A 40,656-nucleotide genomic window follows, 5' to 3' on the forward strand; every position below is an offset into this window, starting at 1 on the left:
GCCGACGAGACCGTCGCCGCGTTGGCCGCCGACGGCCACCGGGTGGAGCAGCTCGACGCCGCCCGGCTGCGGGAGGTGATCCCCACCCTCACCGCGCCGGGGTCCGGTACCGGGCGGACGTACCTGGTGGTGTTCGGGGTCGACGCGGCCGGTGGGGCGCTCGGCAGCAGCGACCCGACGACGTTCCGGTCCGGCTACGACGATCTGCGGTCCCTGCTGCGTCAGGCCTCCGGGCACGGGGTGCACCTGCTCGGGTGGTGGCGTGGGATCCGTCGACTCGCCGAGGACGTGGGGGGCGCGCAGAACCGCGACGACGTGGCCTGCCTGGTGGCGCTCAACGTGCCCGGTGGTGAACTGGGCATGTACCTCGGGGTGCACAACCTGTCCTACACCCCGCGACCCGACCGGGCGTTGCTGGTGGACCGGCACGACCAGCGGACGAAGCTGATAGTGCCGTTCGTCCGGGTGGGACACGAACTGGACGAGGAGCAGTGACGGTGGCCGGCTTCGACGACTACGTGGCCCTGGCCCGGCAGCTCTCCGACCGCCGTCGGGACTCGGCTCGGGAGGCCGCTGTCGACTCAGGGCGCCGCCGGGACCTGCACGCCGCCGTGGACCACCTGGACCAGCGGCTCGCCGCCCAGGCCCGGCACCTCGACCACCTCGGTCGGACGCTCGGTGTGCCTCCGCCGCCGATGCCCGACGTCCCGCCGGGTGCCCCGGGTTCCCCGACCCCGGGACAGCCGGGACTCCCGGCGCCGTCCGGACCCCCGGCACCGCCGGGACCCCCGCCAACGTCGGAGGTGGGACGCCCGGGGCCGGTGCCGCACCCCGCGTCGGCGGGGGAGTCGTCCGGGCGGGCGTTGTCTGCGGTACGCGGGCCGCAGGTGCCGGCGCAGCGGTCGGCGGCTGTCGACCCGGCCGCCGAACTGGACCTGGCCCGACGCCTGGCCGACGACGCCGACCGGCACGCCCACCAGGCCGAACAGTACGCCCACCGACCCGCCCTGCTGCCCGGTTGGTCACCGCTGGCCCGGGCGCTGGCCGTCTACACCGGATGTGCTGCCGTCGGCGTGCTGGCGATGCTCGGCCTGGTCCTCGGCAACGGCATCGGGCTGGTCGACGGGTTCACCCTGGGAGCGTGGATGTGTGCGGGGCTTCCCGCACTGTCGTTCTTCGCCGGGTACGCCATCCTCGGCCGGTGGGGCAAGCCGGCCCTGGTCCCCGCCACCGGCCCCCGGTACGTGCACTTCGGCTTCCTGATCTGCTTCGTCCTGGTCCCGGTCGCCTACTGCGCGTACCTGGTGGTGATCCGGACCCTGCGGTGACCCGTCCCGGCGGGTGGTCACGGGTGCGGCTCGGCGAGGCAGGCGGCCCACAGTCGGTAGGCGTCGGCGGTCAGGTGGGCGGCCCTGCGGGCGAGACGGTACTCGGTCATCGACCGTTGGGCGTTGCCGCGTTCGGCGGCGATCCGGGCCATGTCGAAGTGGTCGCCGACGTCGGCGACAAGCCGACGGAGGTCCTGCGCGGCGGCGGCCTCCCGGTCTCGGAGGCTGCCCTGGTGGGTGCCGTCGTCGCCGGTGGGGGCGGGCCGTTCGGCGGTGACCGTGTCGAGGTCGGCCGACGTGCCGTGGCGGATGGCACCGAGTCCGACGAGCGCGGTCAGGTCGTCGGTGACCTGGGTGCTGAGGATGACCCGTACCCGGTCGACGGCACCGCCGACCTGCTCGCTGTCACCTTGGATGAGTCTGCTGTCCAGGTAGCAGGCCAGGTCGGTGAGGCTGTCGGAGATGTCGCGGAGGTTGTCGACGAGGAAGGTGATCTCGTCGTCGAGCCGCTCCAGGACCGCGTCGGCCGGGTTGGGATCGCTGTCGGGCATGTGGCTCCCCAGGTGTGCGCGCCGACCGTGGTCGCGACGGGTGGTGGTGGGTCGTGGGATGGATCAGCGTCGAAGTTAGCGGATCGGGTGGTCTGTCGGATAGCTGATAGGTGAGTCGACCCGAGCGGGAAGGGCATCGGCGTGCGACGATCAGCCGCGGTCGGTGGTCGACCGGACAAGTGCACAGAGAAGACGAGGACGAGATGGAGTTCTTAGCCAGCCCTGAGTTGTGGATCGCATTCGCGACCCTGCTCCTGCTGGAGATCGTCTTGGGCATCGACAACGTCGTGTTCATCTCGATCCTGGCCGGGCGCCTGCCCGAGCACCAGCAGGCCCGCGCCCGCACCATCGGGCTGTCTCTCGCGCTGATCACCCGACTGTTGTTGCTGGCCTCGCTGTCCTGGGTGATCGGTCTGACCGCTCCACTGTTCACGGTCGTCGGTCAGGAGATCTCCGGCCGGGACCTGATCCTGTTGCTCGGCGGGGCCTTCCTGCTCGGTAAGGCCACCTACGAGATCCACGAACACCTTGAGGGCTCCGACCACGGCCGGTCGGGCAAGGTCTCCTCCTTCGGGGCGGTGATCGTCCAGATCCTCATCCTGGACGTGGTCTTCTCCCTCGACTCGGTGATCACCGCGGTGGGCATGGTCGACCAGCTGTACCTGATGGTGGCCGCAGTGATCATCGCGATGGTCATCATGTTGGCCTCGGCCGGTGCGATCAGCGCCTTCGTCAACAAGCACCCGACGGTGAAGATGCTGGCCCTGTCGTTCCTGCTGCTCATCGGCGGCAGCCTGATCGCCGAGGGCCTGGACCACCACATCCCCAAGGGGTACGTCTACGGCCCGATCGCCTTCTCGGTGTTCGTGGAGGTCCTCAACCTGCGGGCCTCCGCCCGCCGCAAGCGCAAGCAGCAGGCGGCCACTCCCGTCCACCTGCGACCAACCTACGTCAAGCAGCGGACGGAGCGGACCGAGTCGGAGACGACGGCGACCCCCACCCCCTGACCGCCCCCTGACCGGCCCTCAGGCCCGTGGTCCGGCGCTCGGCCCCGTCGACGGTTTTCGCACGTCGGCGGGGCCGCTGTCGGTGCTGCTGCAACCCGTCGACGGGACCGCTGTCGGTCCGGCCCGACGTCAATTCCTGTCGGATTCGCGATACCGCCCCGATGCTCCGCCATCGGTTCGGAGGCCGACTCCTCACCTCCCGACTCCTCACCTCCCGCCATCGAACAGCAACGCGACGAGACGCCGTAGCGGGACCCTTCATCGGCTGGCTTCGTCGGCCGGCTGGCTGGTGGGCCGGCCGGCTGGCCTGCCTGCCTCCGGAGGGACGCCGTCGACTCGCTGTGGAGCTGCCCTCATGAACGGGGCGGAACCTGTACGTGGACCGGCCCCGGGTGCATCTGACGCACCGGGCCGGTCCGCTACTAGGACGAAGAATCCCGGAGGTGCTTCGCCATTGCGGGGGCCGTCGCACTCCGCGCCGCCCGGATGCCCCATAAACGGGGCAGCTCCACAGCGCCGGGAAACAGTGTCCGGACGTGCCCACCACCGACGGACCGAGGGGCGACGCCGCTACGCCTGCCGGGATGGTCTGACGAAGTCGACCTCAGATGAGGATCGGCGGCACTTCCGTGACGAAAGACGCCCTACCCTGTGGACCGTACGTCGGGCCTCGATAGTGCAGGAGGCCGAAGGCCGGTTCACGGTAGCTACTAGGTGCGCTCGGCGACGAAGACGCCGACGCCTTGCACGCCCTCGATCAGCCCGTCGTTGCGAAGCTTGAAGATCGCCTGATGGACGGTGATGGCCGAGACGTCGTGCTGTTCGCACAGCTCCTTGGTCGACGGCAGCTTGTCTCCTGGAGCCAGCTCACCGGACTCGATCTGCGCACGCAGATGATCGGCGAGCCGCTCCCACTTGGGTTTGGCGGGCATCTGGACTCCCTGGTCAGCACCGCCATTCGATCACGCCGAAGCTCTGTCTGGTGTCCGGCCGAGGTGGCGGTTCTGTGTCTGGCCTTCAGTCTGCCGGGACGGCCTTGACGTAGACGCCTTCGCCTTGGCGGCCCTCGACCAGCCCCTCGGCCTTGAGCACCAACATTGCGCCCCGAATCGAACCGTACGAGACGTTGTGTTGTGTCTGCAGTTGGGAGATCGAGGGCAACTTGTCCCCAAGGGACAGCTCGCCAGTGCGGATCTGGTCACGGATGGCTTCTGCCACCCGTTCGTATTTCGCGGTCATCTGTGGCTCCTCGGGTCGCACCCCGAGTAGATCACCTCCAGCAACCTACATCAACTATGTAGAGCAACGTAGACGACGTCTACTAAGTCGATTATGCTCGCTGTCGTGTTCGTCCTCGGGTCGCACCAGGAGGAGCATGCGCTCCGGTGCCTGCGCATCTGTCCACATCTGTGAACGGCGCAGGCACCGGACGGCTGCCGTCGGTGGACCGAATGGGGTCCGTCGCGGAAGCCCGCAGTCGGCAGAACCCAGCAGAGGCAGGAGGCACATGGATGTGAGCGCAGAGCCGCCCAGCGACGCGGTGGGCGAGGGGCGTACTGGCGATGGTCGCCCTGACACGGGAGCAGGGAAGGTCTATCGGTCGGGGCGGAATCTGGTGACGCCGGTGGAGGTGCGGCGGCAGCGGTTCCCGTTGACCGGGCTGGGGCGGCGGGGGCTGTCGCCGACGGCGGTGGCGCGGTTCCTCGGTCGGGTCCAGGCCGACCTGACGGTCCTCTACGCGGAGCTGGTCGAGGCCCGGGACCAGGCCGAACGTTACAGGCAGGCGCTCAGGGACTGGCAGTCGCAGCGGTGGCGGGCCGACGAGACCACCGAACCCCGTGGCGGCGAGTACCGGCGACCGGCGATGTGGCCGCCGTACTCCCGTCGTCAGCCGGGGAGCCAACCGGGAGGCCGACCGAAACCCCAGCCGGGCAGCCAGCCGGGGAACCAGCGTCGGTACCGGGACGGGTAGTCGATGACGGACTATCCGCCGCTGCACGGGCCGTCACGTCCCGAGTGGACGTGCGTGGTGTGTGCCGAGCCGTGGCCCTGCCTGGTCCGTAAGCGTCAACTCCGGGAGTTGTGCCAGGGTGACGTCCGGGCGCTCGTGCGGTACCTGGGTCCGTACCTGAGTGTCGCCCGCACGGAGATCGAGGCAGCGACGGCCGACGAGGTCACGGAGCGGTTCGTGGGCTGGTGCGGCAGACCCCTCGCCGTGTGGGTGGTCACCGAGCGTCGTCGGCAGCCGCCGGGCCGCCCCGCACCTGAAGCCGACCCCGGTCGTACGCCGTGACCCGCCTGCCCTCCCCGGGGGAGGTGGTCCGGGTGACCGCTGCGGCGTCCGTCCAGTTTCGCAGGCCGATGACGTTCCGGGTGATCAAGGTGCTGACCGAGCGGCTCACCTACCACGGGTGGGCGTGGGTGCGGGGATACCAACTCGACGACCGGGGCGACGCCGTCGCCACCCGGGAGATCTTCGTGCGACCGGCCGGTCTGCTACCCGCCCCGCGCCGACTGCCGCCACCCACGACCAGGGCTCAACGACGGAGGAACATGCCCCCGCCAAGACCACCAGCCAAACCCTGACCCGGATGCACGAATGGCCCGCTCACGCGGGCACCAAGGCGGGTGCGGGATCCCCGAAGGGCCTCCTGCACCGTCAAGCCAGCAGCGTTCCGGGTGTCACGTACAGAAGTCGGCTGGTGAGCCAAGCGTGGTCGGCGCGCCGGGTGGGTCAGGGGCGGGAGCGGGGGAGGCAGCACTTCTTGTACTTGGCGGCGGATCCACACCAGCACGGGTCGTTGCGGCCGGGCGGCCAGGCGTGTCCCTCGACCGCGTCCAGGTGGTCGTCGACGTACCCGTCAAGGGTGTCCTCGTCCAGCGGGTCGAGGTCCTCGTCGGCGACGTGGGCGGCGAACGCCTCGGCCGAGCCGGGGACCAGGACGAGGCCGGTCACCCCGTCCTCGGTCAGCTCCACCAGGTCGCGTTCGACGAGCCGTCGGTGGTCGTCCCAGGTCCCGCCGAACTCCTCGGTCAGGCCGGGGAAGCGTGCCACCAGGGCGGTGAACTCCGCCTCCGGCCAGAACATCACCCCGTTGGTCGTGGCGGAGGCCCGGTCGGCGGCGCGGTCGGCGGCCACGTCGAGCCGGTCGGCGAGGTCGTCCAGGTCGTCGTGCGGGCGGTCGAGGTCGTGGCGGAGCCGGTGCCGGGTGCGGACCAGGCCGTACACCATGGCGGTGGAGTGGCCCTCGTCGTCGGCGTCGGGGCCGCGCGCCAGCAGGGCGCGGACCGCGTCGGTCAGCCACTGCTCGGCCAGTTCGGCCTGACCGACCTCCTCCAGGATCTCGATCAGGTACGTGGCCGTCGGGTCGGTCTCCAACAGCGGACGCAGCTCGGTCAGCTCCGTCGACGCCTCGTCGGCCCGGCCGACCAGGTGCAGCAGGCGGGCCCGGTCGGCGCGGGGTGTCACCTCGGACAGGCCGTGTCGCCGGTCCTCGTCGACGGCCCGGTCGGCCAGGGTCAACGCCAGGTCGAGGTCCTCGATCTGTTCCTCGGCGATCTCGGCGGCCAGGGAGAGGGCGTACCCCCGGTCGGCCTCCTCGGCGATCCGCCCCTCGTCCACGGCTCGGACGAGCCGGTCGACCAGGCTCTTCGGGTCCTTACGGTCGGGGTGGTCCTCGTGTCCGATGGCGTCGAGGTCGTCGACGGTCAACAGGTCGGTGGGGGTCATCGACACCTCGGCAGGAGACAGGGGAGACCGAAACCTGAACCCTAACCCCTCGGCGTCCCCACCATCTCGCACCTCCTGTCCGTTCCGGTCACCACCACGGCGACCCGGACCGCGCGGGGGAACTGCGCCGAGGTGCCGGTACGCCGACCCGACCCGTGCGAGGCTGGGCCGGGGGAATTCGGTCCGCGCCGACGGGAGGGTGGTACCCATGGCGCAGCAGCCACGGCTCGACTTCGCGCTCGACACGTACGAGTGCATCGTGCTGTATCCCGGGGCGGCCGGTCGGACGCTGCCGGCGGAGACCGTGAGCCGGTTGCAGGCCGACCACGCCGGGTACATGCGGGCGCTGCAACGACGTGCCATCGTCCTGGTCGCCGGTGCGGTCGACGGCCCGGCCCGGGAACCGGACGCCCCCCTCGGCTTCGGCCTGGCCCGGACCGGTTCGGTGGACGAGTTGCGCACCGTGATGGAGGCGGACCCCGCAGTGCAGGCCGGTCTCTACCGGGTGGAGGTCATGACCTTTCTCTGCCCGGCCGGTTCACTGGAGTTTCCGCTGGCCAAGGCGGAGAGCTGAGCCGAGGTCGCCGGTGGTGGCGGTGGTCGGGTCGGTGCCCGGGCGGTCGCGGCGGCCTCGGGCGAGTACGCTCGTCGTCGCGGTCGCTGACGCCCGCATCGAAGGCCCCCCGCGCGAGCCGTACGACCACGTGTACGTAGGACAGGTCCAGGTACCCCGGGGTTGGACCGATGTTTCCGTTTCCGAAAGGGGTCGGCCGGCGGGTCGACCCGGGGGAGAGACTAGCCTGATGGCCGTGACACGCCGCGCGAAGATCGTCTGCACTCTTGGTCCCGCCACCTCGTCGCCGGAGCGCATCCGGGGTCTGGTCGAGGCGGGAATGAACGTGGCGAGGCTGAACTTCAGCCACGGCAGCCACGCCGACCACGAGTCGGTGTACCGCCTGGTCCGGGAGACGTCCGAGGCCGCCGGTGTGCCGGTGGCGGTCCTGGCCGACCTCCAGGGACCCAAGATCCGGCTGGGGCGCTTCGCCGACGGCCCGCACGAGTGGCGTACCGGTGACTCGGTGGTGATCACCAGCGACGAGGTCGTCGGCACCCGCGACCGGGTGTCCTGCACCTACCGCAAGCTCCCGCAGGAGGTCAAGGCCGGTGACCGGCTCCTGATCGACGACGGTCGGGTGGCGATCGAGGTCAGCGAGGTGACAGGCAACGACATCCGGTGCCTGGTCACCGAGGGCGGCCCGGTCTCCAACAACAAGGGCGTCTCGCTGCCCAACGTCGCGGTCAGCGTCCCCGCCCTGTCGGACAAGGACGCCGAGGACCTGCGCTTCGCCCTGCGCCTGGGCGCCGACATGATCGCCCTGTCCTTCGTCCGGTCGGCCGAGGACATCAAGCTGGTCCACGCGATCATGGCCGAGGAGGGCATCCACCGCCCCGTCATGGCCAAGGTCGAGAAGCCCGAGGCGGTGGACCACCTGGAGGCCATCGTCCTGGCCTTCGACGGGGTGATGGTGGCCCGGGGTGACCTGGGCGTGGAGCTTCCCCTGGACCAGGTGCCGCTGGTGCAGAAGCGCGCCGTGCAGCTGTGCCGGGAGAACGCCAAGCCGGTCATCGTGGCCACCCAGATGCTCGACTCCATGATCGAGAACTCCCGCCCGACCCGGGCCGAGGCCTCCGACGTGGCGAACGCGGTGCTCGACGGCGCGGACGCGGTGATGCTCTCCGGTGAGACCAGCGTCGGCAAGTATCCGGTGCTCACCGTCAGCACCATGGCCAAGATCGTCACCACCACCGAAGCCGGGTCGATCGGGGTGCCCCGCCTCCAGCACGACCCCCGTACCCACGGCGGCGCCCTCACCGTCGCCGCCTCCTCCATCGCCCGGGCCATCGGCGCCAAGGCGCTCGTCGCCTTCTCGCAGACCGGTGACACGGTGCGCCGGCTCAGCCGACTCCACTGCGACCTGCCGCTGCTGGCCTTCACCCCGGTCCCGGAGGTACGCGACCAGCTCGCCATGTCCTGGGGCGTGCAGACCTTCCTCACCCCGTTCGTCGAGCACACCGACGCCATGTTCCGCCAGGTCGACCAGGCGCTGCTCGGCATCGACGGGGCCCAGCCCGGCGACTACGTGGTGATCGTCGCCGGCAGCCCGCCCGGCACCCCCGGCTCCACCAACACCCTGCGCGTACACCAGCTCGGCTCGCTGGTCGACACCGCCGCCACGCAGGCGCCGGCGTGACCAGCGGCGGCGTCGTGGTCGGTCAGGCCGCCGTCGACCAACTGTTGGAGGTCCTCGACCTCGACGCCGCCGGGGAGATGGCCTTCCGGGGGGTCAGCCCCCCGGTCGGCCCACAACGGGTGTACGGCGGCCAGGTCGCCGGTCAGGCCCTGGTCGCCGCCGGGCGCACCGTCGACCCGGAGCGGTTCGTGCACTCCCTGCACGGCTACTTCGTCCGCCCCGGCGACCCGGCCGAGCCGATCGACTACCGGGTCGAGAACATCCGCGACGGGCGGTCGTTCTCGGTCCGCCGGTCGGTGGCCTACCAGCACGGCAAGCCGATCTTCTTCATGTCGGCCTCCTTCCAGCGGACCGAGGAGGGGCTAGACCACCAGGCCCCCACCCCGCCCGACGTCCCCCCGCCGGACGAGGTCCCGACGATGACCGAGCGGCTCGCCCGCTACCCGGAACGGCTGGGCATCTGGGGACGGATCCCCCGCCCCATCGACGTCAGGTACGTCGGCGAACCGGGCTGGGTGGCCCCCGGCGACCGACCCGCCGACCCGTACCAGCGGGTCTGGATGCGGATCGACGGCAAACTCCCCGACGACCCGCTGCTGCACGCCTGCGCCCTGACCTACGCCTCCGACCTCACCCTGCTCGACTCGGTGCTGTCGATGCACGGCGAGGTGTGGGGACCCGGCGGGGTGGTCGGTGCCAGCCTGGACCACGCCCTGTGGTTCCACCGCCCGTTCCGCGCCGACGACTGGTTCCTATACGACTGCTGGAGCCCGTCGGCCTCCGGCGCCCGGGGCCTGGCCACCGGGCGGATGTTCACCGCCGACGGCCGACACATCGCCAGCTCCGTCCAGGAGGGGCTGCTGCGCCGCGTCGGCGGCTGACCCCGGCCCGTCCTCCCCGACCCTCCCGGGACACAACCGGTGGGACGTGCACAGGAGCGGCGGTGGGACGTGCGCAGGGGCGGCGGAAGTTCCTCGTGTCCTGCCGGTTAACCTTGCCCGCATGCGCCTCTCCGCCCGGGTCGACTACGCCCTCCGTGCGGCCGTCGAACTGGCCGCCGTCACCGACGGGGGAGGAACCAGCCGATCCCGGCCGGTGACCGCCGAGCAGATCGCCCGAGCCCAGGAGATCCCGCCGAAGTTCCTGGAGAGCATCCTGCTCCAGCTGCGCCGAGGCGGGATCGTCCACGCCCAGCGGGGTCCCGAGGGCGGCTACTGGCTGGCCCGACCCGCCGCGGAGATCTCCCTCGCCGAGGTGATCCGGGTGATCGACGGCCCGCTGGCCCACGTCCGGGGCCAACGCCCCGAGCAACTCGGCTACCAGGGGGCGGCGCGGGCGCTCCAGGAGGTGTGGATCGCCCTGCGGGCCAGCGAACGGCAGATCCTGGAGCTGGTCTCGATCGCCGACGTCGCCGCCGGGCAGCTCCCCGGCCGGGTCAACGAACTGGTCTCCGACCCGAACGCCTGGATCTGACCCCACCACCGGGAGACCAGCCGGCAAGACAAGGCGGTCGCCGTCATCCGGGGCCGGACAGGTCGGCGAGGACCTCCGTCGCCGTCGCCGCCACCAACTCCCACGCCTGCTCCACGTGCTCGCTGCGGGTCTGCGGCGAGCCGACCGCCAGCCGCAACGTGTGTCCGCCGTCGACCCGGGTGTGGGTCAGGAACACCCGCCCGGTGGCGTTGACCCGGGCCAACAGCGCCGTGTTCGCCTCGTCTCCGGCCCGCAGCCGGAAACACACGAGCGAGAACGGGTGCGCCCCGACCACCTCGAACCGGTCGTCGGCGCGGACCCGGTCGGCGAACCCGGCGGCCAGGGCCACCCCGGAACGGATGTGCGACCGCAGCCCCTCGACGCCGTACCAGCGCAGCACGAACCACAGCTTCAACGCCCGGAAACGGCGGCCCAGCGGCACCTGCCAGTCCCGGTAGTCGACCACCGCCCCGGACTCCGAGGCCGCGTTGCGCAGGTACTCCGGCAGCACCGTCAACGCCTCGATCAGCTCACCCGAGTCGGCCACCCAGAACGCGTCGCAGTCGAAGCCGGTCAACAACCACTTGTGCGGGTCGAAACAGTACGAGTCGGCATACTCCACCCCCGCATGGGTCCAGCGCAGCTCCGGGCAGACCGCCGCCGAACCCGCGTACGCCGCGTCGACGTGCAGCCAGATGCCGTACTCGGCGCAGATCTCCCCGATCTCCGGCAGCGGGTCCACAGCAGTGGTGGAGGTCGTCCCGACCGTCGCCACCACCATCGCCGGTACGCACCCGGCAGCCCGGTCCGCCTCGACCGCCGCCCGCAACGCCACCGGGTCCATCGCCCGGGTCGGCCCCACCCCGACAGTCCGGACCCCGTCGCTGCCCAACCCGGCGATCCGAGCCGCCTTCTCGATCGACGAGTGCCCCTCGGTCGAGGTGTAGACGCGGTACCGTCCGTCCACCCCGACCGTCCGCCAGCGCCCCCCGCTCGCCCGGTGCAGTGCGGCGAGGGTGGCGACCAGGGTCGCCGACGAGGCCGAGTCCTGGATCACCCCACCGCCGGTGCCGGTGGACCGGAACCGCTGCGGCAGCCCCAACAGGTCGACCAGCCAGTCCATCACCACCGTCTCCAGCTCGGTGGCGGCCGGACCGGTGGACCAGAGCATCCCCTGCACCCCGAGACCGGAACTGACCAGGTCACCGAGGACACTCGGGCCGCTGGTGTTGGCCGGGAAGTAGCCGAAGAACCCCGGATGCTGCCAGTGGGTCAGCCCGGGGGCGATCAACCGGTCCAGGTCGGCCAGGACCGCCGCCACCGGCTCACCCTGCTCCGGCGGCCCGGCCGGCAGCCCGGCGGCCACCAGGCCCGGCGGGTCCTGCCCGGTCACCCGACGCTCCGGCAGGGTCGCCCAGTAGTCGGCGACCCAGTCCACCACCGCGTATCCCGCCTGCCGGAACTCCTCGGCATCCATGTGCTCAGCCACCTGAGCAGTCGATCAGCTCTGTGGCCCCCGGTTCAAGCCTTTCCGGTGGTCGGAGCGGGATGTTGTGCTGGTGGTCACCCGGCCGGGACCACACACCGGCCGGGAGGACACCTGGGGGGTGACCCGGGTCCGCTGAAACCAGCGGACCCGGGTCAGGCATCGGACCGTCAGACGTGAACCCGCACGCCTGGCGGTCCGGTGCACCACACCGCAGCACCCCCGACCCGTCCCGACCGGGAATGCCGTACCACCACCGAGGACAAAGCTAGGCGGGGTCGGAGACGGCAGGGTGACGCCGCCGTGAAGAGCGTGTTTCGGCGCCCCTGACGACACCTGCCAAACTGGCCCTGACCTGCCCGAACGCTGTCCCGTGGGCTCCGTCACACGGCGCGCCGCAGGCCCCCGGCGACCTGCTCGGCGATCAACTCGTACGAACGCACCCGGTCCGCCACGTCGTACACCAACGCCGTCAACATCAACTCGTCGGCACCGGTCCGCTCCACCAACCGCGTCAACTGCCGACGAACGGTCTCCGGTGACCCCAACGCCTGACCCTCCTGCCGGGCCAGCACGAACTCCCGCTCCACCGCCGTGTACGGATACTCCGCCGCCTCCTGCGGACTGACCAACGGCTCCGGCCGACCCGACCGCAACCGCAGGAAGGACAACCCACTCGGTCCGGCCAACCACTGCGCCCGCTCGTCGGTCTCCGCGCACACCGCGTTCACCGCCACCATCACGTACGGCTCCGACAACCACCGCGACGGCCGGAAGTGGCTCCGGTACGCCGCCACCGCAGCATCGGTGTTCTGGGCGCTGAAATGGTGCGCGAACGAGAACGGCAACCCCAGCAGACCGGCCAGCTGAGCGCTGAACCCACTCGACCCCAGCAGCCACACCGCCGGCATGTCACCACGCCCCGGCGTCGCCACGATCGGCCCCGGACGCTCCCCGGTGAAGTAGTTCACCAGGTCGGCCAACTCCCGCGGAAACCCCTCCGCCGACAGGCCCTCCATCGTCCGGCGCAACGCCAGCGCCGTCACCTGGTCGGTCCCCGGCGCCCGGCCGATGCCCAGGTCGATCCGACCCGGATGCAGCGCCTCCAGGGTGCCGAACTGCTCGGCCACCACGAGCGGGGCGTGGTTGGGCAGCATCACCCCACCCGAGCCCAGCCGGATCGTGGAGGTCGCCGCCGCCAGATGCGCGATCAGCACCGCCGGCGCGCTGCTCGCGATGGCCGGCATGTTGTGGTGCTCGGCCACCCAGAACCGGTGGTATCCCAGCTCCTCGGCGCGCCGGGCCACCTCGGTGGTGTGCCGCAACGCCTCACCCACCGGGGCACCCGCCGCGACCGGAGCAAGATCAAGAACAGAGAACGGTACGTCGATCACACGCCCACCCAACCCGTCCCACGCCCGAATTGTTCCCCGGCCGCGATCCGGGACCGGAGTTCAGTGCTTCGGCCCGACGTGCCGGTCCAGGACGGCCACCCCCTCCCGCCGGGCCACCGACAGCGAGTACGGCATGTTCATCCGCCACCCGACGCCGAGCAGGTCGAGCGCCCACTGGCAGAGTCCCATGATGTCGGCCGACCGGTTGGAGAACATGTAACGGGGATAGACGTAGACCTTGCCCCGGGTGGTCACCCGGTTGGTGAACCGGGCACCGTCGGAGTGGAAGAGGCCCCGGAGGAAGTCGCCGGGCCGGTCGGTGACGATGCTCCGCTGCCAGTCGGCCAGGACGATCGGGCGCTCGTGCTTCTTACCCGGCCCGTGCTGCGGCAACAGGCAGGGCCAGTGCACGCCGCCGGCCTCCACCTCGGGTGCGGAGATCTGGCGGGTGCACCCGCTCATTGTCGAACAGGCGTACGACTTTTGGTGCCCCCGGTGGGACTCGAACCCACACTGTCGGAGGTTTGAGCTCCGTCTCTCTTCCGGTTGGAGTACAGGGGCTTGCGTGATTCGGCACGCACAGAATACCCACTAGGCTGGAGGCGGTGACACCCGGGCACGGCGGGTGTCGAGCACAGACTGGTGGGAGTGGCTCGTGGCCGACATGCAGACGGATGCCGAGCGCAGGCGGGTCTTGATCGCCGAGGACGAGGCGCTCATCCGGCTGGACCTGGCCGAGATGTTGGTCGAGGAGGGTTACCAGGTCGTCGGGGAGGCCGGAGACGGGGAGACGGCGGTCCGGCTGGCCGAGGAACTCAAACCCGACCTCGTCATCCTCGACATCAAGATGCCGATCATGGACGGGTTGGCCGCCGCCGAGCGGATCGCCGGTGGGCGGATCGCGCCGGTGATCATCCTGACCGCGTTCAGCCAGCGGGACCTGGTCGAGCGGGCCCGTGCTGCTGGTGCCATGGCGTACCTGGTCAAGCCCTTCCAGAAAAGTGACCTGGTGCCGGCGGTGGAGATCGCGCTCTCCCGTTACTCGGAGATCGCGGCCCTGGAGTCGGAGGTGGCCGGGCTCTCCGACCGGCTGGAGATCCGCAAGACCGTCGAACGCGCCAAGGGCGCCCTGATGACCACGTACGGGATGACCGAGCCGCAGGCGTTCAAGTGGATCCAGCGCACGGCGATGGACCACCGGATGACGATGAAGGAGGTCGCCGAGCGGATCCTCGCCGAGACCACCGGCGGTGAGGTGACCGAGCCGGCGCCCTGACCGGTCCCGGTGCCGCGTGCCGTCGACGACCGGCCCCGGTCCGACCGTCGGTGACCGTGGTGTGGCGCTCCGCGTCGACCAGCCCCGACCTGCGAATGCGGGTCGGGGCTGGTCGTGTCTCGGGCGCTGGTCGTTCGTCTGACGAAACAGCAGCTCACGGGCTTGGGGGAACCGCGGTATCGGCCGTTCGGTGGATGGTCATTCGGGTGGGCCTTTTGGGGGCGACGTGTTCATGACCACTCTGCAGTCGGAGAGCTACTCCAAGGGTATGTCGCGACTTCTGTCCGTCAATTGACTCGGGAGGTTCCTGGGGCGGCAGTGACGGATGTTTTACCTGCTGAAACTGGGTCCGGTGTCCAGGTTGGTAGGTGGCTGGACGGGCTTCGGTCGTTACCTCGAATGGGGGTTCAAAGGGTCGTCCGCGCGGTTGGTTCTTACACCGTTTCTGATGGAACGGGCTCAACGTGTAACGGTTCGGTCAACCCGGCTTCCGGGGGCTTACGCCACCGCTGACGCGTGGGATAACGTCCCGGCCCAGACCGCGACGACGGTCTGGTTCGTCCGCCCTCCGCAAGTGCCAAAGTGCAGCGGGTGGTTCGAGCCGTTGGGATGGAGGAGGGTTCGGGCCTTGAGGCAGAAGCTCGCACGGGTGATCGGTGGAGTGGCCATGGTGGCCCTCGTCGCCGGTGGTACCGCGTGTTCCAGTGGCGGTGACGGCACGGCGGCCGAAGGCGACGCCTGCGGCAACAAGATTGCGTTCTTCGGTGCGCTGACCGGGCCGTCCGCGGCGCTGGGCATCAACGAGAACAACGGCGTCAAGCTGGCGGTGGACCAGTACAACAAGGAGAACGCCGACTGCAAGGTCGAGCTGGTCGCGCTGGACTCCCAGGGCAGCCCGGACCAGGCGCCGGGTCTGGCGCAGAAGGCCATCGACGACGAGAAGCTCCTCGGCATCGTCGGCCCGGCCTACTCGGGCGAGTCGGAGGCCGCCGGTCCGCTGTTCAACGAGGCGGGTCTGGTCACCATCACTCCGTCGGCCACGAACCCGACTCTGGCGACCAACGGCTGGAAGACCTTCTTCCGCGCCGTCGGTAACGACCTGAGCCAGGGCCCGGCCGCTGGTAACTACATCAAGAACGTCATCAAGGCCGAGCGGGCGTACGTCATCGACGACCAGTCGGCGTACGGTGCCGGTCTGGCCGACGAGGTCAAGAAGGTCCTCGGCGCGACGGTTGCCGGCTCGGACAAGGTCCAGGGCGAGGGCAAGCAGACCGACTTCTCCGCTGTGGTCACCAAGGTCAAGGCCGCCAACGTGCAGGCGGTCTTCTACGGTGGCTACTACCAGGAGGCGGGCCTGATCCGTAAGCAGCTCACCGCTGCCGGGGTCACCGCTCCGCTGGTCGCCGGTGACGGCGTCAACGACGGCGCGTACATCACCTCCGCCGGTCAGGCGGCGGCTGAGGGCACCATCCTGACCTGCCCCTGCCAGCCGGCCACCGAGGCGCGCGGCAACTTCGCCGCCGACTACAAGGCGCTCAACGGGACCGACCCGGGTACCTACAGCGACACCGCCTACGACGCGGCGAACATCCTGCTCGCCGGGATCAAGGACGGCAAGACCACTCGTCCGGCTCTGCTGGAGTTCGTGAAGGGCTACAGCGGCGAGGGTGTCGCGGCGAGCTACAAGTTCACCGAGAACGGCGACCTGGACCCGACTCAGGTGAAGGTCTGGGCGTACAAGGTCGAGGGCGGCAAGGTCGTTGCGGACCAGGAGATCCCGCAGTCCTGACGTCGGTCGCTGCTACAGCGGTTGAGTTGTGATCGTGGGTGCGGCCGGGAGCTCGCTCCCGGCCGCACCCCTCGTTCGTTCTCCGGACCTGATGGAGCGTCCCTCCCTTGAACTTCAGCGAACTGTTCTCCAACTTCGGAGAACTCACCACGACCGGCTTGACACAGGGGTCGATCTACGCCCTGGTCGCGCTGGGTTACACGCTGGTATACGGCGTGCTGAGACTTATCAACTTCGCCCACTCCGAGGTCTTCATCGCCGGTGCGTTCGCGGCGCTGTGGACCTGGAACGGCTTCGGCCTCAACCAGGACTCGCAGGTCAGCGGCATCGGTTCGATCATGTTCTACCTTCTGGTGGCGATGATCGTGGCGGCCATCGCGTCGGCGGGTACCGCGACGGTGATCGAGCGGGTGGCGTACCGGCCGTTGCGTAAGCGCAACGCGCCGCCGCTGGCGTTCCTGATCACCGCGATCGGTGCCTCGATCGCGATCGCCGAGGCCTTCGGCATTTTCACCCGTCGTCGTCCGCAGGGCGCGCCGTCGCTGGTCAGCACCGACACCCTGTTCCACGTGTTCGGGGTGCCGATCGACGCGGTGCAGCTGCTCACCATCGGCTCGGCCCTGGTGATGATGGTCGCGCTGGACTTCTTCATCAACCGGAGTCGGGTCGGCCGGGGTATCCGCGCGGTGGCGCAGGACCCGAACACGGCTGCGCTGATGGGGGTGAACAAGGACCGGATCATCATGATCGTGTTCATCGCCGGTGGCGCGATGGCGGGTGTGGCCGGTCTCCTCTACGACGTGCGGATCGGCACCCTGACCTACAGCGTCGGCTTCCTGCTCGGTCTGAAGGCGTTCACCGCCGCCGTGCTCGGCGGTATCGGCAACCTGCGCGGCGCGCTCGTCGGCGGTCTGCTGCTGGGCGTGGTGGAGAACTACTCCTCCGCGCTGTTCGGCAGTGAGTGGAAGGACTTCGCCGCCTTCGCACTGCTGGTGGTGCTGCTGATGTTCCGCCCGACCGGTCTGCTGGGCGAATCGCTGGGAAGGGCGCGGGTATGACATCCCTCATCGACAGGGTGCACGAAGGTCGGCAGGCAATGCGACGGCGGTGGCACGAGGCGCCTCGCTGGGTGCGCTGGGCGGCGCTGGGTGCGTTGATCGCGTTCTTCTACGCGTTGCCGAACAAGGAGTTCTACCAGTACCTCGGGCCGATCCCGACCCCCGGTGCGAACTTCACCCAGGTGATGTTCACCGTCTCGATCTACGTCCTGCTGGCGGTGGGGCTGAACATCGTCGTCGGTTTCGCCGGCCTGCTCGACCTCGGCTACTTCGGGTTCTTCGCGGTCGGTGCGTACACGGTGGCGGTGTTGACGTCACCGGGCAGTGACCTGGGGACGATGTGGCCGTGGCTGCTGGCGGTGCCGTTCGCGATCGCGTTGACGATGGTCTCCGGTCTGATGCTCGGTACGCCGACACTGCGGTTGCGCGGTGACTACCTGGCGCTGGTGACCCTCGGGTTCGCCGAGATGATCCGGATCGGGGCGGTCAGCTCGGAGTTCCTCAAGGGGCAGCGGGGCTTCAACAGCATCCCGCACCCGCCGGGTGAGTACGCCGACGGCCGTCCGGTCTTCGGTGTCCTGGACGCCCGGCCGTACTACTGGCTGGTGTTGACGCTGATCATCCTGGTGGTGATCGGGGTGCGGAACCTGACCCACAGTCGGGTCGGCCGGGCCTGGATCTCGATCCGGGAGGACGAGGACGCCGCCCAGTTGATGGGTGTGCCGACGTTCAAGTTCAAGCTGTGGGCGTTCGCGTCGGGTGCGGCGATCGCCGGTCTGGCCGGTGCGCTGTTCGCGGGTAAGAACAACTTCGTCAACTCGCAGAACTTCGAGCTGCTCAACTCGATCATCATTCTGGCGGCGGTGATCTTCGGCGGGTCGGGCAGCATCGTCGGCGCGATCGTCGGTGGCGGCCTGGTGGCGTACATGATCGAGCGGTTCCGTGGCATCGAGCTGTTCGGCATCGAGCTGTACGAGTTCCGGTTCCTCTTCTTCGGTCTGGTGCTGGTGATCATGATGATCTTCCGGCCCCAGGGCCTGATCCCGAACCGAAGACGAGAGGCGGAATTCAAGGATCGCCGCAAGGAGGTGACCGTCGGTGAGTGACACCGAACAGAGTCCGGTCGTTCCGGCCCAGGCCGAGGCGCCCGAGGTGGAGCGGGTGTCCGAGCGGGAGCCGCTGCTGGAGGTCGACCACGTCACGCTGCGCTTCGGCGGTGTGGTGGCTCTCAACGACGTCGACTTCACCCTGTACAAGGGGGAGATCCTGGGTCTGATCGGACCCAACGGCGCCGGGAAGACCACCTGCTTCAACGCGATGACCGGCATCTACCAGCCCTCCGAGGGTGAGATCCGGTTCCGCGGTCAGAAGATCAGCGGTAAGAAGCGGCACCTCATCACCAAGATGGGGATGGCGCGGACGTTCCAGAACATCAGGCTCTTCCCGGAGATGACGGCGCTGGAGAACGTCCAGGTCGGGGCGGACGCCCACCACAAGACCAGTGTGGTCTCCGCGCTGTTCCGGTTGCCTCGGCACTGGAAGGAGGAGCGGGAGGGTCGGGAGAAGGCCGAGCGGCTGCTGAAGTTCGTCGGCATCGAGCATCGGATGAACGACTTCGCCCGCAACCTCTCCTACGGCGAGCAGCGGCGGTTGGAGATCGCCCGGGCGCTGGCCACCGACCCGGCGCTGCTGTGCCTGGACGAGCCGGCGGCCGGTTTCAACCCGGCGGAGAAGGAGGAGCTGCTGCAGCTCATCCGCCAGATCCGGGACCAGGGTGTGACGGTGCTGCTGATCGAGCACGACATGCGTCTGGTCATGGGGGTCACCGACCGGATCGTGGTGCTGGAGTTCGGGAAGAAGATCGCCGACGGCCTGCCGGCCGATGTTCGGGAGAACCCGAAGGTGATCGGGGCGTACCTGGGGGTGCCGGACGATGCTGCTTGAGATCGATGACATGAGCCTGCTCTACGGGCGGATCAAGGCGCTGCACGGCATCAGCCTCACCGTGGACCAGGGCGAGGTGGTGGCGTTGATCGGCGCGAACGGCGCCGGCAAGACCACCACCATGCGGGCGATCTCCGGGATCCGACCGGTGGCCACCGGCAAGATCATTTTCGACGGGGAGGACATCACCAAGCTCCGGGCCGACCTGCGGGTACGACGCGGGTTGTGTCAGGCCCCGGAGGGTCGGGGGATCTTCCCCGGCATGAACGTCCTGGACAACCTGGACATGGGTGCCTACACCCGTAAGGACAAGGGCGAGGTGGCCAAGGACCTGAACCGGGTCCTGGAGCTGTTCCCGCGTCTGGCCGAACGGCGTAAGCAGGCCGGGGGTACTCTCTCCGGCGGTGAGCAGCAGATGCTGGCGGTGGGGCGGGCGCTGATGAGCCGGCCGAAGCTGCTGCTGCTGGACGAGCCCTCGATGGGGCTCGCCCCGATGCTGATCCAGCAGATCTTCTCCATCATCACGGAGATCAACGAGCAGGGCACCACGATCCTGTTGGTGGAGCAGAACGCGCAGCAGGCACTGGCCCGGGCCCACCGGGCGTACGTGTTGGAGACCGGGCGGATCGTCAAGAGCGGCACCGGTGCCGAACTGCTGCACGACCCGGCGGTCAAAGAGGCGTACCTCGGGGTGGCCTGACCGCTTCCCATCCCCTCACCAAGGAGCCACGGATGTTCACGATCAACGGTGGTCGACGGGCGGCGCTCGGCGTCGCCGGTGCGGCCCTGCTCACCATCTCCCTCGCCGCCTGCGGGGAGAAGGAGAGCACCGGCGACCAGCCGGGTGCCGGGCCGACCGTCACCTCGGCGGTCGACGACGCCCTGGCGGCGCGGGTACCGGATGCGATCAAGGCCGACGGCGTGATCAAGGTGGGCACCGACCCCACCTACGCGCCGGCGGAGTTCCTGGACACCGACGGCCGGACGGTGGTCGGCTTCGACGTGGAGCTGTTCACGGCGGTGGCCCAGAAGCTGGGCCTGAAGGCGGAGTACGAGGCGGCCCCGTTCGACGCGATCCTGCCCGGTGTCACCTCCGGCAAGTACGAGATCGGGGTCTCCTCGTTCACCATCAACGACGAGCGTAAGCAGACCGTGACCATGGTCAGCTACTTCTCGGCGGGCACCCAGTGGGCGACCAAGCAGGGCAACCCGGCTCAGGTCGACCCGACCGACGCCTGCGGCAAGAAGATCGCGGTGCAGGTCGGCACGGTGCAGCTGGACGACATCACCGACCGGTCGAAGGCGTGTACCGACGCCGGGAAGCCGGCCATCACCATCGACCAGTACCAGGCACAGAGCGACGCGACGGCTGCGGTGATCAGCGGCAAGAACGACGCGATGCTGGCCGACTCGCCGGTCGGGGCGTACGCGGTGAAGGAGAGCGGTGGGCAGCTGGAGTCGCTCGGTGACATCTACGAGTCGGCTCCGTACGGCTACACCCTGGCCAAGGACCAGACCGAGTTCGCCGAGGTGGTCCGGGACGCGGTGAAGGCGGTCATCGCCGACGGCACCTACCAGACGGTGTTGGCCAAGTGGGGTGTCGAGGGTGGGGCGATCACCGATCCTGCGGTGAACCCGTAACCATGTCGGTGGAGACGGATTCTCCCGAGCGGGCACGGCCGGAACCAATCCGCGCCGTGCCCGTGCGGCGTCCCGGGCGGTGGGTCGCCGTCGCGGTGCTCGCCGTCCTGACCGCCATGTTCGTCAACATGCTGGTCACGAACACGGCGTTCAACTGGACCTTCATGGTCGACGAGATGTTCCGTCCGCCGATCATGGCCGGGGTGCGGGGCACCCTCCTGTTGCTCGTCCTGTCGATGCTGCTCGGTATCGGGCTGGGCGTCGTGCTGGCGATCATGCGGTTGTCGGACAATCCGGTCCTGCGCGGGGTGGCCTGGGTCTACACCTGGTTCTTCCGGGCGGTGCCCCGACTGGTCCTGGCGATCCTCTTCGGCAACCTGGGCATCCTCTGGGCCCGGCTGGAGTTCGGGCTGCCCTTCGACAGGCAGATCGGGGCCCTGTTCGGGGTCACCGACTTCGAGGCGCGGCTGTTCGGGTTCAACACCCTCGACATCCTGACCGGGTTCGTGGCGGGTGTGCTGGCACTGGGTCTGTCCGAGGCGGCGTACATGGCCGAGATCGTCCGGGCCGGTATCCAGTCGGTGGACGAGGGCCAGACCGAGGCGGCGCAGGCGCTGGGCATGACCCGGGGGCAGATCCTGCGCCGGATCGTCCTGCCGCAGGCGATGCGGGTGATCATCCCGCCGACCGGCAACGAGACCATCGCGATGCTCAAGGACACCTCGCTGGTCGCCTTCGTACCGGTCTCCGCCGAGCTGTTCTTCCAGCTCAAGGCGGTCGGTACCCGGACGTACCAACTGTTTCCGATGTACGTGGCGGCCTGCCTGTGGTACCTGGCGTTGACGAGCGTCCTGCTTGTCGGCCAGTACTACCTGGAGCGGCACTTCGCCAAGGGGCACGGGCGCAGCGGCCGGGCGAAGCTGAAACTGCGGGGGATAACGGCGGAGGCCGGCGGCGGCGCCGGGACGGAGGCGGTCAAGTCATGACCGACGTGACGGAGTCACCCGACGCCACGGCCGCGGAGCCGATGGTCCGGGCCGAGCAGGTGCACAAGGCGTTCGGGTCGGTCGAGGTCCTCAGGGGCATCGACCTCGAGGTCGGCACCGGTGAGGTCTGCTGTCTGCTCGGGCCGTCGGGGTCGGGCAAGTCGACATTCCTGCGCTGCATCAACCACCTGGAGAAGATCAACGCCGGTCGGATCCGGGTGGACGGGGAGTTGATCGGCTACCGGGAACGCGGCGGGAAGCTGCACGAGCTGCGGGAGAAGGAGGTCGCCGCGCAGCGCCGTTCGATCGGGATGGTGTTCCAGCGGTTCAACCTCTTCCCGCACAAGACCGCCCTGGACAACGTCACCGAGGCGCCGTTGATGGTGCGTCGGGAGAAGAGGTCGGTGGCCCGGGACCGGGCCGCCGCGCTGCTGGAACGGGTCGGGCTCGGTGACCGGATGGGCAACTATCCGGGGCAGCTCTCCGGCGGGCAGCAGCAGCGGGTGGCGATCGCCCGTGCCCTGGCCATGCAGCCGAAGCTGATGCTCTTCGACGAGCCCACCAGCGCCCTGGACCCGGAACTGGTCGGTGAGGTCCTCGAGGTGATGAAGGACCTGGCCCGCGACGGGATGACCATGATCGTGGTGACCCACGAGATCGGGTTCGCCCGGGAGGTCGGGGACAGTCTGGTCTTCATGGACGAGGGTGTGGTGGTGGAGTCCGGGGCACCCCGGGAGGTCATCGCGAACCCCCGCCACGACCGGACGAAGGCGTTCCTGGCGAAGGTGCTCTGACGGCGTCGGTTCCCGGTCGGCCCGCTGTGGGCCGACCGGGGCCGTGCCGCTGTGCCGGGCTGTCACAGCCTCGGACTAGAGTCGCCTCGTGACTGCTACGACTCCGCGCCTGCTCCTCGTCGACGGACACTCCCTGGCATACCGGGCGTTCTTCGCCCTGCCGGTGGAGAACTTCTCCACCACGACCGGGCAGCCCACCAACGCGGTGTACGGCTTCACCTCCATGCTGATCAACGTTCTCCGCGACGAGCAGCCCACCCACATCGCCGTCGCCTTCGACGTCTCCCGCCACTCCTTCCGTACCGACCGCTACGCGGAGTACAAGGCCGGGCGCAGCGAGACCCCCGCCGACTTCAAGGGCCAGGTGAGCCTGGTCAAGGAGGTCCTCGCCGCGCTGCGGGTCCCGGTGGTGGAGAAGGAGGGGTACGAAGCCGACGACGTCATCGCCACCCTCGCCTGCCAGGCCCGCGACCAGGGCATGACGGTGCTGGTCAGCAGCGGCGACCGGGACGCCTTCCAGCTCGTCGACGACCGGATCACCGTGCTCTACCCGCGTAAGGGCGTCTCCGACCTGGCCCGGATGGACGCCGCCGCGATCGAGGCGAAGTACGGCGTCGGCCCGCGCCACTACCGGGACCTGGCCGCGCTGGTCGGCGAGACCAGCGACAACCTCCCCGGGGTCCCCGGGGTGGGGCCGAAGACCGCCGCCAAGTGGATCAACGCGTACGGCGGGGTGGAGGGCGTGATCGCCCGGGCCGACGAGATCAAGGGCAAGGCCGGTGACAGTCTGCGGGAGCGGCTGGCCGACGTGATCCGCAACTACGAGCTCAACTGTCTCGTCTCCGACCTGGAGTTGCCGCTGACCCCGGAGGAGGCCCGGTGGAGCGGCTGGGACCGGGAAGCCGTCCACCAGGTCTTCGACGCCCTGGAGTTCCGGATCCTGCGGGACCGGCTCTACCAGTATCTCGACGCCGTCGAGCCGGAGGCGGAGTCCGGGTTCGACCTGGCCGGGCAGGTCCTCACCGAGCCGGGGGCGCTCGCCGGGTGGCTGGAGACGTACGGCCCGGCGGGGACCGGGGTCGGGGTGGCGGTCAGGCTCGACACCGGCCCCAACCGGCGGCACACCGCCTCGGTGCTGGGGATGGCCCTGGCCACCGGGGACGGGGCGGCGGCCTGGTTCGACCCGGCCACCCTCGAACCGGACGACGAGAGTGCCCTGTCGGCGTGGCTGGCCGACCCGACCCGACCGAAGGTCCTGCACGACAGCAAACCGGCGGTGCTCGCCTTCGCCGCCGCCGGGTGGGAGCTGGCCGGGATCGCCCGGGACACCCAGATCGCGGCGTACCTGGCCCGCCCCGACCAGCGTTCCTACGACCTGACCGACCTGGCGCTGCGCTACCTGCACCGGGAGCTGCGGGTGGACGCCCCGGAGACCGGGCAACTCACCCTGGAGGGGCTGGGCGACGACGGCCGCGCCGAGGAGAACCTCATGCTCCAGGCCCGGGCCACCCTCGACCTGGCCGACGCGATCGACGCCGAGCTGTCCCGGGACGGTGAGCAGTCGGCCCGGTTGATGGCCGAGGTGGAGCTGCCCCTGATGCGGGTGCTGGCGGGGATGGAGCGGATCGGCATCGCCGCCGACACCGACTACCTCACGGAGTTGGAGGCGCACTTCGCGGGGGAGGTGAAGGCCGCCGCGCAGAGCGCGTCCGGGGTGGTGGGGCGGGAGTTCAACCTGGGCTCGCCGAAGCAGTTGCAGGAGATCCTCTTCGGGGAGCTGAACCTGCCGAAGACCAAGAAGATCAAGACCGGGTACACCACCGACGCCGACGCCCTCCAGTGGCTGTACGCGCAGACCGAACACCCGCTCCTGCACCACCTGCTGCGCCACCGGGACGTGGCGAAGCTGAAGTCCACCGTCGACGGACTGCTCAAGTCGGTCTCCGACGACGGGCGGATCCACACCACCTTCAACCAGACGGTGGCGGCGACCGGGCGGCTCTCCTCGACCGAACCCAACCTGCAGAACATCCCGATCCGCACCGAGGAGGGGCGCCGGATCCGGCGGGCCTTCGTGGTGGGCCAGGGGTACGAGACCCTCCTGACCGCCGACTACAGCCAGATCGAGATGCGGATCATGGCCCACCTCTCCGGTGACCAGGCGCTGATCGACGCGTTCAACTCCGGTGCCGACTTCCACGCCGCCACCGCGTCGTCGGTCTTCGAGGTCGCCGTCGAGGCGGTCACCGCCGACCAGCGTCGCAAGATCAAGGCGATGAACTACGGCCTGGCGTACGGGCTCAGTGCCTTCGGTCTCTCCCAGCAGCTCGGCATCAGCGCCGAGGAGGCCCGGGGGTTGATGGAGAACTACTTCGCCGGGTTCGGCGGGGTCCGCGACTACCTGCACGAGGTGGTGGCCAGGGCCCGCCACGACGGGTACACCTCCACCGTCCTGGGCCGCCGCCGTTACCTTCCGGACCTGGTCAGCGACAACAGGCAGCGACGGGAGATGGCCGAGCGGATGGCGCTCAACGCCCCGATCCAGGGGTCCGCCGCCGACATCATCAAGGTCGCCATGCTGCACGTGGACACGGCCCTGCGGGAGTCCGGGCTGCGGTCACGGATGCTGTTGCAGGTCCACGACGAGTTGGTCTTCGAGGTCGCCCCGGGGGAGCGGACCGCGTTGGAGGAGCTGGTCCGACGGCGGATGGGTGACGCGTATCCGCTGTCGGTGCCGTTGGAGGTGTCGGTCGGCGAGGGCCGCGACTGGAACAGCGCCGACCACTAGGGGAGCGGCCCCCTCACCGGAGGGGGTCGTGGCCCCAGTTCATCAGCGACCACCGCCACCTGGTGTCGCGGACGTCCCCGGCGGGACGCTGGGCGAGGTGCCGGTGGACGTACCCGACGACCTTGCGCATGTGCCGGTAGTCGTTGTCGGTGAGGTCGGCGCGCTTACGGCGCAGCAGGTCGATGATCCGTCGACCCGAGGCGTGGCCCACCGACTCGCCGCCCCTGGTGCCCTTCTTCAGCCAGCCGACGTGCTTGGACTCCTCGGTCTCCAGCCACGTCGACAGCTCTCCGGGCTTCATGTTGACCGCCTCGGTGAACTCCCGGTAGGTGTCCCGCCCCTGGTCACGCTCGCTCATGGCGCTGTGCCCTCCGGTCGGTGTGAGAGGTTTCGCCCCTGCGGGACGTCGGCGGCCCGCCGGGCGCGTGGTCCCGCGCAGGGGCGTGACCCCTGGACGGACCCGCTGTCCGGCCACGACCTGCGGGTACCCGGCGAGCCCTGTGGGAAACGAGCGGGCCGCCCGGCCGGGGTTCGTCTTCGCAGGGTGCGGTGCGCTCCGAGGGGCGCGGGTCTCACTCCTCGGGTCGCTCGGCGACGAAGACGGCGGTGCCCGGGAAGAGGCGACCCCGCAGCGGACTCCACTGCCCCCAGATCCCCTCGTGCCCCTCCGGCCACTCCGGTTCCACCAGGTCCACCAGTCGGAACCCGGCCCCGACCAGTTCACGGATCCGGTCGCCGAGGGTGCGGTGCTGCTCGACGTAGGTGGGCAGACCGGTGGCGTCCTGCTCGACGTACGGGTCGCGGTCGAAGTACGAGTGGACCGCCCGCAGCCCGCCCTCGCCCGGATCGTCGAGGAAGATCCAGCGCATCGGGTGGGTCACCGAGAAGACCCACCTGCCACCGGGGCGCAGGACCCGGTGCACCTCCCGCATCACCGCCGCCGAGTCGGCCACGAACGGGATCGCCCCGAACGCCGTGCAGGCGGTGTCGAACGCGCCGTCGGCGAAGGGCAGCGCGAGGGCGTCGGCCTGCACCAGCGGTACGCGTACCCCGGTCCGGTCGGCGGCCTGCGCGGCGTGGCGCAGCATCCCGGCGGAGAGGTCGACGGCGGCGACCTGGGCACCCTGGGTGGCCAACCACCGGGCGGCCGCCGCCGCGCCGCAGCCCACCTCCAGGATCCGGCGGCCGGCCAGCTTGCCGAGCAGTCGGGCGTCGGCCTCGCGCAGCCCCTCCGGGCACCAGACGAAGTCCAGGTCGCCGAGGAAGGCGCCGTGTTCGGCCTGGTAGTCGTCGGCGTCGGTGTCCCACCACGACCGGCTCGCCTGCCGGCTCTCCGCGTCGGTCACCGCCCGGCGCAACACGGCCCGCTCGTCGGCTTCGGGGGAGTCGTCCCGGGGGCCGCCCGGTTCGTCGGCGTCGTCACTCACCTCGGCAGTGTAGGGTCCGGCCACCCGGGGCCGGGCGGTACGACGCGGGTGGCGGGGCGGTGGCGACGTGGTGGTTCGTTCAGGGGCGTTCCACCGTGAAGTATCGTCACAGGTGCATATGGGGCGGCCTTCGGAGAAAAGCGGGCCGGATCACGTACCCCCGGGGCTTGCACGCTGTGGTAATGCACACGGTAGGGTAGAGGATGCGCTCGCGGATCGCGTGTCTCGGCAGGGAGCAGGTGCGCGGCCACGGAGCCACTAATGATCATCTCAGGGCGATCGTTCGGTGTGCCCGGCGGCGGATCCGCTGGCGCGAACAGGTCACCGCAACACCAAGCCTGCTGTGACACACCATCCGACCGGAGCAACCGCCCACATGACGAGCAGCATCGAGGCCCCCTCGAGCGCCAACAGGGTCACCATCGACGACCTCGGTTCAGAGGAAGCATTCCTCGCCGCGATCGACGAGACCATCAAGTACTTCAATGACGGCGACATTGTCGAAGGCACCGTCGTCAAGGTCGATCGGGACGAGGTCCTGCTCGACATCGGCTACAAGACCGAGGGTGTCATCCCCTCTCGGGAGTTGTCGATCAAGCACGACGTGGACCCGGCCGAAGTCGTTTCGGTGGGTGACCACATCGAGGCCCTTGTCCTCCAGAAGGAGGACAAGGAGGGGCGTCTGATCCTCTCGAAGAAGCGCGCGCAGTACGAGCGGGCGTGGGGCACCATCGAGAAGATCAAGGACGAGGACGGCGTCGTCCGCGGTTCGGTCATCGAGGTGGTCAAGGGTGGCCTCATCCTCGACATCGGGCTGCGCGGCTTCCTCCCCGCCTCGCTGGTCGAGATGCGCCGGGTACGCGACCTCCAGCCGTACGTCGGCCGGGAGCTCGAAGCCAAGATCATCGAGCTGGACAAGAACCGCAACAACGTGGTCCTGTCCCGCCGGGCCTGGCTCGAGCAGACCCAGTCCGAGGTGCGTACCGAGTTCCTCAACAAGCTCCAGAAGGGGCAGGTCCGCAAGGGCGTCGTCTCCTCGATCGTCAACTTCGGTGCGTTCGTCGACCTCGGCGGCGTGGACGGTCTGGTGCACGTCTCCGAGCTGTCCTGGAAGCACATCGACCACCCGTCCGAGGTCGTCGAGGTGGGCCAGGAGGTCGAGGTCGAGGTCCTGGACGTCGACCTGGACCGCGAGCGGGTCTCGCTGTCGCTGAAGGCGACCCAGGAGGACCCGTGGCGGCAGTTCGCCCGGACCCACGCGATCCAGCAGATCGTCCCGGGTAAGGTCACCAAGCTGGTGCCGTTCGGTGCCTTCGTCCGGGTGGACGACGGCATCGAGGGTCTGGTCCACATCTCCGAGCTGGCCGAGCGCCACGTGGAGATCCCGGAGCAGGTCGTCCAGGTCGGCTCCGAGGTCATGGTCAAGGTCATCGACATCGACCTGGAGCGTCGCCGGATCTCGCTCTCCCTCAAGCAGGCCAACGAGGGCTTCGTCGAGGGCGAGGAGCACTTCGACCCGACCCTCTACGGCATGGCCGCCGAGTACGACGACCAGGGGAACTACAAGTACCCCGAGGGCTTCGACCCGGAGACCGGCGAGTGGCTCGAGGGCTACGAGAAGCAGCGCGAGGAGTGGGAGCAGCAGTACGCCGAGGCGCGTCAGCGCTGGGAGGCCCACACCAAGCAGGTGCAGAACTCCCGGGCCGCCGACGCCGAGGCCGCCGCGAACCCGGCTCCGGCCGTGTCCACCGGTGGCACCACCACCTCGACCTCGTCGGCTCCGGCCCGACAGAACGAGGAGCCGGCCGGCACCCTCGCCACCGACGAGGCGCTCGCCGCACTGCGGGAGAAGCTCGCCGGCGGCAAGTGACCCGCTGACGGCGCTCACCGAGCACCAGGGGCCCCGTCGCGACGATCCGGTTCGTCCGGTCGTCGCGGCGGGGCTCCGTCGTGTCCACGGCGACCCACCCGCCGCACGATCAGGAGGAGACGAGTTGGTGTGACGCCAGTGATGCGGTTGACTGGTGGGGTGTTGCGGGTGGGATTGACCGGTGGGATCGGGTCGGGAAAGAGCGCCGTCGCCCGACGGCTGCGCGATTCGGGCGCGGTGGTGATCGACGCCGACCAGGTCGCCCGGGAGGTGGTGGCCCCCGGCACCCCGGGGCTGGCCGAGGTGGTGGCCGCCTTCTCCGACCGGGTCCTCACCCCACAGGGGGCACTGGACCGGGCCGCCCTCGGTGCCCTGGTCTTCGCCGACGAGCAGGGGCGTCGGCGGCTTGAGGCGATCACCCACCCCCGGGTGCGCTCCCGGACGGCCGAGCTGATGGCGGCGACGCCCCCGGACGCGGTGGTCGTCAACGACGTACCGCTGCTCGTGGAGGTGGGGCTCGCCCCGACGTACCACCTGGTGGTGGTGGTGCAGACCGCCGTGCCGATCCGGTTGGCCCGGCTGTCGCAGGACCGGGGGATGGACCGGGCGGAGGCCGAACGGCGGATCGCCGCGCAGACCGACGACGACCGCCGGCGGGCCGCAGCCGACGTCCTGGTCACCAACGACGGCACCCTCGACGAGCTGCACGCCCAGGTGGACGCGGTGTGGCGGGAGCGGCTGCTGCCGTACGAGGAGAACCTGCGGCACCGGCGGCCGGTACGAACCCGACGGGTGGTGTTGAGCGAACCCGACCCGACCTGGCCGCAGCAGTACGCCCGGCTGGCCGCCCGGCTCCGGCACGCGCTCGCCCCGGCCGACCCGCGCATCGACCACATCGGCTCGACAGCTGTGCCGGGGCTGGCCGCCAAGGACGTCATCGACATCCAGCTGACCGTGTCGTCGCTGACCGAGGCGGACGAGGTCGCCGACCGGCTCGCCGACGCCGGCTTCCCCCGGGTGCCCGGCGAGTGGTGGGACAACCCCCGCCCGGCCGGGAGCGGACGCTGGGAGAAGCGGTTGCACGGCAGCGCCGACCCGGGTCGCCCGGTGCACCTGCACGTCCGGCCGGCGGGCTCCCCCGGATGGCGGTACGCCCTGCTGATGCGCGACCATCTGCGGGCCGACCCCGACCAGCGGGCCGCGTACCTGATGCTCAAGCGGGAGTTGGCGGCGACGGCCCCGGACAGCGGCGCGTACGCCACAGCGAAGGATCCGTGGTTCGACGAGGAACACCTGCGGGCCGAGCAGTGGGCGGACCAGACCGGGTGGCGGCCCTGAGGCCACCGACGGCGTCAGCGGGGCGGCGGGGACGGTAGCCGTGGCACCGGACCGGTGTGGACGTCCAGTTGCAGCCAGGTGCCGGCCGATCCGCGCAGTTCGAGTCGGTGTGGCCGACCGGCGCGGTCGATCCACAGCCGGGACGGGGCCGGTGCGGTGCGTACCTCGATGACGTCGACGGTCCGACCGGCCAGTCGTTCCTCGCGTAGCCGCAGGGCCGGGGCGGCCAGGTCGATCCGGTCGGGATGCAGCGCCATCCCCACCAGTCGGTCGAGGTCGTCGGCGCGTCCCCGCTGCCAGCCGGTGGTGGGGGCGGCCACCGGCGGTCGGGCGGGCGCCTCGGCGGTGCCGTCGGCCGGGGTGGTCGGACGCTGCGTCCGCAGTGTCCCGGCGGCACCGTGGCGTACCAGGGTCCGGCGTTCGGGGGCGTTCAGGTCGGCCACCGACAGGTACGCGACCGCCCCGGTCCAGCTCAGCCAGCCGGCGGCGCGCAGGTTTCGGGAGGTGGTGACGGGGGCGGTGACAGTCACCGGGCCCGCCCCCCGGGCCCGCAGGGCGGCCGGGACCTTGGCGAGTCTGCGCTGCTCGGCGACGGTGAGCTGACGCGGTAGGCCCGGTCGGCCGCCGAGCGCGGCGACCGGACGCAGCACGGGCCGGTCCGTCCGGTTCAGCTCGACAGCGACCGGGACGTCACCGGGCAGCCGCGCCTCCAGCCGGCGTAGGCGGGCGTCCCGGTCCAGCCAGTAGCGGGGGTGCCCCTCCACGACCCTGCCGGTGGGGCGGTCGTCGGCGCGGGCCGGGGCGCCCGACCGGGGGGTACCGGAGGGTGGACCGGTGGTGCCCGCGCCCTGCCGACCTGCCTGCCCGGTGTCGGGCAGGGGAGTCGCCGGGCCGAAGCTGGGCACCGCGGCGGTCCGGCCGGAGCCGGGCAGCGCGCCCTGGACGAGGTCGACTGCCGCGTTACCGGCGGTGGCGGTGCCCAGCCACCGGACCCCGTGCCCGGCTCCCAGGTCCGGGTTGTCGGCCGCGAGACCGAACAGCAGGTCGAGCAGGGGGCCCAGGCCGAGGGGTCGCTCCTGGAACCGCCACCGGTCGGTCGGCGGCAGCAGCGGCGGTGGGGCGGGAGTCGGGACGGCGGTGGGGTCGGGCCGGGTCAGCAGGTGGGTCGGGGTGGCCTGGACGAGTCCCCGGTCCGCACCGGCGCCGGGGCCGCCGACGTCGAGGTAGACCAGCGGAAGGGCCCAGTCGACCCACCCGACGAGGTCGAGGCGGCCGGCTCCGGAGCCGACGGTGATCCGCAGGCCGGACCGGACGTCCCGGTGGTTGGTGACCCGCAGGGCGGCGAACCTGTCGGCTTCGGCCCGGGTGAGGTCCCGGGCCGGTGCTGTGGGTTCGGGTTCCCAGGTCACCAGGACCGCCACCAGTGCCGCCGCAGCCACGACGGCCGTCGCGACGAGCATCCTCAGCAGGGTGCGGCGGGGTACCGGACCGGCGGGGGTGTCGGCCACGTCGGGCTCGTCGTCGAGGCCGGGCAGGAGGGCGTCCTGCCGGGTCACCGCGTCGGCGTCGGGCAGCGGACCACGGCCCGGCACGGGGGCCGTGGCGGGTCCGGGGCGGTCGACCCGGGCGGAGCCGGCGGTACGGGCATTCCGGGCGGAACTGGTCACGCCAGGTGAACTACCGGGGTGGTCGGTGGGTGACGTGTGAAGTGTGGTCGGGTGGCCGCCCGACGTGCAGGGCGCTCGCGGCGGCCGGTCTGCGCCTCCCGCGCGACCACGTCGGTGCGCTCGCCGGTGTGAGCCGGGTGCTGCGACCCTGTGCCGGGCAACGGGCGGCCGATGACGGCTCGGCCCGTCGGACCGGTCGGCCGCCGCGAGCGGCCTACGGCAGTACCTTAGCCCGGTGAGATGTGCCACACAATGGGAATATCGAAGCCGATCATCAACTCACCGTAGTCGTCGTGGCGTGTCGGACCCCCGGCGTACGGTGGTGTCATGGCGCTCGACATTCCTCGGCTCGACGGCCGTTTCCAGGTCGTCAGCGACTACCAGCCGGCCGGTGACCAGCCGGCGGCGATCGACGACCTGGAGCGGCGGGTCCGCCGCGGTGACCGCAACACCGTTCTGCTCGGTGCGACGGGCACCGGCAAGAGCGCCACCACGGCGTGGCTGGTCGAGCGCCTGCAACGGCCGACCCTGGTGCTGGCACCGAACAAGACGCTCTGCGCCCAGCTGGCCAAGGAGTTCGGCGAGCTGCTTCCGAACAACGCCGTGGAGTACTTCGTCTCGTACTACGACTACTACCAGCCCGAGGCGTACATCCCGCAGACCGACACCTACATCGAGAAGGACTCCTCGATCAACGAGGAGGTGGAGCGGCTGCGGCACTCGGCGACCATGTCGCTGCTCACCCGCCGAGACGTGATCGTGGTGGCCACGGTCTCGGCCATCTACGGCCTGGGCACCCCGGAGGAGTACCTCGACCGGGCGGTCCGGGTCACCGTCGGGCAGGAACTCGACCGCGACCAGCTGCTGCGTCGGCTGGTCGACATCCAGTACACCCGCAACGACATGGCCTTCCAGCGGGGCACCTTCCGGGTCCGCGGCGACACCCTGGAGATCATCCCGGCGTACGAGGAGATGGCGGTCCGGATCGAGCTCTTCGGTGACGAGGTGGAGAAGCTCTACTACCTCAACCCCCTCACCGGGGACGTGATCCGGGAGGTCGACAACCTGCTGATCTTCCCGGCCACGCACTACGCGGCCGGTCCGGAGCGGATGGAACGGGCGATCCGCGACATCGAGGCGGAGCTGGCCGAGCGGCTGGCCGAGCTGGATCGGCAGGGCAAGCTGCTGGAGGCGCAGCGGCTGCGGATGCGGACCACCTACGACATCGAGATGATGCGGCAGGTCGGCTTCTGCTCCGGCATCGAGAACTACTCCATGCACATCGACGGCCGGCTCCCCGGCAGCCCTCCGCACTGTCTGCTCGACTACTTCCCCGACGACTTCCTCGCGGTGGTCGACGAGTCCCACGTGAGCATCCCGCAGATCGGGGGCATGTTCGAGGGGGACGCCTCCCGCAAGCGGATGCTCATCGACCACGGGTTCCGGCTGCCCAGCGCCGCCGACAACCGGCCCCTGCGCTTCGACGAGTTCCTGGAACGCGTCGGGCAGATGGTCTTCCTGTCGGCCACCCCGGGCAACTGGGAGATGGAGCAGGCCCAGGGGGAGTTCGTCGAGCAGGTGATCCGGCCGACCGGCCTGGTCGACCCGGAGGTCGTGGTCAAGCCCACCAAGGGGCAGATCGACGACCTGATGCACGAGATCAAGTTGCGGACCGAGCGGGACGAGCGGGTCCTGGTCACCACGTTGACCAAGAAGATGGCCGAGGACCTGTCGGACTACCTCCTGGAGAACGGCATCCGGGTGCGCTACCTGCACTCGGAGGTCGACACGCTGCGCCGGGTGGAGCTGCTCAGCGAGCTGCGCAAGGGCGACTACGACGTACTGGTCGGGATCAACCTGCTCCGGGAGGGGCTGGACCTGCCCGAGGTGTCGCTGGTGGCGATCCTGGACGCCGACAAGGAGGGCTTCCTGCGCAGCGGCCGGTCCCTGATCCAGACGATCGGCCGGGCCGCCCGTAACGTCTCCGGCCAGGTCCACATGTACGCCGACAAGGTCACCCCGTCGATGGCAGAGGCGATCGGGGAGACCAGCCGGCGGCGGGCCAAGCAGATCGCGCACAACGAGGCGCACGGCATCAGCCCGGAGCCGCTGCGTAAGAAGATCCACGACATCCTCGACGACATCTACCGGGAGGCGGAGGACACCGAGAACACCAGGGTCGGGGGCGCGGCCCGACAGCTGTCGCGGGGCAAGGCTCCGGTCAAGGAGACGCGCAGCCGATCCTCCCGGACCGCTGCCACCCCGTCCCGGGAGGGGATGGCCCGGGCCGACCTGGCGCAGCTCATCCAGGAGCTCAACGACCAGATGCTTGCCGCAGCCCGGGAGCTCCAGTTCGAGCTGGCGGCCCGGATCCGGGACGAGGTGGCGGAGCTGAAGAAGGAGTTGCGCGGCATGGACACCGCCGGGGTGTCCTGACCCGGGCACCCCGTCGTCGCTAACCGCAAGCGATCTATTGCCGTGAGTGACCAGAGTGGCTAGTCTCCCTCCTGGGGAGGCCGGATGCCGTTACCAACCAGTCCAGTGATTCGTCGTGCCCGCCTGGGGGCGGAGCTGCGCCAGTTGCGTCGACAGGGGGCGCTCACGCTGGAGCAGGTGTGCGGCCGGCTCGGCTGGGCGTCGACCTCGAAGCTGTCCCGGATCGAGTTGGGGCAGAGCCGCCCTGATCTGGCCGATGTGCTCGACCTCCTCGACGTCTACCAGGTCCCCGACACCCAGCGGGACGCCCTGATCGTCATCGCCCGGGACGCCGCGACCGGCAGGGGATGGTGGAAGTCGCTCAGCGAGATGGGGGAGCGCCAGCGCGTCTACGCCGAACTGGAGGCGGGGGCGGCGACCATCCTGGAATACCAGCCGGCCCTGGTCCCCGGGCTGCTCCAGACCCCGGCGTACGCCCGTGCGCGGATCGAGGCGGGCCGGTGGACCGACCCGGGAGTGGACGTGGACGCCGACGTACGCGCCCGGATGGCTCGGCAGGAGGTGCTCCGTCGGGCGCACCCGCCCCGGTACACGGCGGTGCTCACCGAGACGGCCGTCGACCTGGTGGGGGTGCCCCCGGAGGTACGGAGCGAGCAGCTCCGGCACCTGGTCGACCTCGGTGCCCTGCCGAACGTGTCGATCCGCGTGCTGCCCCACGGCGCGTCCCTACCGGCCGACCCGTTGACCCCCTTCTCCAGCTACTCCTTCCCGGATCCGGCCGACCCTCGGACGGTGATGCTGGAGACGCTCACCTCCGACGTCCGGCTGGTCGCCGAGCCGAACCTGGACCGGTACGCCCAACTGGTGGACTGGCTGGTCGGGGCGGCCCTGGACGAGGAGCGGTCGGCGGAGCTGCTGACCGCCCGCGCCGGAACCGAACGGTCGGGCGAACCCACGAGGGCGGTGGCTCCGAGCCCCCGGAGCCCGGTCCCCGGGCACGGCTGAAGTCCCCGGGGCACGGGCTGAAGTTCTCTGGCACGCTGGGGCCACCGGGTCCCCGGGGCCGGCTGGCCATCGGGTCGATTGAGGCCCCAGGAAAAGGCCGAGCCCAGAGGAGAGCTGAGCCCAGAGGAAAGCCGAGCCCAGAGGAAAGCTGAGCCCAGAGGAAAGCCGAGGCCACCGGACCCGACGCCCCCGAGTCCGCCGGGGCCGGTGGCCTCCGCCGGACGATAACCCGTGAGTGCGACAGAATTCCGGGGATGTCGGCAAACTCCGGCCGATCCGCCGCCCCGCCCCATCCCGCCGTCGCCCCCCCCGTCCGCCCGGCGGGACGTGACCGCTCGGCGGACCGTGACCGGACCGGGACGCCGCAGCTCAGACCGGTGGCATCGCGGAACGGACCGAGGCCCAGGAGCCCAGCCCGGTGGCAGCCCAGCCCGGTGGCATCGACCGGGACGCAGGAGCGCTCAGGCGGGGACGTCGACGAAGTGCTCGACCTGCGGCGGGCCGGCGAAGTGGGGGCCGATCAGGGCCCGCCACTGCGCGAACCGCTCGCTCTGGCGGAAGTTCTCCTCGTGGGCCTCGACCGAGTCCCACTCCACCAGGAGCACGAACCGGGTGGGGGACTCGACACCCTGGGTCATCCGCACCGACCGGCATCCGGGGGTGCCGGCGACCAGGGGGTGACCCTGGGCGTACGCGGCGGCGAAGTCCGCCTCGTGTCCGGGCAGTACGTCGATGAGCGCGACCTCAAGCACCATGCCCGAGAGCCTGCCACGTGCACCGGTACCGCCTTCTCCGACCCCCGGCACCGTCTGTCCGGGCACCGTCCCGAGAATGACACCTAGCCTCCTAGGAAGACCTGCGCGGAGTGCCGCAGTCCACCCGGGCACGACCACACCATCGTCCGAAAAGGCGTGTGGTGGGGGTCGCTGTCACCTGGGATGCGCCAAGGGTTAGTGATGGTGAACAATGACCGACGAGGAGGGGAGTATTCCCCCCACGACGGGCTCGTCAGCACGGTCGACCGCCAGCCGGGCGGCTGACCCGGGCCCGCCGGCCACCGACTCGCCGAGCCGGTGGCGGAAGAGACCTCCGACAGTCGCCAGCGCCAGGACGACGGGTGTGACGCCCCCACGGGTGTCCGCATCCGGCCTGGCCTGTCCGCCGGAGGGTGTTCGTGAACGTGTCCACGTGGGTGTGGCTGGTGTCCCTGGCCGTGCTGGTGGTGGTACTGACGATCGACCTGTTGATCATCGGACGCCGCCCGCACGAGCCGAGTATCCGTGAGGCGAGCATCTGGACCGCCGTCTACGTCGGGCTGGCTGTGATCTTCGGGGTGGGGCTCTGGTTCGTCTCGGGTTCCGGCCCGGCGGGGGAGTTCTTCACCGGGTACCTCACCGAGAAGAGCCTCTCGGTGGACAACCTCTTCGTCTTCGTGATCATCATGTCCCGGTTCGCGGTGCCCCGGGTGTACCAGCAGAAGGTGCTGATGATCGGCATCATCCTGGCGTTGGTGATGCGGGGCGGTTTCATCGCCGCCGGCACCGCACTGATCGAGCGGTTCTCCTTCGTCTTCTACATCTTCGGTGCGTTCCTGATCTACACGGCGATCAACCTGGCCCGGCAGGGCGAGCCGGAGGCCGAGGAGTTCAAGGAGAACGCGCTGATCCGGGTCAGCCGTCGGGTGCTGCCCATCTCACGGGACTACCACGACGGCAAGATGACCGACAGGCGTCACGGTCGGCTGGTGTTCACCCCGATGCTGATCGTCATGATCGCCATCGGCACCACCGATCTGATCTTCGCCCTCGACTCGATCCCGGCGATCTTCGGTATCACCCAGGAGCCGTACCTGGTCTTCACCGCGAACGTGTTCGCCCTGATGGGCCTGCGGCAGCTCTACTTCCTCCTCGGAGGGCTGCTGAACCGGCTGGTCTACCTCAGCTACGGCCTGGCCGTGGTCCTCGGCTTCATCGGCGTCAAACTGGTGCTGGAGGCGCTCGCCGACAACCGGCTGTCCTTCGTCAACGAGGGCCAGCCGGTCGGCTGGGCGCCGCACATCCCGATCTGGCTCTCCCTGTCGGTCATCGTCGGCACGCTCGCCGTGGCCACGGTGGCCAGCCTGGTCAAGTCGTCCCGGGACCGCCGCCGCGAGCTGACCAAGCTGCCCTGAGCCCGCGCGGCCCGGCCGTCACCCGAGGTGGTGCCGGGCCGCCCAGGCGGTGGCCGAGATCCCCGCTACCAGCTCGCAGGCGTCCAGGTCGGCGGCGTGCTCCGGGTCGAGGGTGGTGCAGACGACGATCAGGTACGGCGGGGCGTCGGCGGGATAGACGATGCCGGCCCCGTGGCGGATCCCCCGTACCCAGCCGCTCTTGTGCGCGATCCGGGTGCCCGGGGGGAGACCCGCGGCGAGGTCCTCCCGGTGTTCCTGCGCGACGAGCACGTCGAGCATCGCCGCGCAGCCCGCCGGGGTGGCCAGCGGACCGGGCCAGGTGGCACCGGTGGCGATCGCGCCGAGGAGGGCCGCCAGGTCGGCGGCGGTGACCAGGTTGGTGATGCCGGCCTCGCGGGCGGCGAGGTCCTCGATACCCCGGGCGGTGACGCTGTGCCGGGCACCGACCAGTTCCCAGACCCGGGCCACCGCCGGGGACCCGACGTGGGCCAGGCAGAGGTTGGTGGCCAGGTTCCCGGAGCGGACGATCATCCGTTCGGCGAGCCACCGCAGCGGTGCCCGGTCGCCGAGTCGCTGCCAGACAGTGTCGTCGTTGTCGAAGTGCCGGGCGCAGGAGAACCGCTGTGCACCCGGCCGGGCCGAGGCGAAGTCGTTGGTGACGGGCACCGGGGCGTCCGGGTCGAGGACACCCGCCTCGGCGGCCCGGTGCAGGGCGGCGAGCACCGCCACCTTCATGGTGCTGGCCGCGTAGTGGGTGGCGTCGGGGTGCCGGGTCCAGGTGGGTGGGGCGTCCAAGCGACCCAGGTACGCCGACACGGTGCCGGGCACCGCGTCCAGCCGCCGGTCGAGGGCCGCCCAGTCGTGGTCGGTGGGGTGCGCCGGGGCCCCGCCGGTGGGTGGGGCCCCGGACATCGCGTACCTCAGTTGGTGTGCTTGCGGCGGGCGGTGGCGCGGGCCCGCTGGGTCTGGTCGAGCACCACCTTGCGGATCCGGACCGCAGCGGGGGTGACCTCGACGCACTCGTCCTCGCGGCAGAACTCCAGCGCCTGCTCCAGGGAGAGCTTGCGCGGCGGGATCAGCTTCTCGGTCTCGTCGGCTGTGGAGGAGCGCATGTTGGTGAGCTTCTTCTCCTTGGTGATGTTGACGTCCATGTCGTCGGAGCGGGAGTTCTCCCCGACGATCATGCCCTCGTACACCTCGGTGCCGGGTTCGATGAAGAGCTGACCGCGCTCCTGGAGGTTGGTCATCGCGAAGGCGGTGACAGCACCGGCCCGGTCGGCGACGAGCGAGCCGTTGTTGCGGGTACGCAGCTCGCCGAACCACGGCTCGTAGGACTCGAAGACGTGGTGCAGGATGCCGGTGCCCCGGGTCTCGGTGAGGAACTCGGTGCGGAAGCCGATCAGACCGCGCGCCGGCACCAGCCACTCCATCCGGATCCAGCCGGTGCCGTGGTTGACCAGCTGCTCCATCCGGCCCTTGCGGGTGGCGAGGAGTTGGGTGATGGCGCCCAGGTAGTCGTCGGGGGCGTCGATGGTGAGTCGCTCGACGGGCTCGCAGGTCTTGCCGTCGATCTCGCGGGTGACGACCTGCGGCTTGCCGACGGTCAGTTCGAAGGACTCGCGGCGCATCTGCTCGACCAGGATGGCCAGGGCGAGTTCACCACGCCCCTGCACCTCCCACGCGTCGGGGCGCTCGGTGGGCAGCACCCGCAGGGAGACGTTGCCGATGAGTTCCTTGTCGAGGCGGTCCTTGACCATCCGGGCGGTGACCTTGGCACCCTTGACCCGGCCGACGAGCGGCGAGGTGTTGGTGCCGATGGTCATCGAGATCGCCGGCTCGTCGACGGTGATCAGGGGCAGCGGTACGGGGTTCTCGGCGTCGGCGAGGGTCTCCCCGATCATGATCTCGGGGATTCCGGCGACGGCGATGATGTCGCCGGGGCCGGCCGACTCGGCGGGCTTGCGCTCCAGGCCCTCGGTCATCAGCAGCTCGGAGATGCGGACCCGCTGGGTGCTGCCGTCGGTGCGGCACCAGGCGACGGTCTGACCCTTGCGGATGTTGCCCTGCCGGACGCGACACAAGGCGAGCCGGCCGAGGAACGGGGAGGCGTCGAGGTTGGTCACGTGCGCCTGGAGGGGGGCCTCCTCCTCGTAGGCGGGGGCGGGGATGGTGCCCAGCAGGGTCCGGAACAGCGGCTCCAGGGATTCGCTGTCGTCGGGTACGGACCCGTCGGCGGGCTGGGTCAGCGAGGCGATGCCGTCGCGGGCGCAGGCGTAGACGATCGGGAAGTCGATCTGCTCCTCGTCGGCGTCGAGGTCGAGGAAGAGCTCGTAGGTGTCGTCGACGACCTCCTTGATCCGGGCGTCGGGGCGGTCCACCTTGTTGATCACGAGGATGATCGGCATCCGGGCGCGCAGCGCCTTGCGGAGCACGAAGCGGGTCTGCGGGAGGGGGCCCTCGCTGGCGTCGACAAGGAGCACCACCCCGTCGACCATGGTCAGGCCGCGCTCGACCTCGCCGCCGAAGTCGGCGTGGCCGGGGGTGTCGATGATGTTGATGGTGACCGGCTCCGAGCCGTCCGCCGGCACGTAGCGCACGCCGGTGTTCTTGGCCAGGATGGTGATGCCCTTCTCCCGTTCGAGGTCCATCGAGTCCATCACCCGCTCGGTCACCTCGCCCCGGGCGCCGTAGGCGCCGGCCTGCCGCAACATGGCGTCGACCAGGGTGGTCTTGCCGTGGTCGACGTGAGCGATGATGGCGACGTTACGGAGGTCGGTGCGAAGCTGCATGCTGCCATCCTCCCGCCTGCTCGGATCCGTGAATGCGCCGGGGTCGCCCAGGGTCACCCCCGGTACGTCCCCGATCTCGCCGCAACCGCTGTCGGCGGGTCGTCACCTGCTGTCATGCTGACGTGCGTGATGCGGGAACCGTCGTGCACGATCTGTTGAACCTCCTGCTTGACCTGCCCGCCCCGCTGATCTGGCTGTTGGCCGCGGTGCTGGTGACTGCGGAGACCGCCGTGATCTTCGGACTGGTGTTGCCGGCCGAGGCGACGCTGCTGCTGGTGGGTTTCCTCACCTACACCGGCACCCTGCGGTTGGGGCCGACCCTGGTGGTGATGATTCTCGCAGCGGTGGTGGGGGACTCGTTGGCGTTCCGCTCGGGTCACCGGTACGGGCCACGGCTGCGGGCCGGCGGGTTCGGGGCGCGGGTGGGGGCGGCCCGGTGGGAGCGGGCCGACTCGCT

Annotated in this window: 36 protein-coding genes, 1 tRNA gene and 3 pseudogenes; 26 read left to right on the forward strand and 14 right to left on the reverse strand. The window is 70.2% G+C overall.

Annotation, left to right across the window (positions count from 1 at the left end):
* A pseudogene (locus ABT336_RS14850) lies at positions 1-495 on the forward strand (FtsK/SpoIIIE domain-containing protein); the annotation flags it as partial.
* A 2-nt stretch (positions 496-497) separates the two neighbouring features.
* A complete protein-coding gene (locus ABT336_RS14855; protein ID WP_350897128.1) occupies positions 498-1,328 on the forward strand; it encodes a hypothetical protein in 831 nt (276 codons plus the stop codon).
* A 17-nt stretch (positions 1,329-1,345) separates the two neighbouring features.
* Here the strand turns inward: ABT336_RS14855 and ABT336_RS14860 are convergent, their stop codons facing one another.
* Positions 1,346-1,879 carry a hypothetical protein gene (locus tag ABT336_RS14860; RefSeq protein WP_350897129.1) on the reverse strand — a complete coding sequence of 178 codons (534 nt, stop codon included), beginning with the start codon at positions 1,877-1,879 and terminating at the stop codon, positions 1,346-1,348.
* Between the two features lie 203 nt (positions 1,880-2,082).
* Here ABT336_RS14860 and ABT336_RS14865 point away from each other — a divergent pair, with 203 nt between their 5' ends.
* Positions 2,083-2,886: a TerC family protein gene (locus tag ABT336_RS14865; RefSeq protein ID WP_350897130.1), complete on the forward strand. Its 804-nt coding sequence runs from the start codon at positions 2,083-2,085 to the stop codon at positions 2,884-2,886.
* 710 nt (positions 2,887-3,596) lie between these two features.
* Here the strand turns inward: ABT336_RS14865 and ABT336_RS14870 are convergent.
* Together ABT336_RS14870 and ABT336_RS14875 are read right to left on the reverse strand one after the other, a co-directional pair.
* Positions 3,597-3,844 (reverse strand): annotated as a pseudogene (locus tag ABT336_RS14870) (GntR family transcriptional regulator).
* Between the two features lie 59 nt (positions 3,845-3,903).
* Positions 3,904-4,125, reverse strand: coding sequence for a winged helix-turn-helix domain-containing protein (locus ABT336_RS14875; RefSeq protein ID WP_350897133.1), 222 nt, complete (start codon positions 4,123-4,125; stop codon positions 3,904-3,906).
* Positions 4,126-4,501: 376 nt separating this feature from the next.
* Between ABT336_RS14875 and ABT336_RS14880 the strand changes: the two genes are divergently transcribed.
* From ABT336_RS14880 to ABT336_RS14890, 3 genes are read left to right on the forward strand one after another with little or no spacing between them, the layout of a single operon-like run.
* The gene (locus ABT336_RS14880; protein ID WP_350897134.1) at positions 4,502-4,858 is read left to right on the forward strand and encodes a DivIVA domain-containing protein; all 357 of its coding nucleotides are present in this window, start codon (positions 4,502-4,504) and stop codon (positions 4,856-4,858) included.
* A 3-nt stretch (positions 4,859-4,861) separates the two neighbouring features.
* The gene (locus tag ABT336_RS14885) at positions 4,862-5,179 is read left to right on the forward strand and encodes a hypothetical protein (RefSeq protein WP_350897135.1); all 318 of its coding nucleotides are present in this window, start codon (positions 4,862-4,864) and stop codon (positions 5,177-5,179) included.
* 32 nt (positions 5,180-5,211) lie between these two features.
* Entirely contained in the window at positions 5,212-5,472 is a 261-nt protein-coding gene (locus tag ABT336_RS14890) for a hypothetical protein (RefSeq protein ID WP_350897136.1), read from the forward strand.
* Between the two features lie 148 nt (positions 5,473-5,620).
* Here ABT336_RS14890 and ABT336_RS14895 read toward each other — a convergent pair whose 3' ends face one another.
* Positions 5,621-6,616, reverse strand: a complete 996-nt coding sequence (locus ABT336_RS14895) for an SEC-C metal-binding domain-containing protein (RefSeq protein WP_350897137.1) — start codon at positions 6,614-6,616, stop codon at positions 5,621-5,623.
* 208 nt (positions 6,617-6,824) lie between these two features.
* On the opposite strand from ABT336_RS14895, the gene ABT336_RS14900 reads away from it, so the two are divergent.
* The 4 genes from ABT336_RS14900 (at position 6,825) to ABT336_RS14915 (ending at position 10,341) form a co-directional block, all read left to right on the forward strand.
* Complete coding sequence (locus ABT336_RS14900) at positions 6,825-7,190, forward strand: YciI family protein (protein ID WP_350897138.1); 366 nt, start codon at positions 6,825-6,827, stop codon at positions 7,188-7,190.
* 229 nt (positions 7,191-7,419) lie between these two features.
* Positions 7,420-8,868, forward strand: coding sequence for a pyruvate kinase (gene pyk, locus ABT336_RS14905; RefSeq protein WP_350897139.1), 1,449 nt, complete (start codon positions 7,420-7,422; stop codon positions 8,866-8,868).
* Positions 8,865-9,749, forward strand: a complete 885-nt coding sequence (locus ABT336_RS14910) for an acyl-CoA thioesterase (protein WP_350897140.1) — start codon at positions 8,865-8,867, stop codon at positions 9,747-9,749. Before pyk ends, ABT336_RS14910 begins: the two co-directional genes overlap by 4 nt.
* 121 nt (positions 9,750-9,870) lie before the next feature.
* Complete coding sequence (locus ABT336_RS14915; RefSeq protein WP_350897141.1) at positions 9,871-10,341, forward strand: RrF2 family transcriptional regulator; 471 nt, start codon at positions 9,871-9,873, stop codon at positions 10,339-10,341.
* Between the two features lie 43 nt (positions 10,342-10,384).
* Here ABT336_RS14915 and ABT336_RS14920 read toward each other — a convergent pair whose 3' ends face one another.
* From ABT336_RS14920 to ABT336_RS14935, 4 genes are all read right to left on the reverse strand, one after another.
* On the reverse strand, positions 10,385-11,830 hold the full coding sequence (locus ABT336_RS14920) for a pyridoxal-dependent decarboxylase (RefSeq protein ID WP_350897142.1): 1,446 nt from the start codon (positions 11,828-11,830) through the stop codon (positions 10,385-10,387).
* Positions 11,831-12,210: 380 nt separating this feature from the next.
* Positions 12,211-13,221: an LLM class flavin-dependent oxidoreductase gene (locus ABT336_RS14925; RefSeq protein ID WP_350897144.1), complete on the reverse strand. Its 1,011-nt coding sequence runs from the start codon at positions 13,219-13,221 to the stop codon at positions 12,211-12,213.
* A gap of 60 nt (positions 13,222-13,281) precedes the next feature.
* On the reverse strand, positions 13,282-13,683 hold the full coding sequence (locus ABT336_RS14930) for a hypothetical protein (protein ID WP_350897145.1): 402 nt from the start codon (positions 13,681-13,683) through the stop codon (positions 13,282-13,284).
* 22 nt (positions 13,684-13,705) lie between these two features.
* Positions 13,706-13,782: transfer RNA gene (locus ABT336_RS14935), tRNA-Leu, on the reverse strand.
* Between the two features lie 94 nt (positions 13,783-13,876).
* Between ABT336_RS14935 and ABT336_RS14940 the strand changes: the two genes are divergently transcribed.
* The 10 genes from ABT336_RS14940 (at position 13,877) to polA (ending at position 25,497) form a co-directional block, all read left to right on the forward strand.
* Positions 13,877-14,497 (forward strand): ANTAR domain-containing response regulator, encoded by a 621-nt coding sequence (locus ABT336_RS14940; RefSeq protein WP_350897146.1) that lies wholly within the window; start codon positions 13,877-13,879, stop codon positions 14,495-14,497.
* Between the two features lie 628 nt (positions 14,498-15,125).
* Entirely contained in the window at positions 15,126-16,286 is a 1,161-nt protein-coding gene (locus ABT336_RS14945) for a branched-chain amino acid ABC transporter substrate-binding protein (RefSeq protein WP_350897147.1), read from the forward strand.
* A 107-nt stretch (positions 16,287-16,393) separates the two neighbouring features.
* The gene (locus ABT336_RS14950) at positions 16,394-17,344 is read left to right on the forward strand and encodes a branched-chain amino acid ABC transporter permease (RefSeq protein ID WP_350897148.1); all 951 of its coding nucleotides are present in this window, start codon (positions 16,394-16,396) and stop codon (positions 17,342-17,344) included.
* Complete coding sequence (locus ABT336_RS14955; RefSeq protein ID WP_350897149.1) at positions 17,341-18,450, forward strand: branched-chain amino acid ABC transporter permease; 1,110 nt, start codon at positions 17,341-17,343, stop codon at positions 18,448-18,450. The genes ABT336_RS14950 and ABT336_RS14955 overlap by 4 nt, the downstream gene beginning before the upstream one ends.
* Entirely contained in the window at positions 18,443-19,288 is an 846-nt protein-coding gene (locus tag ABT336_RS14960; protein ID WP_502891181.1) for an ABC transporter ATP-binding protein, read from the forward strand. Before ABT336_RS14955 ends, ABT336_RS14960 begins: the two co-directional genes overlap by 8 nt.
* On the forward strand, positions 19,278-19,988 hold the full coding sequence (locus ABT336_RS14965; RefSeq protein ID WP_350897151.1) for an ABC transporter ATP-binding protein: 711 nt from the start codon (positions 19,278-19,280) through the stop codon (positions 19,986-19,988). Before ABT336_RS14960 ends, ABT336_RS14965 begins: the two co-directional genes overlap by 11 nt.
* Before the next feature lie 32 nt (positions 19,989-20,020).
* Positions 20,021-20,929, forward strand: a complete 909-nt coding sequence (locus tag ABT336_RS14970) for an ABC transporter substrate-binding protein (protein ID WP_350897152.1) — start codon at positions 20,021-20,023, stop codon at positions 20,927-20,929.
* A 2-nt stretch (positions 20,930-20,931) separates the two neighbouring features.
* On the forward strand, positions 20,932-21,915 hold the full coding sequence (locus tag ABT336_RS14975; RefSeq protein WP_350897154.1) for an amino acid ABC transporter permease: 984 nt from the start codon (positions 20,932-20,934) through the stop codon (positions 21,913-21,915).
* A complete protein-coding gene (locus ABT336_RS14980) occupies positions 21,912-22,709 on the forward strand; it encodes an amino acid ABC transporter ATP-binding protein (RefSeq protein ID WP_350897155.1) in 798 nt (265 codons plus the stop codon). Before ABT336_RS14975 ends, ABT336_RS14980 begins: the two co-directional genes overlap by 4 nt.
* 88 nt (positions 22,710-22,797) lie before the next feature.
* Positions 22,798-25,497 carry a DNA polymerase I gene (gene polA / locus ABT336_RS14985; RefSeq protein WP_350897156.1) on the forward strand — a complete coding sequence of 900 codons (2,700 nt, stop codon included), beginning with the start codon at positions 22,798-22,800 and terminating at the stop codon, positions 25,495-25,497.
* A 16-nt stretch (positions 25,498-25,513) separates the two neighbouring features.
* On the opposite strand, the pseudogene ABT336_RS14990 reads toward polA, so the two are convergent.
* Positions 25,514-25,855: pseudogene (locus ABT336_RS14990) on the reverse strand (DUF3140 domain-containing protein); the annotation flags it as partial.
* A 214-nt stretch (positions 25,856-26,069) separates the two neighbouring features.
* Complete coding sequence (locus ABT336_RS14995; RefSeq protein WP_350897158.1) at positions 26,070-26,924, reverse strand: class I SAM-dependent methyltransferase; 855 nt, start codon at positions 26,922-26,924, stop codon at positions 26,070-26,072.
* A 376-nt stretch (positions 26,925-27,300) separates the two neighbouring features.
* Between ABT336_RS14995 and rpsA the strand changes: the two genes are divergently transcribed.
* Both rpsA and coaE read left to right on the forward strand, forming a co-directional pair.
* Positions 27,301-28,794 (forward strand): 30S ribosomal protein S1, encoded by a 1,494-nt coding sequence (gene rpsA, locus ABT336_RS15000; protein WP_350897159.1) that lies wholly within the window; start codon positions 27,301-27,303, stop codon positions 28,792-28,794.
* 159 nt (positions 28,795-28,953) lie between these two features.
* Entirely contained in the window at positions 28,954-30,132 is a 1,179-nt protein-coding gene (gene coaE, locus ABT336_RS15005) for a dephospho-CoA kinase (protein WP_350897172.1), read from the forward strand.
* A gap of 14 nt (positions 30,133-30,146) precedes the next feature.
* Here coaE and ABT336_RS15010 read toward each other — a convergent pair whose 3' ends face one another.
* On the reverse strand, positions 30,147-31,799 hold the full coding sequence (locus ABT336_RS15010) for a hypothetical protein (RefSeq protein ID WP_350897160.1): 1,653 nt from the start codon (positions 31,797-31,799) through the stop codon (positions 30,147-30,149).
* A 327-nt stretch (positions 31,800-32,126) separates the two neighbouring features.
* On the opposite strand from ABT336_RS15010, the gene uvrB reads away from it, so the two are divergent.
* Both uvrB and ABT336_RS15020 read left to right on the forward strand, forming a co-directional pair.
* Entirely contained in the window at positions 32,127-34,235 is a 2,109-nt protein-coding gene (gene uvrB, locus ABT336_RS15015; RefSeq protein WP_350897161.1) for an excinuclease ABC subunit UvrB, read from the forward strand.
* Between the two features lie 84 nt (positions 34,236-34,319).
* Positions 34,320-35,240, forward strand: coding sequence for a helix-turn-helix domain-containing protein (locus tag ABT336_RS15020; RefSeq protein ID WP_350897162.1), 921 nt, complete (start codon positions 34,320-34,322; stop codon positions 35,238-35,240).
* Positions 35,241-35,701: 461 nt separating this feature from the next.
* Here the strand turns inward: ABT336_RS15020 and ABT336_RS15025 are convergent, their stop codons facing one another.
* Entirely contained in the window at positions 35,702-35,995 is a 294-nt protein-coding gene (locus ABT336_RS15025) for an antibiotic biosynthesis monooxygenase family protein (RefSeq protein WP_350897164.1), read from the reverse strand.
* Positions 35,996-36,414: 419 nt separating this feature from the next.
* On the opposite strand from ABT336_RS15025, the gene ABT336_RS15030 reads away from it, so the two are divergent.
* Positions 36,415-37,410, forward strand: coding sequence for a TerC family protein (locus ABT336_RS15030; RefSeq protein WP_350897166.1), 996 nt, complete (start codon positions 36,415-36,417; stop codon positions 37,408-37,410).
* 18 nt (positions 37,411-37,428) lie between these two features.
* Here ABT336_RS15030 and ABT336_RS15035 read toward each other — a convergent pair whose 3' ends face one another.
* The gene (locus ABT336_RS15035; RefSeq protein ID WP_350897168.1) at positions 37,429-38,322 is read right to left on the reverse strand and encodes a serine hydrolase; all 894 of its coding nucleotides are present in this window, start codon (positions 38,320-38,322) and stop codon (positions 37,429-37,431) included.
* Positions 38,323-38,330: 8 nt separating this feature from the next.
* A complete protein-coding gene (gene typA / locus ABT336_RS15040; RefSeq protein ID WP_350897170.1) occupies positions 38,331-40,199 on the reverse strand; it encodes a translational GTPase TypA in 1,869 nt (622 codons plus the stop codon).
* A 143-nt stretch (positions 40,200-40,342) separates the two neighbouring features.
* On the opposite strand from typA, the gene ABT336_RS15045 reads away from it, so the two are divergent.
* Positions 40,343-40,656 (forward strand): DedA family protein (locus ABT336_RS15045; protein WP_502891182.1); only part of this gene is annotated, 314 nt, incomplete at its 3' end.

The sequence above is a fragment of the Micromonospora sp. NPDC000207 genome (assembly GCF_040300925.1).
GTDB lineage: Bacteria > Actinomycetota > Actinomycetes > Mycobacteriales > Micromonosporaceae > Micromonospora.

Coding starts and splice junctions, on each gene's coding strand:
- ABT336_RS14860 (WP_350897129.1), bottom strand. CDS start 1,879: ATGCCCGACAGCGATCCCAACCCGGCCGACGCGGTCCTGGAGCGGCTC.
- ABT336_RS14865 (WP_350897130.1), top strand. CDS start 2,083: ATGGAGTTCTTAGCCAGCCCTGAGTTGTGGATCGCATTCGCGACCCTG.
- ABT336_RS14875 (WP_350897133.1), bottom strand. CDS start 4,125: ATGACCGCGAAATACGAACGGGTGGCAGAAGCCATCCGTGACCAGATC.
- ABT336_RS14885 (WP_350897135.1), top strand. CDS start 4,862: ATGACGGACTATCCGCCGCTGCACGGGCCGTCACGTCCCGAGTGGACG.
- ABT336_RS14895 (WP_350897137.1), bottom strand. CDS start 6,616: ATGACCCCCACCGACCTGTTGACCGTCGACGACCTCGACGCCATCGGA.
- ABT336_RS14900 (WP_350897138.1), top strand. CDS start 6,825: ATGGCGCAGCAGCCACGGCTCGACTTCGCGCTCGACACGTACGAGTGC.
- pyk (WP_350897139.1), top strand. CDS start 7,420: ATGGCCGTGACACGCCGCGCGAAGATCGTCTGCACTCTTGGTCCCGCC.
- ABT336_RS14915 (WP_350897141.1), top strand. CDS start 9,871: ATGCGCCTCTCCGCCCGGGTCGACTACGCCCTCCGTGCGGCCGTCGAA.
- ABT336_RS14930 (WP_350897145.1), bottom strand. CDS start 13,683: ATGAGCGGGTGCACCCGCCAGATCTCCGCACCCGAGGTGGAGGCCGGC.
- ABT336_RS14955 (WP_350897149.1), top strand. CDS start 17,341: ATGACATCCCTCATCGACAGGGTGCACGAAGGTCGGCAGGCAATGCGA.
- ABT336_RS14965 (WP_350897151.1), top strand. CDS start 19,278: ATGCTGCTTGAGATCGATGACATGAGCCTGCTCTACGGGCGGATCAAG.
- ABT336_RS14970 (WP_350897152.1), top strand. CDS start 20,021: ATGTTCACGATCAACGGTGGTCGACGGGCGGCGCTCGGCGTCGCCGGT.
- ABT336_RS14975 (WP_350897154.1), top strand. CDS start 20,932: ATGTCGGTGGAGACGGATTCTCCCGAGCGGGCACGGCCGGAACCAATC.
- ABT336_RS14980 (WP_350897155.1), top strand. CDS start 21,912: ATGACCGACGTGACGGAGTCACCCGACGCCACGGCCGCGGAGCCGATG.
- rpsA (WP_350897159.1), top strand. CDS start 27,301: ATGACGAGCAGCATCGAGGCCCCCTCGAGCGCCAACAGGGTCACCATC.
- uvrB (WP_350897161.1), top strand. CDS start 32,127: ATGGCGCTCGACATTCCTCGGCTCGACGGCCGTTTCCAGGTCGTCAGC.
- ABT336_RS15020 (WP_350897162.1), top strand. CDS start 34,320: ATGCCGTTACCAACCAGTCCAGTGATTCGTCGTGCCCGCCTGGGGGCG.
- ABT336_RS15025 (WP_350897164.1), bottom strand. CDS start 35,995: ATGGTGCTTGAGGTCGCGCTCATCGACGTACTGCCCGGACACGAGGCG.
- ABT336_RS15035 (WP_350897168.1), bottom strand. CDS start 38,322: ATGTCCGGGGCCCCACCCACCGGCGGGGCCCCGGCGCACCCCACCGAC.
- typA (WP_350897170.1), bottom strand. CDS start 40,199: ATGCAGCTTCGCACCGACCTCCGTAACGTCGCCATCATCGCTCACGTC.